The sequence below is a fragment of the Kitasatospora sp. NPDC059577 genome, assembly GCF_042735475.1.
Lineage (GTDB): Bacteria > Actinomycetota > Actinomycetes > Streptomycetales > Streptomycetaceae > Kitasatospora.
Window position 1 is genome coordinate 23,644 of sequence record NZ_JBHWBZ010000021.1, and the last position, 48,029, is coordinate 71,672.

General features: G+C 71.1%; 44 protein-coding genes and 1 pseudogene. 22 read left to right on the forward strand and 23 right to left on the reverse strand.

The features are described from left to right. Positions 1 to 116: 116 nt before the first annotated feature. Both ACFV0O_RS18505 and ACFV0O_RS18510 read right to left on the reverse strand, forming a co-directional pair. Positions 117 to 1,106, reverse strand: a complete 990-nt coding sequence (locus ACFV0O_RS18505; RefSeq protein WP_380342721.1) for a hypothetical protein — start codon at positions 1,104 to 1,106, stop codon at positions 117 to 119. 201 nt (positions 1,107 to 1,307) lie between these two features. After that, positions 1,308 to 1,829 (reverse strand): SigE family RNA polymerase sigma factor, encoded by a 522-nt coding sequence (locus ACFV0O_RS18510; RefSeq protein WP_360268082.1) that lies wholly within the window; start codon positions 1,827 to 1,829, stop codon positions 1,308 to 1,310. Positions 1,830 to 2,053: 224 nt separating this feature from the next. On the opposite strand from ACFV0O_RS18510, the gene ACFV0O_RS18515 reads away from it, so the two are divergent. Together ACFV0O_RS18515 and ACFV0O_RS18520 are read left to right on the forward strand one after the other, a co-directional pair. Continuing rightward, complete coding sequence (locus ACFV0O_RS18515; protein ID WP_380342724.1) at positions 2,054 to 2,890, forward strand: hemerythrin domain-containing protein; 837 nt, start codon at positions 2,054 to 2,056, stop codon at positions 2,888 to 2,890. 225 nt (positions 2,891 to 3,115) lie between these two features. Next, entirely contained in the window at positions 3,116 to 3,517 is a 402-nt protein-coding gene (locus ACFV0O_RS18520; RefSeq protein ID WP_380342727.1) for a hypothetical protein, read from the forward strand. A gap of 55 nt (positions 3,518 to 3,572) precedes the next feature. Here the strand turns inward: ACFV0O_RS18520 and ACFV0O_RS18525 are convergent, their stop codons facing one another. After that, positions 3,573 to 4,166, reverse strand: a complete 594-nt coding sequence (locus ACFV0O_RS18525; protein ID WP_380342729.1) for a DUF6891 domain-containing protein — start codon at positions 4,164 to 4,166, stop codon at positions 3,573 to 3,575. A 95-nt stretch (positions 4,167 to 4,261) separates the two neighbouring features. On the opposite strand from ACFV0O_RS18525, the gene ACFV0O_RS18530 reads away from it, so the two are divergent. Beyond that, positions 4,262 to 5,224 (forward strand): DUF1152 domain-containing protein, encoded by a 963-nt coding sequence (locus tag ACFV0O_RS18530; RefSeq protein ID WP_380342731.1) that lies wholly within the window; start codon positions 4,262 to 4,264, stop codon positions 5,222 to 5,224. A gap of 64 nt (positions 5,225 to 5,288) precedes the next feature. On the opposite strand, the gene ACFV0O_RS18535 is transcribed toward ACFV0O_RS18530, so the two are convergent. Then, positions 5,289 to 5,834 carry a DUF1707 and FHA domain-containing protein gene (locus ACFV0O_RS18535; RefSeq protein WP_360268095.1) on the reverse strand — a complete coding sequence of 182 codons (546 nt, stop codon included), beginning with the start codon at positions 5,832 to 5,834 and terminating at the stop codon, positions 5,289 to 5,291. A 136-nt stretch (positions 5,835 to 5,970) separates the two neighbouring features. Continuing rightward, a complete protein-coding gene (locus ACFV0O_RS18540; protein ID WP_380342734.1) occupies positions 5,971 to 6,531 on the reverse strand; it encodes a DUF1697 domain-containing protein in 561 nt (186 codons plus the stop codon). 144 nt (positions 6,532 to 6,675) lie between these two features. Here ACFV0O_RS18540 and ACFV0O_RS18545 point away from each other — a divergent pair, with 144 nt between their 5' ends. Beyond that, positions 6,676 to 7,146: a pyridoxamine 5'-phosphate oxidase family protein gene (locus ACFV0O_RS18545; protein ID WP_360268101.1), complete on the forward strand. Its 471-nt coding sequence runs from the start codon at positions 6,676 to 6,678 to the stop codon at positions 7,144 to 7,146. 35 nt (positions 7,147 to 7,181) lie between these two features. Here the strand turns inward: ACFV0O_RS18545 and ACFV0O_RS18550 are convergent, their stop codons facing one another. Next, a complete protein-coding gene (locus tag ACFV0O_RS18550) occupies positions 7,182 to 7,538 on the reverse strand; it encodes an arsenate reductase family protein (RefSeq protein ID WP_380342736.1) in 357 nt (118 codons plus the stop codon). 251 nt (positions 7,539 to 7,789) lie between these two features. Here ACFV0O_RS18550 and ACFV0O_RS18555 point away from each other — a divergent pair, with 251 nt between their 5' ends. Both ACFV0O_RS18555 and ACFV0O_RS18560 read left to right on the forward strand, forming a co-directional pair. Then, positions 7,790 to 9,007 (forward strand): cytochrome P450, encoded by a 1,218-nt coding sequence (locus ACFV0O_RS18555; RefSeq protein WP_380342739.1) that lies wholly within the window; start codon positions 7,790 to 7,792, stop codon positions 9,005 to 9,007. Between the two features lie 163 nt (positions 9,008 to 9,170). Then, positions 9,171 to 10,268 carry a PP2C family protein-serine/threonine phosphatase gene (locus ACFV0O_RS18560; protein WP_380342742.1) on the forward strand — a complete coding sequence of 366 codons (1,098 nt, stop codon included), beginning with the start codon at positions 9,171 to 9,173 and terminating at the stop codon, positions 10,266 to 10,268. A gap of 354 nt (positions 10,269 to 10,622) precedes the next feature. On the opposite strand, the gene ACFV0O_RS18565 is transcribed toward ACFV0O_RS18560, so the two are convergent. Further along, on the reverse strand, positions 10,623 to 11,762 hold the full coding sequence (locus ACFV0O_RS18565) for a PucR family transcriptional regulator (RefSeq protein WP_380342745.1): 1,140 nt from the start codon (positions 11,760 to 11,762) through the stop codon (positions 10,623 to 10,625). A gap of 87 nt (positions 11,763 to 11,849) precedes the next feature. On the opposite strand from ACFV0O_RS18565, the gene ACFV0O_RS18570 reads away from it, so the two are divergent. Further along, a complete protein-coding gene (locus tag ACFV0O_RS18570; RefSeq protein ID WP_380342748.1) occupies positions 11,850 to 12,905 on the forward strand; it encodes a ferredoxin reductase in 1,056 nt (351 codons plus the stop codon). Positions 12,906 to 12,912: 7 nt separating this feature from the next. Further along, positions 12,913 to 14,031, forward strand: coding sequence for a fatty acid desaturase family protein (locus ACFV0O_RS18575; protein ID WP_380342750.1), 1,119 nt, complete (start codon positions 12,913 to 12,915; stop codon positions 14,029 to 14,031). A gap of 828 nt (positions 14,032 to 14,859) precedes the next feature. On the opposite strand, the gene ACFV0O_RS18580 is transcribed toward ACFV0O_RS18575, so the two are convergent. Beyond that, positions 14,860 to 15,822, reverse strand: coding sequence for a DUF6615 family protein (locus tag ACFV0O_RS18580; protein ID WP_380342753.1), 963 nt, complete (start codon positions 15,820 to 15,822; stop codon positions 14,860 to 14,862). Between the two features lie 356 nt (positions 15,823 to 16,178). Here ACFV0O_RS18580 and ACFV0O_RS18585 point away from each other — a divergent pair, with 356 nt between their 5' ends. Beyond that, a complete protein-coding gene (locus tag ACFV0O_RS18585; protein WP_380342756.1) occupies positions 16,179 to 17,120 on the forward strand; it encodes a DUF4365 domain-containing protein in 942 nt (313 codons plus the stop codon). An 88-nt stretch (positions 17,121 to 17,208) separates the two neighbouring features. On the opposite strand, the gene ACFV0O_RS18590 is transcribed toward ACFV0O_RS18585, so the two are convergent. Then, on the reverse strand, positions 17,209 to 17,472 hold the full coding sequence (locus tag ACFV0O_RS18590; protein WP_380342758.1) for a hypothetical protein: 264 nt from the start codon (positions 17,470 to 17,472) through the stop codon (positions 17,209 to 17,211). Positions 17,473 to 17,827: 355 nt separating this feature from the next. Here ACFV0O_RS18590 and ACFV0O_RS18595 point away from each other — a divergent pair, with 355 nt between their 5' ends. The 7 genes and pseudogenes from ACFV0O_RS18595 (at position 17,828) to ACFV0O_RS18625 (ending at position 24,148) form a co-directional block, all read left to right on the forward strand. Further along, positions 17,828 to 18,400, forward strand: coding sequence for a winged helix-turn-helix domain-containing protein (locus ACFV0O_RS18595; RefSeq protein ID WP_380342901.1), 573 nt, complete (start codon positions 17,828 to 17,830; stop codon positions 18,398 to 18,400). Beyond that, positions 18,316 to 18,882: a transposase gene (locus tag ACFV0O_RS18600; protein ID WP_380342904.1), complete on the forward strand. Its 567-nt coding sequence runs from the start codon at positions 18,316 to 18,318 to the stop codon at positions 18,880 to 18,882. The genes ACFV0O_RS18595 and ACFV0O_RS18600 overlap by 85 nt, the downstream gene beginning before the upstream one ends. A gap of 394 nt (positions 18,883 to 19,276) precedes the next feature. Further along, positions 19,277 to 19,646 (forward strand): annotated as a pseudogene (locus tag ACFV0O_RS18605) (pyridine nucleotide-disulfide oxidoreductase); the annotation flags it as partial. A 79-nt stretch (positions 19,647 to 19,725) separates the two neighbouring features. Further along, positions 19,726 to 20,613 carry an abortive infection family protein gene (locus tag ACFV0O_RS18610; protein WP_380342760.1) on the forward strand — a complete coding sequence of 296 codons (888 nt, stop codon included), beginning with the start codon at positions 19,726 to 19,728 and terminating at the stop codon, positions 20,611 to 20,613. A 234-nt stretch (positions 20,614 to 20,847) separates the two neighbouring features. After that, positions 20,848 to 22,158, forward strand: a complete 1,311-nt coding sequence (locus ACFV0O_RS18615; protein ID WP_380342762.1) for a hypothetical protein — start codon at positions 20,848 to 20,850, stop codon at positions 22,156 to 22,158. A gap of 205 nt (positions 22,159 to 22,363) precedes the next feature. Further along, complete coding sequence (locus ACFV0O_RS18620; RefSeq protein ID WP_380342764.1) at positions 22,364 to 22,633, forward strand: hypothetical protein; 270 nt, start codon at positions 22,364 to 22,366, stop codon at positions 22,631 to 22,633. Between the two features lie 804 nt (positions 22,634 to 23,437). Then, positions 23,438 to 24,148 carry a hypothetical protein gene (locus ACFV0O_RS18625; protein ID WP_380342766.1) on the forward strand — a complete coding sequence of 237 codons (711 nt, stop codon included), beginning with the start codon at positions 23,438 to 23,440 and terminating at the stop codon, positions 24,146 to 24,148. Between the two features lie 75 nt (positions 24,149 to 24,223). Here the strand turns inward: ACFV0O_RS18625 and ACFV0O_RS18630 are convergent, their stop codons facing one another. Both ACFV0O_RS18630 and ACFV0O_RS18635 read right to left on the reverse strand, forming a co-directional pair. After that, the gene (locus ACFV0O_RS18630) at positions 24,224 to 24,970 is read right to left on the reverse strand and encodes a hypothetical protein (RefSeq protein WP_380342769.1); all 747 of its coding nucleotides are present in this window, start codon (positions 24,968 to 24,970) and stop codon (positions 24,224 to 24,226) included. Then, a complete protein-coding gene (locus ACFV0O_RS18635) occupies positions 24,967 to 25,224 on the reverse strand; it encodes a hypothetical protein (protein WP_380342770.1) in 258 nt (85 codons plus the stop codon). Before ACFV0O_RS18635 ends, ACFV0O_RS18630 begins: the two co-directional genes overlap by 4 nt. Positions 25,225 to 26,209: 985 nt before the next feature. Between ACFV0O_RS18635 and ACFV0O_RS18640 the strand changes: the two genes are divergently transcribed. Then, on the forward strand, positions 26,210 to 26,425 hold the full coding sequence (locus ACFV0O_RS18640) for a KTSC domain-containing protein (RefSeq protein ID WP_380342773.1): 216 nt from the start codon (positions 26,210 to 26,212) through the stop codon (positions 26,423 to 26,425). 44 nt (positions 26,426 to 26,469) lie between these two features. Continuing rightward, the gene (locus tag ACFV0O_RS18645; RefSeq protein WP_380342775.1) at positions 26,470 to 28,302 is read left to right on the forward strand and encodes an ATP-dependent endonuclease; all 1,833 of its coding nucleotides are present in this window, start codon (positions 26,470 to 26,472) and stop codon (positions 28,300 to 28,302) included. 532 nt (positions 28,303 to 28,834) lie between these two features. Here the strand turns inward: ACFV0O_RS18645 and ACFV0O_RS18650 are convergent. Further along, positions 28,835 to 29,785, reverse strand: a complete 951-nt coding sequence (locus ACFV0O_RS18650; protein ID WP_380342777.1) for an IS481 family transposase — start codon at positions 29,783 to 29,785, stop codon at positions 28,835 to 28,837. 458 nt (positions 29,786 to 30,243) lie between these two features. Next, entirely contained in the window at positions 30,244 to 31,656 is a 1,413-nt protein-coding gene (gene glnA / locus ACFV0O_RS18655) for a type I glutamate--ammonia ligase (RefSeq protein WP_360262097.1), read from the reverse strand. Between the two features lie 286 nt (positions 31,657 to 31,942). Here glnA and ACFV0O_RS18660 point away from each other — a divergent pair, with 286 nt between their 5' ends. After that, on the forward strand, positions 31,943 to 32,410 hold the full coding sequence (locus ACFV0O_RS18660) for an RDD family protein (protein ID WP_360262098.1): 468 nt from the start codon (positions 31,943 to 31,945) through the stop codon (positions 32,408 to 32,410). Positions 32,411 to 32,625: 215 nt separating this feature from the next. Here the strand turns inward: ACFV0O_RS18660 and ACFV0O_RS18665 are convergent, their stop codons facing one another. From ACFV0O_RS18665 to ACFV0O_RS18695, 7 genes are all read right to left on the reverse strand, one after another. Then, positions 32,626 to 33,324, reverse strand: a complete 699-nt coding sequence (locus tag ACFV0O_RS18665) for a DUF4191 domain-containing protein (RefSeq protein WP_380342780.1) — start codon at positions 33,322 to 33,324, stop codon at positions 32,626 to 32,628. A 161-nt stretch (positions 33,325 to 33,485) separates the two neighbouring features. Next, the gene (locus tag ACFV0O_RS18670) at positions 33,486 to 33,791 is read right to left on the reverse strand and encodes a hypothetical protein (RefSeq protein WP_380342782.1); all 306 of its coding nucleotides are present in this window, start codon (positions 33,789 to 33,791) and stop codon (positions 33,486 to 33,488) included. A gap of 110 nt (positions 33,792 to 33,901) precedes the next feature. Continuing rightward, the gene (lipA, locus tag ACFV0O_RS18675) at positions 33,902 to 34,855 is read right to left on the reverse strand and encodes a lipoyl synthase (RefSeq protein ID WP_360262101.1); all 954 of its coding nucleotides are present in this window, start codon (positions 34,853 to 34,855) and stop codon (positions 33,902 to 33,904) included. Positions 34,856 to 35,056: 201 nt separating this feature from the next. Continuing rightward, positions 35,057 to 35,827, reverse strand: coding sequence for a lipoyl(octanoyl) transferase LipB (lipB, locus tag ACFV0O_RS18680; protein WP_380342907.1), 771 nt, complete (start codon positions 35,825 to 35,827; stop codon positions 35,057 to 35,059). 95 nt (positions 35,828 to 35,922) lie between these two features. After that, entirely contained in the window at positions 35,923 to 37,833 is a 1,911-nt protein-coding gene (locus tag ACFV0O_RS18685; protein WP_380342785.1) for a helix-turn-helix domain-containing protein, read from the reverse strand. Between the two features lie 130 nt (positions 37,834 to 37,963). Beyond that, entirely contained in the window at positions 37,964 to 39,343 is a 1,380-nt protein-coding gene (locus ACFV0O_RS18690; RefSeq protein ID WP_380342788.1) for an MFS transporter, read from the reverse strand. A 128-nt stretch (positions 39,344 to 39,471) separates the two neighbouring features. Further along, entirely contained in the window at positions 39,472 to 40,233 is a 762-nt protein-coding gene (locus ACFV0O_RS18695) for a 3-hydroxybutyrate dehydrogenase (protein ID WP_380342790.1), read from the reverse strand. Positions 40,234 to 40,542: 309 nt separating this feature from the next. Between ACFV0O_RS18695 and ACFV0O_RS18700 the strand changes: the two genes are divergently transcribed. After that, positions 40,543 to 42,411: a regulator gene (locus tag ACFV0O_RS18700; RefSeq protein WP_380342793.1), complete on the forward strand. Its 1,869-nt coding sequence runs from the start codon at positions 40,543 to 40,545 to the stop codon at positions 42,409 to 42,411. A gap of 195 nt (positions 42,412 to 42,606) precedes the next feature. Here ACFV0O_RS18700 and ACFV0O_RS18705 read toward each other — a convergent pair whose 3' ends face one another. Together ACFV0O_RS18705 and ACFV0O_RS18710 are read right to left on the reverse strand one after the other, a co-directional pair. Then, positions 42,607 to 43,938 carry an NAD(P)/FAD-dependent oxidoreductase gene (locus tag ACFV0O_RS18705; RefSeq protein ID WP_380342796.1) on the reverse strand — a complete coding sequence of 444 codons (1,332 nt, stop codon included), beginning with the start codon at positions 43,936 to 43,938 and terminating at the stop codon, positions 42,607 to 42,609. Between the two features lie 356 nt (positions 43,939 to 44,294). Next, positions 44,295 to 45,200, reverse strand: a complete 906-nt coding sequence (locus tag ACFV0O_RS18710) for a TIGR01777 family oxidoreductase (RefSeq protein ID WP_380342798.1) — start codon at positions 45,198 to 45,200, stop codon at positions 44,295 to 44,297. A 137-nt stretch (positions 45,201 to 45,337) separates the two neighbouring features. Between ACFV0O_RS18710 and ACFV0O_RS18715 the strand changes: the two genes are divergently transcribed. Both ACFV0O_RS18715 and ACFV0O_RS18720 read left to right on the forward strand, forming a co-directional pair. Then, positions 45,338 to 45,835 carry a GNAT family N-acetyltransferase gene (locus ACFV0O_RS18715; RefSeq protein ID WP_380342801.1) on the forward strand — a complete coding sequence of 166 codons (498 nt, stop codon included), beginning with the start codon at positions 45,338 to 45,340 and terminating at the stop codon, positions 45,833 to 45,835. Between the two features lie 188 nt (positions 45,836 to 46,023). Then, positions 46,024 to 47,145 (forward strand): DUF2510 domain-containing protein, encoded by a 1,122-nt coding sequence (locus tag ACFV0O_RS18720; protein ID WP_380342803.1) that lies wholly within the window; start codon positions 46,024 to 46,026, stop codon positions 47,143 to 47,145. A 99-nt stretch (positions 47,146 to 47,244) separates the two neighbouring features. On the opposite strand, the gene ACFV0O_RS18725 is transcribed toward ACFV0O_RS18720, so the two are convergent. Next, positions 47,245 to 47,760 (reverse strand): DUF4240 domain-containing protein, encoded by a 516-nt coding sequence (locus ACFV0O_RS18725; RefSeq protein ID WP_380342910.1) that lies wholly within the window; start codon positions 47,758 to 47,760, stop codon positions 47,245 to 47,247. Between the last annotated feature and the right edge of the window lie 269 nt (positions 47,761 to 48,029).

Sequence of the window (48,029 nt, forward strand, 5' to 3'; positions counted from 1 at the left end):
GCGTGCGGCCGCCGCCCGCGGGTGGGCGGCGCGGGGCGGCGCGCGGGGCGGCGGGGCGCCCCCGGCCGGGACCCGGGCCCCGCCGGGGGAGCGACCCCGGGCCCGCCCGCGGGCGGTCAGGGGAGCGCGGGCGGACGGGGCGAGGTGGACGGGCCGGGGGTTCCGGCCGAGGGGCGGGTCCTGGGTGGCGCGGTGACCGGGTCCCCCCAGCCGTCCTGGACCGCCTTCCGGAACCCCGACTGCCCGGCCAGGATCAGCAGCTGCGGCAGCGCCACCGTCGGATCGTCGGGCTGCGGGTACGGCCGGGCCTCGGCCCGGACGAACAGCAGGGTGTAGGCCAGTTCGTCCGGGGTGACGAGCCGGAGCGCGGCCTCCCGGCCGCGCGGGGTGACCGAGACCGGGTGCATCGCCCAGACCATCGAGCCGTCCGGCAGCTTCATGCCCACGCAGTCCTCGCCCTCCGGGCTCTTCGGGCCCGAGCTGCCCGGCATGGGCGTTCCGCACGGTGAGGTGGCGCCGCCGAGCGCCCCGGAGGGCCCGTCCAGGCGCCTGGTCACCGCGACCGTGCCGCCGTCCTTCCTGGTCAGCAGGAAGTTCTCCGAGCTGACGCCCCTGGAGGCCTTCCCGATCTCCTCGGGCGGGTGGGCGCGCAGCAGGGCGAACAGGGCCGGGCTGCCCTCCGTGGCCACGCCGACGGTCGTCGTCCCGTCCGTCCCGTCCGTCCCGTCCTCCGTCCAGTCGTCCGTCCCCCCGGCCGTGCCGCCGGCCATCGGGGACGGCGTGACCGACGGCGTCGGCGACGCCGACGCGGACGGACTCGGCGCGACGGACGGCGCGACGGGCGCGCTCGCCGCCGGGAGGAGCACCCGGCCGTCGTGCTCCGCCGGGGACCGCCCGCGGACCGCCCAGCCCGCCGTGGCCAGCAGGCCCACCGCCGCCGCGGTCGCGACCGTCGCCAGCAGCCGGCGCCGGCGGCGCAGCCGGTTGCCGGAGCGGCGGACCTCCGGCAGCAGCTCCGGGGGAGCGGCCGGCTCCGGCTGGTCCAGGACCGCGCGGAACAGCGCGCCCATGTCGTCGGCGTCGAACGCCGGATCGTCCCCGTTCAATCCCGATTCCCTCTCGTCTCTCGCTCGTCGCTCGCTCGTCCCGGGCGACCCGTTGCGCCCCTGCGCCCGGCTCCGGCGGTCGCGGGCCCGGTCCCGTCGGCCGGCGGGTGTGGCCGGCCGGTTCGTGCGTACCGTCCCCTCGTGCGTACCGTCCCCTCGTGCGTCCCGCCCCCTCGTGCGTCCGGCCCCGCCCGGCCGGGCTCAGCCCGCCGCGATCTCCAACAGTGAATCGCCGAGGATCACGCGCAACTGGGCCAGTCCCCGGCTGGTGTTGGACTTCACGGTGCCGGTGCTCTGCCGCAGGGCCGCCGCCGTCGCCTCGACCGACTGGTCCTCCCAGAACCGCAGCACCAGCGCCGCCCGGTAGGCAGGGGTGACCTTGGCGAGCGCGGCCAGCAGGGCCAGCCGGCGTTCCGGGTCGGCCGGGGCCGCGGCCCGCGGCCCGGTCGCCGGCGGCTCCGGCAGGTCCGGCGAGGGCAGTTCGTGCGAGCGGCGCAGGCGCCGGGTGTCGATGTAGGTGCGGACCAGCGTGGTCCGGGCGTACCCGGCCGCGGACTCCGGGTCGCGCAGGCGGCCCCAGCGCGAGTACAGCTTCACCAGCGTGGTCTGCGCGAGGTCCTCGGCGAGGTGCCAGTCGCCGCAGAGCAGGTAGCCGGTGCGGCGCAGCGCGGCGTACCGCCCCGCGACGAACTCGTCGAACGACTGCTCCTGCTCCGGTGACATGCGGCCTCGCTGTTCCCCTGGACTCCCGGGCGCGCCCGGTGCGCGGGCCCTCGCCCGGTAGCACGGGACGGGCGCCGCAGAGCGTTGCGTCCGCTCCGATAAACGTCCTGACCTGCGCGTCAATCGGACATTGATTCGCTTCTGATCGACTGCGGGCACCTTGGCTGGGGTGGTCCTCACCGGCCGCCACCACCCGTCCTGCCCCAAGCCGTGAAGAGAGTCCCATGCCGATCCACCTGCTGCCCCAGCCCGCCCCCGCCGTGCCCGCGCAGGGACAGCCCGGCGTCGCCCCCCGTGGTGCGGACGCGTGCGGGCGCACCACGGACGACGACCCGGCCACCGTGCGGTTCGCCGGGCTGCGGCTCGTGCACGCCGCGCTGCGCCGGGACCTCGCCCGGCTGCCCAACGCGCTGCGGCTGCTCCAGCCCGACGAGGAGGACAAGGGGGAGGCGCTGCTGCGGCACTGGACCTTCATGACCGCGATGCTGACCTGCCACCACGAGCAGCAGGACACCCGGATCTGGCCGATCGTGCGCCGCTTCGCGCCCGAACTGCGGCTGCTGCTCAACTGGCTGGAGGCCGACCACCACAACCTCGACCACTCGTTCACCCGGGTCACCACGCTGGTCCGGATCGCCAGCCGGGACACCGGCAGCGCCTGGCCGGTCGCGTACGCGATGGAGGACCTGGCGGCCCGGCTGGAGACCCACCTGCGCATCGAGGAGCGCCAGTTGCTGCCCCGGATGGAGCGGGTGGTGGCCGACGGCTCCCGGCTCGGCGGCCTGGGCGAGCTGCTGGACCTGCTGCGGGTGGCGGACGGGCCCGGCACGGCGGACGCGCTGGCCTGGCTGCTGGACGGCGTCGATCCCGCTGCGGTGGAGCGGCTGCTGGCCGAGTGCGACGACGACGTGGCCCGTAACTGGCCGCACTGGCAGGCGACCTACCAGCGTTGCACCGCGCCGCTGTGGGGACCGGGTGGCGGCGCTGAGGACGGCCCGGGGGAGGGCCTCGGGGGCGGCGCCGGCAGTGGCTTCGGCGGCCTGGGGAGCGTCGCCGACTGACCGCCGGCGTTTTCGCGGGCCTTCGATCTACGCGCGTGGCATGAGCCTCCGGCATATGCTGCAGCCCGTCGGACAGCCGGTCCGCCGGACAACTCCCGATGACCCCTAGGGGATTCGACCCACCGCTCTCGGGGTTCGATCGCCCGGCCGATCCGGGCTGCACCAGGGCAGGCCTCCCGCCGACGACCGATGGCTGGGCGTGTCCGGTCCACTACCGTCGAGGACATGACCACAGCGAGCAGCACTGCCAAGGCCCACCGCACCAGCCTCCGGACCCGCTTCCGGTTCGGCTCGGCGATCCTCGCCGCGGGCGCCGTCCTGACGCTCGGCGCCGGACTGGCCGCCTGTGAGGGCGGCGTGGCGCTCTGCCTCGACGACCACAAGTGCACCGTCGGCATCAAGACCGACGGCGCGGACGCCTCCAAGACCGTCAAGGTCTTCGGCGGCGACAACCCGATGAAGATGACGATCGCTCACATCACCGACAGCTCGGCCGAGGTGACCATCGGCGACACCAAGAAGACCGTCGACAAGGACTCCGAGACCGCCGTCGGCAACGTCAAGGTCACCATCCGCAAGGCGGACAAGAGCGACCACTTCGCCGAGGTGCACGTCGAGCGCGACTGACCGCTCCCCGGCGCCCACCCGCCGCCCTCGACCCTCCCCGGCGCCCCCCGACCGCCTACTCCGGAAGGCGGTTGAGCCACTCCAGCGGAGCGACCCGGATCGCCGTGTGCGGCGATCCGTCCCACTCCACCGGGAGGCCGGCCGCCTCCAGCGCGCCGACCACGACCCGTCCGATCCCCGCCGTCCGGCGCTCCGAGACCTCGGCCGGCTCCCCGTCGGAACGGAACACGCCGTAGCGCAGCATCAGACCCTGTCCGGCGGCCGCCGACTCGGTGTCCTGCTGGTGGAAGAAGACGAACCCGGAGGAGTCCTCCTCGGCCTCGCCACCGATCTCCGCGTAACCGCAGCCCGCGCAGCAGGTGAAGTCCATGGCCGCGACGACGCCCTGGTCCTCCAGCGCGTCGAAGGCGTCGGCCAGACGGTCCACGTCCGTGACCCGCGGCCACGTCGCCTGCTCGGCCAGCCGCGCGCTCCACAGCGGGGCGACGATCCGCTCCGCCTCCTCCGGGGTGAGCCCCTGGTCGTCGAGGACCTCGATCAGGGACTCGGCTATCTCGTCCGGCTCCTGGAAGCCGCACCGGATCAACTCGGCGGCCCGCTCCCGGGCTTCGCGCAGTACGTCGGGGGTGAGAGCCGTCTCCTGGGTCATGTCCGCATCCTCGCACCCGCCACCGACAGTCGGCCGGGAGGGTTGGGCCCGGCCCGACCGGGGCCGTCCGGGCCGCGCGGTGCTACCGTCCGCCGGTGACCTCACTGCTGCAACCCCCGCTGATCACCCGGCTGCTGGCCGCCGAGAGCATCCTGATCGCCGGCGCCGGCGGCGGATTCGACGTGTACGCCGGGTTGCCGATCGCCCTCGCCCTGCGGGCCGCGGGCAAGCAGGTGCACCTGGCCAACTTCTCCTTCACCCACCTCTACGGCCTGCCGTTGGAGGTATGGGCGGACCCCGACGTGGCCATGGTCCGGCCGGACACCCCAGGCCCCGAGGGCTACTTCCCGGAGCGCACGCTGGCCCGCTGGCTGCACCGGCACCGGATGCCCGACACCGTGTGGGCCTTCCCGTCGGTGGGCGTGCAGCCGCTGCGCGACGCCTACCGCTCACTCGTCGCCCGGCTGGGCGTCGACGCCGTCCTGCTGGTGGACGGCGGCACCGACATCCTGATGCGCGGCGACGAAGCCGGACTCGGCACCCCCGAGGAGGACATGGCCAGCCTGGCAGCGGTGGCCGGGCTCACCGAGGTGCCCGAGCGGCTGGTCGCCTGCCTGGGCTTCGGCATCGACGCCTTCCACGGCGTCAACCACGCGCTGGTGCTGGAGAACCTCGCCGCGCTGGACCGGGCCGGCGGTTACCTCGGTGCCTTCTCCGTCCCGCGTGACAGTCGGGAGGGGGCGCTCTACCTGGACGCCGTCGAGCACGCCCGGGCCGCCTTCCCCGAGCACCCCAGCATCGTCAACGGCTCGGTGGCGGCGGCCCTGCGCGGCGAGTTCGGTGACGTCCGGTTCACCGAGCGGACCAAGGGCAGCGACCTGTTCGTCAACCCGCTGATGGCGGTCTACTTCGGCGTCACCGTCGAGGCGCTGGCCGCCGAGCACCTCTACCTGGACCGGCTGGAGCGGACCGTGGTGACCCGCCAGATCGCCACCGCCATCGCGGAGTTCCAGGACGAACTCCCCCGGCAGCGGCCGCCCCGGCAGTTCCCGCACTGACCGCAGCGGCCAACGCGGCAGTTCCCGCACTCACCGCACCGGCCGACCCGGGCGGCGCGGCGCCTCAGAGCGCGGCGAGCCGGAACTCCAGGTTCCCGAAGCGCACCTGGTCGCCCGGGCCGACCCGGACGCCGCCCGCGATCCGGCGTCCGTTGACGTGCGTGCCGTTGGTCGAGCCGAGGTCGTACAGCACCCAGCAGCCGTCCTCGTGCCGGAGTTCGGCGTGGTTCCGGGAGACCGAGGCGTCGTGCAGTCGCAGCCCCGAGCCGGGGATCCGGCCGATCGTCAGCAGTGCGGCGCCGGCCTGCGGCAGGCTCAGCCCGGGCAGCCGCTCGGTGCGCCAGGCCCGGTTCAGCCGGTCTCCGAAGCCGGAGACCCGGCCGACCGTGCGCAGCACGAACCGTTCGACCGGCCCACCGGTCGGCAGACCGGCCACCGCCGCGTCCAACTCGCCGCGGCTGGTGGCCTGCAGGACGATGTCCATCCGGCCGAGGAAGGTGTCGTGCGAGAGCCGCCCGCTGCCCGCGCCGTCCTTCAGCACCCCGAGCGCCTGGTCCCGTTCGGCGTCGGAGGGCCGGTGCCGGCCGGTGGGGAACTCAGGAGGCGTCATGGCCGAATTGTCGGCTCGGCCGACTCGGGCTGTCCAGATCACGCCGTCCGCGGGCGCGTGGTTCGTACGTCACGGCAGTCCAGACGCCGCCCCCGGCCACGCGGTTCCGCGTCGTTCGGGCAGGCCGTACGGGTCGTCAGGCCTTGCGGGCGGCGGCCAGGATCTTCTCGGTGGTGTGCAGGAACCGGGAGGTGACCGAGCCCCGGTACTCCTTGCCGAACATGTCCTTGGTGACCCACTTGCCGTCCTGCAGGTGGATCACCACGTAGGCGGCCCCCGGATCGGCGCCGAGCACCTCGACGTCGCCCTTCGGCGAGCGGTGCGGGAGGGCGAGTCCGGCGGGCAGCGGCTCGGAGAGGAAGGCGACCACCAGCCGGACGTCCGGTGTCACCTCGACGCCCCGGAAGGGCTCGGCGACGAGCAGGTCGGCGACCTCGTCCACCGTCCGCAGCATCACCGGCACGGGGTACCCGAGCGCCTGCTCCAGGTGTTCCTCGATCCGCCCGGTCAGCGCGGCGCGCTCGGCCGGGCCGGCCGGCCCGTCGGTGGTGAAGAAGACGTTGCCGCTCTGGATGTACGAGCGGACGCCCGCCAGCCCCAGTTCGGCGAAGAGCGCCCGCAACCGCTCCATCTTCACCGTCCGGCCGCCGACGTTGATGGCCCGCAGGAACGCGATGTACGTGGTCGTGGTGGTCACCCCGCCAGTGTGGCACCGGCCTGTGACAGCGGCCTGTGACAACGCCCTGTGACAGCGGGTCTGCGGGACGGCACCGGCCCGCGGTGCCGCCCGGCCGGCGCCGCGCGGACGGCGGTTGTCGGTGCCCGGTGCCAGACTGGCGCCATGGCTACCTGGCAGGATTTCGAGCAGCAGGCTCCCGATCTGGCGCCCCTGGTGCGGGCCCGCTTCGAGGCCAACAAGCACCACGTCCTGGCGTCGCTGCGCAAGGACGGTTCGCCCCGGGTCAGCGGGACGGAGGTCGAGTTCGTCGGCGCCGACCTGTGGATCGGGTCGATGTACGGCGCGGTCAAGGCGCGCGACCTCCAGCGCGACGCCCGCTTCGCCCTGCACGCGCACCCGGGGGACGAGACCATGGCCGGCGGGGACTCCAAGGTCTCCGGCCGGGCGGTCGAGATCACCGACGAGGCCGAACTCGCCGCGTTCGCCGCCGATCTGCCCCAGCCGCCGCCCACCCCGTTCCACGCCTTCCGGCTGGAGCTCGACCAGGTGGTGCACACCGCGGTCGAGGGCGAGCACCTGCTGGTCCACAACTGGCACCCGGGCCGCCCGGTGGAGACGGTCCGGCTGCACTGACCGGCCGGACGGCCCGACCGGTCAGCGGGCGGGGCTCACGGCAGGACGGACTTGAGGGCGTCGGGGGTGCGGGCCACGACGGCGTGCCCGTCGTCCGCGGTGATGATCGGGCGCTGGATCAGGATGGGGTGCTCGGCCATCGCCGCGATCCAGCGGGCCCGCTCACCCGCCTCCCGGGGCCAGTCCTTCATCCCCAGGTCCTTCGCGACCTGTTCGTCGGTGCGGGTGATGTCCCACGGCTCCAGGCCGAGGCGCTCCAGCACCTGCTCCAGCTCGGCCGCGGTCGGCGGGTCCTCCAGGTAGCGCCGCACGGTGTACTCGACCCCGGCGGCGGTCAGCTCGCCGAGCGCGCTCCGGCACTTGCCGCAGCGCGGGTTGATCCAGATCTCCATGCGGGCCAGCCTACCGAGCCGGCCCCGGGCCCCGCCCCGCCGTGAACCGGCGCCGACCCGCCCGACCCGCCTGAACCGCCCGACCCGCCTGAACCGCCCGGCCCGCCCCGGCGGCGAACCGCCGGGGCACGCACCCGCCGCGCACCCGCCGGGCACCGGACCGTCCCGGACGGGAACTCCGGCCCGGCCGCCGGTGGTTCACGAACCAGGACGGGGCGGGCGATCCCGTGATCTCGGGAGGGGAGAACCGCGTGGACGGTGCGACGATCATCGAGCTGCTGACGGAGACCGGGGTCAAGGCCGATCCGTACCCGCTGTACGCGAAGGCACGGGAGCTGGGCCCGGTGGCCCCGGCCGGGGACGGGGTGTTCGTGGTCAGCGGCTACGCGGCCGTCAACAGGGTGCTGCGCACGCCCGCCTTCGGCGTCGCCACCGCCGACATGATGGCGGGCCTGGCCCCGGAGTTCCTCGCGCACTCCTCGCTCGCCCTCTTCGGCCGCTCGATCCTCCAGCGCAACGCCCCCGACCAGCCCCGGGTCCGCTCGCTGATCGCCTCGGTGTTCACCGCCCGCAGGGTCGCCGCGCTGCGCCCGGCCGTGGAGGCGGCGGTGGCCCGGCTGCTGGAGGGGATGGCCGAGCAGGGCGCCGACGGCTCGCCGGTGGACTTCATGGACGCGTTCGCCTACCGGCTGCCGGTCGGGGTGATCTGCGAGCTGCTCGGTGTCCCCGATCGGGACCGTCACCTGTTCCGCGGCCTGGCCTCCGACCTGACCGCCGTCCTGGAGATCAGCGAGAACCTCGGTGAACTGACCGCGGCCGACCGGGCGGCGGACGAGCTGTCCCGGTACTTCACGGAACTGGCCGCCGAGCGGTTGGCCCGCCCGCAGGACGACCTGGTCAGCGACCTCGCCCGGATCGCCGCCGACGACAGCGGGCGGCTCTCCGCCGAGGAACTGCTGGCCAACCTGGTGCTGCTGCTGGTGGCCGGCTTCGAGACCACCACCAACCTGCTCGGCAACGGCCTCGCCCTGCTGTTCCGCCACCCCGGGGCGGCCGCCGGGCTGCGCAACGGCGCGGTCGCCCCGGCCGGCTTCGCCGACGAGGTGTTGCGCTTCGACTCCCCGGTGCAGGCCACCGGGCGGGTCGCACTGGCCGAGGGCCTGGCCGTGGACGGGCTGCCCGTTCCGCTCGGCAGCGAGGTGACCCTGCTGATCGGCGCGGCCAACCGCGACCCGGCCCGGTACGAGCGCCCCGACGAGTTCGACCCGACCCGCACCGACAGCCAGCCGCTCAGCTTCGGCGGCGGCCAGCACTTCTGCCTGGGCTCCCAGCTGGCCCGGCTGGAGGCGGAGGTCGCCGTGCCCGCACTGCTGGACCGCTTCCCGCGGCTCGCCCCCGGCGGTGTCGCCACCCGGCGGGACCGCCTGGTCCTGCGCGGGTACGAGACCCTGCCGGTGACCGTGCGCTGACCGCGTCCCGACCGCCGGCCACGCCCGGGGCCCGGACGGGCCGGCCCGGAGAACGGGACGTTCGGCCGTTCGTGACTGGGCCGTTCGTGGGAGAGCATGGAGGGACGAAACCGGCCATTCCGGACTCATCGTCCGGAGCGGCCACCGGCCAGGAGGTCCCGCCGTGCCCACAGCACCCCGCCCGTCGCGCCCCGCCGCGCTGGAGCCCCGGGTGCCGCGCTGGGTCCCGTGGCTGCCGGTCGTCCTGCTGGTGCTGGACCTGGTCGCGGAGGCGGTCGTCCCGGACGCCGTCGCCGCCGGCTTCCTGCTCACCGCGCTGCCCGTGGTGGCCGCGTTCAGCTACGGCCCGGTGCTGACCGCCACCGCCACCGTCGGCTCCCTGGTACTCCAGCTGGTCCTGGCCCTGCGTGCGGGCCACATCAACGAGCAGCACCACGTCTGGGTCTACATCGCCACCCTGCTCTCCGGCGTGATGGGCACCGCCCTGTCGTGGCAGCGCACCCGGCAGAACCGCAACCTGCTGCAGGCCCGCACCGTCGCCGAGACCCTGCAGCGGACCGTGCTGCGGCCGGTGCCCGAGCGGGCCGGCGGACTGCGGGTGGCCGGCCTCTACCGCTCGGCCCAGGCCGAGGTGCTGGTCGGCGGCGACCTGTACGAGGTGTGCGACACCCGCTTCGGCGTGCGGGTCCTGCTGGGCGACGTCCGGGGCAAGGGCCTCGGCGCGGTCCGTACGGTCGCCGACGTCCTCGGTGCGTTCCGGGCGGCCGCGTACGACACCCCGGGGCTGGTCGACCTCGCCGACCAGCTGGACCGCGCGGTCCTGCGCGACGCCGCAGACCGGGGCGACGACGAACTGTTCGCCACGGCCGTGCTGCTGCAGTACCGGCCGGGCTCCGACTGCGTGGAGATCGTCAACCGCGGCCACACCACCCCGCTGTTGCTGACCGGCGGCGCGATAGCCCCGGTGTCCTGCGCGGACGAGCTCCCGCTGGGCCTCGGCCACCTCGGGCCCGTCGAGGAGTGCGGCAAGCCGACCGCCGTCGCCCTGCCCCCGGGCCACACCGTGCTGCTCTACACCGACGGCGTCAGCGAGGCCCGGGACGCCACCGGGGCCTTCTACCCGCTGGCCCCGCGGCTCGCGGCCCTCGGCACCACCGCGCCGGACCGGCTGGTCTCCTTCCTGGCCGAGGACGTCCACCGGTACGCCGGCCTGCTCGCCGACGACCTCGCCGTCCTCGCCCTCACCCCGGACGTCCCGTAGCCCCGGACGTCCCGGAGCCCCGACGTTCATGGCCCGGCCGGTGTCCTCACCCGGCCCGCCTGCCCGGCTCGCCAGGCCCGCCCGGGCCCCGAACATCCGAAGCCCCCGCCCCGGTGAACGGTCCACCGGGGCGGGGGCTTCGGAACGCCGTACGGCCTACAGGTCGTCGTCATACTCGAACATGTCTCTGACCTGCGGAGACAGGGACCTTGTGGAGGATCGTTCCACAGCCGGTGCACACGCAGCGGTTTCGACGGACGAGACGAGTGGTGAAGCGCTGAGCATGATGTCCGGTCCGGTCCGGTCCGGTCCGGACGCGGACGCGGACGCGGTCGCGGACGGTCGACGTACGCGTCAGCTGCCCCGAAGACCCACCGCCAGGGTCAGTTCAAGGACCCGGTCCGGCGAGGCGAGATCCGGAAACAGCTCCCGCAGCTGCGCCATCCGGTACCGGACTGTCTGCGGATGGACGAACAATGCCGCCGCCACCTCGTCCCGCCTGCCCTGGTGCAGCAGCCACGCCCGCAACGTCTCCTCCAGCCTCCGTGCGGTCGCGACGGGCACGGTCCGCAACGGTGCGAGGGCTCGGGCGCGCAGGTCTGCGAACGCGTCCACGTCGGCGCTCAGCACCAGCTCGGGCAGGTGCTCCTCGGTATCGCGAATGTCGGAGGAGAGGGAGCGCGCACGTACGGCTCGTGCGTACGAGGCGGACGCACGGGTCCACGGCCGTGCCGGGCCGACCACGGCGGTGCGGTCGGTCAGCTGCCGCAAGAGGTGTGACCGGTCGGCGTCCGGGACGAGCAGTGCACCGGTGGCGTCCGGCAGATCGTCGAGGACGAGAGTGCCCGGGTCGAGCAGGCGGTAGGCAGGCCGGGCCAGGGCTGCGGGCAGCAGGACTGCGGTCAGCGAAACCGGGGGCTGCCACCCGGCCCGTTGAGCGGAGACCAGCAGCACGTCCGGGCTCGCGCCGACGAGGAGGTCGCGGGCCAGGTGTTCCAGGTGGCGCTCGTGGGCCCTGCCCCGGGCGGCCAGTTCGTCGGCGTGGCCCGCGGCGCTCGCGGCGGAGAGCTCGTCGATGTAGGCGAAGGTCAGCTCGGCGAACTTGGCGACTTCGGCGGCGGGCAGACCTGCGGGTACGGCACCCGCCGCGAGGCATCGCCAGGCCACGCGGGCGCCGACGCGGTAGGCGCTGAGCAGGGCGTCCATCGAACGGCCGTCGCGCACCTCGCCGCGGCCCAGCTCGTAGGCTGCGTCACCGGCGTCGCCACCCGTGGCGTTCCCGCTCGCGAGGTCCAGGTAGTGCCCCAGGGCGGTGCGGACGGCTCGGCGGATGGTGCCGCCCATGCGGCCCGAAAGGGCGTTCGCATAGGGAGGGACCTCGTCGATGATTGCCTGGACGACCTCGTCGGCGGTGGCCGTCAGCGCGGCCCGAAGCGCGGTGACCGTCGTCTCGTCCAGTACCAGCTCGCTGGCCCTCCGGATTGCATGGCTCACGTTCTTGTTCCCTGCGAACAATTCAGCCGACCAGATTTACGTCCTACGGTCAGGACTTTACGCCCTGAGGCGCAGCAAGCTGGAGTCATGACGAGTGCAGCCCTCCGCAGCAGGGCGTGGAAACTGCTGGAGATGGTCACGACGCCGCTGCTGCCGTCGGACTACCTCGACCTGATCAGCCCGCTGCGTGCGGGCGCCGACCTGCGTGGCCGCATCGAGGCCGTGCACCCGGAGACGGCTGATGCCGCGACCGTCGTGATCAGGCCGGGACGGGGCTGGCGCGGCCACACGGCCGGTCAGTACGTACGGATCGGGGTCGAGGTCGACGGGAGGCGCCTGTGGCGTGCCTACTCCATCACGTCACCGACGAACCGCCGGGACGGCCGCATCACGATCACCGTGAAGGCGATCCCGGACGGCAAGGTCAGCAACCACCTGGTCCACAGGGCGACACCGGGCACGCTGATCCAGCTCGACCAGCCGACCGGTGACTTCGTGCTGCCGCATGCCAAGCCCGCCAAGGTGCTCTACCTGACGGCGGGCAGTGGCATCACGCCCGTGATGGGCATGCTGCGCGGCACCGAGTTCGACGACGTCGTCATGATCCACTGCGCGCCACAGCCGCAAGACGTGATCTTCCGCAATGAACTGCACGACCTGGTCGCGGACAGGAAGCTGCGCCTCACCGAGGTGCACACCGACACGGGCGGCAGGCTCGACATCGCCCGTCTCGACGAACTCGTGCCCGACTGGGCCGAGCGCGAGACTTGGGCCTGCGGGCCCGCGGGCCTGCTCGACGCCGCAGAGGAGCACTGGACCGAGCACGGCGTCCGAGAGCGCCTGCACACCGAACGGTTCCGCCCCCGCATCGTCATCGCCGGCGACGGCGGCGAGGTCACGTTCAGTGCCACCGGCAGGACCGTCGACGCGGACGGCGCCACGCCGTTGCTGGACATCGGCGAGGAAGCCGACGTGCTGATGCCCTCCGGGTGCCGCATGGGCATCTGCTTCGGCTGCGTCACGCCGCTCAAGGCGGGCGCCGTCCGCGACCTGCGCACCGGCGAGATCACCGAGGCCGAGCCGGGCGTCCTCATCCAGACCTGCGTGTCCGCCGCGGCGGGCCCCTGCGACATCGAACGGTAGAGGCACTTTGACCGCCATCGACCCCACCGCCCACCTGACCGCGGAGCAGATCGAGGAGCTCGGCCGCGAGCTGGACGTGATCCGCGACGAGGTGATCGCCGACCGTGGCGAGAAAGACGCCGCCTACATCCGCAAGGTCATCTCGGCGCAGCGCAAGCTCGAACTGGCCAGCAGGGGCGTGCTGCTGTTCTCGATCTTCCCGCCCGCGTGGCTGCTCGGCACTGCCGGCCTGTCCGTGGCGAAGATCATGGACAACATGGAGATCGGCCACAACGTCCTGCACGGCCAGTGGGACTGGATGCGGGACCCGAAGATCCACTCCACCACCTGGGAGTGGGACCACGTCTCGCCGGCCGAGCAGTGGAAGCACTCGCACAACGAGCTGCACCACACGTACACCAACGTGATCGGCAAGGACAACGACCTCGGCTACGGAATCATGCGCGTCGACGAGGACCAGAAGTGGCACCCGTTCCACCTCGGCCAGCCGTTGTGGAACTTCGTCAACGCCTGCTTCTTCGAGTACGGCATCGCCGCGTACGACCTCGAACTCGGCAAGAACCTGCACAAGCGCCGCCGCAGGAACCCGGAGTTCCGCGCGCGGGCCAAGGCCGTGGGCCGCAAGATCCGCAAGCAGGTGCTCAAGGACTACGTGATCCACCCGCTGCTGTCGGGCCCGTCGTTCCTCACCACGCTCGCCGCCACGTTCACCGCGAACGTGGTCCGCAACGTCTGGTCCCACTCGGTGATCATGTGCGGGCACTTCCCGGAGGGCGTACGCGTCTTCGAGCGCCAGTCGGTCAAGGGCGAGACGCGCGGCCAGTGGTACCTGCGCCAGATGATGGGCTCGGCGAACATCAGCGGCAGCAGGGCGATGCACTTCATGACGGGCAACCTGTCCCACCAGATCGAGCACCACCTGTTCCCGGACCTGCCGAGCAACCGGTACGCCGAAGTCGCGGTGAAGGTGCGCGCGCTGTTCGAGAAGTACGAGTTGGAGTACGTCACCGGGCCGCTGCCCAAGCAGGTGTTCTCCGCGTGGCACAAGGTCGTCCGGCTCTCGCTCCCGAACAAGAAGCCCAAGGTCAAGACACCGGCCCGCGAGAAGGCGCTCGTCGCGGGCTGATTCCCGGTGTCGGTTCAGAGCTTGCGGCCGTACCCGGCGGCACCGCCGGGTACGGCCGCATTGGGGCCTCTTACAGGTCGTAGATCTGATCGAACATGTCCCTGACCTGCAGAAATGAAGCTCCCTAGGAAGATCATTTCACAACCAGTGCACATGCGGCGGTGATGACGATGAGACGTGGTGAGAAGCGCTGAGCGGAGACCACGACGTCGAGTCGGCTCCGCACCGTTGTGGCGCGGTGCGGGGCTACGGATCGTGATGGTGTGGCGTCGTTCCACTCAGCGACTTGGTGGGGCGACCACGGCGGCGAAGAAGTCTCGAAGCATGGTTGGAGCTGTCGCCTGTCCGAGTTCGTGCCCGCCGAACCGGTACACCTGATATCCCTTGAGCCGTAGGGCCCGGTATGCGGTGACCGTTCGAAATACAGCTGCGGAGAGGCAGTGTTGCCTGTGGCATAGTGCTGCTTGCCGTCAACCTCCAGGACGATCCGCTCGGCTCCTGGGAGCAGGAGCAGGAAGTCCATGCGCTCGCGGCCCAGGGACGCTGTCCTTGCCTCCCCGCCCCGCGCGGGTTCGAGGGTCAATGTGCAAGTAGACCTGGGGGTGTCCACACCCAGACTTGTACAACAACCTTTAGAACAACAGCCACATTCGGGCTGAGGGTCTGGATGCGCAATGGGATTCCGGCGGATTCCGGGCCGTTGGCCACGTCGCTGGGCGGCCAACGAAGATGGCACAGCTGGACAGTCGACGGCTTGAGCGGCCCCCGACGCTAGCTGTGCCGCGCACCAGAAGATGCCAGGGGCAGTCGGTAGGCGCGCCGGTGCGGCTACTCCGACTCAGTGGCATCGACGTCTACGACGACTACCCCAGCAATGAAACGCCGGTATTCCCAGAGACCCAGCTGGCCACCAGACTCGATGGCGTCTGCCACATCCCGCGGCAGTTCTCGCTTCAAGCCACGCAGGATGTGGCGGAAGGGCAGCTTGTCAGGCTCGAACTGCCCCAACCCTGCTGGAATAGTGCCGAAGACCGTATCGTCCCCAAGATCCTCCGGCGTGGCCATCAGTAGCTGCCGCGCCTTCTTGACCGAGTTGAACATCGCCTTGGCGATGTCCCGCACGCCTTCCTGCTTCTGCTCAAAGAAGGTGGCAAGCTCTACAGCGAGGGGGGCGTCGAACGGGAAGCTGTCGGCGCATACCTCTGGATCGACAAGGTCCTCCAGGGGCACGCCGGTTTCGAAGGTGCTGCTGCCTGCGCTAGCTGGGGAGAGATAGGCGAGTTCTTGGGCAGCAAGAGCTGACAGCATCATGATGCTCGCGCGCTGGCAGCGCTGGCAGGGCCTACCGCGGTACTCGTGCACTGGACACTCGGTCACTTCCTCTCGATACTTCAGCGTGCCGCAGTACAGCGCGTAAACGGCTGGGACATCGAGGAATTCAGCAGTGGTCAGCAGATTACGCATCTGCTTGCCAGCCGCGTCGCCACCTGGGTGCTTGAAGTCGATGGCGCAGGACTGCGCCTGCACCTTGAGCTTCTTCGCCTGCACCAGGGCGCCGAACGCTTCCCCGCTGCGGTCCACGAACCACCAAAGCCAGTCAGCCCCGACGACCTCCTCCTGCGCTCGGTTGAACTCCACGTACCGCACTGTCGGGTATGCGGCCATGAGCAACCGCTCGGTCACCGACTCCTCGCCCCATGTCCGCCCTTGTCGCATGCTCGCAGTGACGAACTTGTCTATGGCTTTGCGCGAGGCCGTGAAGGCGGCCAGTGTGGTCTTGCTTTGCGGCACGGGGACGTCCTTCCACTTCGGAGCCGGCCGAAGCAGCTGAGCGACTCCGCTCAGAACGCCCACCGCCGTCGGGTCCGCAAAGACTACGGGCCGCCTCCGATGGTCGTGAGAGCCCGATCAGCCTCTACGAGCAGCAGACCCACCACGCGCTGTGCCCCTGAGGCGCTGGGCGGCGGCGAACGACCTCCCCAAGCCGTGGCCGTCAGTGAGACAGTACTCAACACTCAACCCGGTCGTCGCTCGGAGCCGATCATGGTTGTCCATGAAGGAGGGGACGACGCAGAGCTAAGTTCAACGGTCAGTCCTCACGGCTAGGCTGCATTGGCGGCGGGACGCGTCCGGGGGAGGTACCGAGCATGGCGACGATCAGTGCGAGCCGGAGGATCGGGCGGGCGGGGGTGAACGCCCTGCGGACACTCTTGGAGGAACATGACCACCTCGTCCAGGAGATCGGCGAAGGCGCCGATCACGGGGAAGACCTCTACGTCGGATTCGTCAGTGGGGGCCGGCGAACGGGACATGTCGTAGCAGTCCAGGTGAAAAGCGGGAAGAAGTACAAACGGGCCAAGGGGTACGCCATCCCCGTCGCCGACCACCGGCAGGACTGGCAGGAGAGCCGTCTCCCCGTTGTGGGTGTCGTCTACGACCGCGACCAGAAACGGTTGTTCTGGGTGAACCTGACCCAGGAGCTACAGAATGGAAGCGGGGCGGCCTGGATTCAGGTTCCTCTGGTCAACGAGCTGACGGACGGTTCACTCAGCAGCTTCGTCAGCGAGTTGCAGACGTACATCGACACGCAGGGCTCGCACGTCGCCGGAGAGGCCGAGGACGTCACATGGGTGGCTGATGCCACAGGCGAGGCCCCCGTCGCCGCCAGTGGCCAAGCTTCCCTCGCGTTCAACAAAGTAGTGGGTGCGGTCGGCATCCTGGTGGCGACGGCGTATGTAATCTCCATGGCCGCGATGTTCACGGTCATGGCGGTACCGGTCCTTCAGGTCACCGATGACGATGTGTGGTTCTCGATCGGCTCGCCCCTGGCCGCTGTTCTTGCCTGCCTGGTAGCCAGCAGCATGGCGACACTCGATCCTGGCAACCTGTGGGCGCAGGTCACCCGCGTGGCCGGGGTCGGTGTCGTCTGGTGGATCAACTATTTGGTGTTCAGCCACTATCACCCGCTGAACAACCTGGCGATCTGGTTGCTACTGGGGATGGCGATTCTCTGCGAGACCCCCGCTTTCGTCTGCACCCCACAGATCGTTTACCGGTTTGCGATGGCCGGCCGGCAGTACCCAGGGTGAATCCGATCCGACCTGTCCCGCAGATTGCCGCTCTCCCCAGTCGACCGAGAGAGGCAACCCCGACCTGGTCCCAGGTGGCCGGTGCGCACTAGTCGTCGTTCGGCAGGTACCACCCGTGCTCGCGATGTCTGGGCTCCGGTGGGTTCGGGTTCTCGCGGGCATAGGCTTCGTTTGCGCGGCGCGTCATCTCTTCGTCGTAGCGGTGCAGCTCGTTGTAGAGTTTCGACGCCTCGTTGACATCCCCGCTAGATGCGTAACGCTGCCGCAGCGCCTCGCGCTCGTCTTCAAGTTCCGCGTCGGACAGCGGGCGGAGGCTACCGAGGCCACGCGCGATGGAGTCGAAGATGCCCATGCGTTGATGTTGTCACATTGGGGGCTACCGCCGTGCCGTTGTCCGCCAATACCGCCTCGAAGGTGTGAGAAAACGCCCGGCGGGCCGGGTCCGGCGAGAGCTTCAGCGTGGACGAGGATTGCTGGCATATCAGGCATCGATCCGAGTGCGCCCGGAATTCAGATGGCAGCCTTCGTGGTGTTGTCATTGCAGAGCCACGGTATTGGCCACAGAAAGCGGACTGAAAGGTGGAAAATCGCCAACGGTCGGCACGTTACTGACTTCGGCTCGTCAGGGTGAACTTTCGCGAAGTCCCTGATGGGTATGGAGCGGTGGCTGTATCCGGTGGTGTGTGAGATATGCGGATGGGGGCGGGCTGACCGCCGCGGGACGTGAGCGCCGGGAAGTGGTACGGATCCAGGCGGCCGAGCTGTTCGAGCAGGGAGCCAAGCCGCCGGAGGTCGCGCGACGACTGCGGGTGAGCCCGAAGTCGGCTTACCAGTGGCACCAGTTGTGGCGGGAGGGCGGTGTGCAGGCTCTGGCTTCTCGCGGCCCGAGCGGGTCGCGGTGCCGTCTGTCACCGCGCTGCCTGGAGAAACTGGCCGCGTACCTGGAGCAGGGTCCGGCCGCGCATGGCTGGGTGGAGGACCAGGTGTGGACCGCGGCGAGGGTGGCCACGCTGATCGGCCGGAAGTTCCACGTCTCCTACAGCGTCTCGGGTGCCACGAGGCTGATGCACCGGCTCGGCTTCAGCCCGCAGGTTCCCGCGCGGCGGGTCGCCGAGCGCGACGAGCAGGCCGTCACCACGTGGAAGGAGGCGACGTGGGCGGAGGTAAAAGAGCGCGGGCGGCCTGCGGGGGCTACATCTGCTTCGAGGACGAGGCAGGCTTCACCCGCCGTCCGCCCAAAGGACGCACCTGGGGCCGACGAGGCCGCACCCCGGTCGTGACGGTCAGCGGCCGCCGCTCGGGACGCCTGTCCGTGGCGGGACTGATCGCCATGCGGCCCGGCTCCCGGACCCGGCTGTGCCACCGCCTACGCACCCGCCCCGCAGGCAGAGGCAAGCGCCGCAGCATGGGCGAGCGCGACTTCATCGCCCTGATCGACGGCGTCCACCAGCTGGTCAAGGCACCGATCGTGCTGGTCTGGGACCGCCTGAACACCCACGTCTCCCACGCCATGCGCGACTTGATCGCCGAGCGTGCCTGGCTGACGGTGTTCCTGCTCCCCGCCTACTCGCCCGACCTCAACCCCGCCGAATGGGTCTGGGCCCACGTCAAGCACAGCCTGGCCAACCTCGCCGTGGTCGCCCTCGACCGACTCGAGGCCCTCGTCCGCAACCGGCTCAAACGCCTGCAGTACCGGCCCGACACCCTCGACGGCTTCATAGCCGGCACCGGCCTGACCCTCGACACCCCAGCCTCACCCTGACAAGCCGAAGTCAGTAATGGCTCGGCCGGTGTCGCAGCGTCCGCTGGAGGCGGCGGGGAGGTTCCTGGCCGGCCGCCGGAGAGTCTCGGGGTGCTCCCGCGACCTGTCCGAAGTAGACGACGCCGTCCTTGCTGCGGCAGAGCAAGGGGATGGTGTCAGTGAGCAACGCCATCAGTTCCGGGGGGTCAGTGATACGCGGCGTCGTGGGCCATCGAGGGCTGCGCTCCCAACTCTTCGCGGCAGAAGGCTTCGGAGACGCACCTCCGTAGTGGAAACCATCATCTATCCGACCACAGGAAGTTGTCCTGGAGTCGACCGAGAACGGGTGCTTCGCTGCTTGTTGTTGGTCCTGGACCGAACCGCCACCCGCCGCGTCCGGGGCGGCGATGCGTAGATCTCCGACCTGGGCGACATCGTCGTCACCCTACCGGTGCGCGCGGCCCGCGACGCTGGCCTCCTCGCCGCCCGTCCGATGTTCGAACGCCTCGACGCCGACGGCGCGGTGTAGGGGAACGGCGAGCGGTGGCCCTGCGACGCGGTCGTCTGGTGCACCGGCTTTCGGCCCGACCTCCGACCGCTGGCCAGCCTCGGTCTGCGCGGCGGCGCGGGCCGCATCCCCACCGACGGCACTCGCGCCCTGGCCGACCCGCGCATCCACCTGCTCGGCTACGGCGACTGGACCGGCCCCCACCTCCGCCACCCTCATCGGGGTGGGCCGCACCGCCCGCACCGCCGTCGAACAGATCCGCTCGATCACACCGTGACCAGCGCTCGTACAGCGGCTCTGTGCAGGTCCCGGAAAATCCCCAACCGCCCTGTGGAGCAAGGGAGTACCGTTCCTTCATGGTCGCAACCACCAGGTCCGAGCTGATCAGCCCCGCCACCCGGGTCGCCTTCCGATCGCACTGCACCGGCATCAACCTCCGTGACATCGCAGTGGCCTGGGAAGGGCAGGGCTTCGCGCCCGTCGCCCCGGACGAGCTGAACTACCAGGACACGGGCGCACGACGCTCCTCGTTCCAGTCCTACGCCCAGGCGGTCAACTGGAGCGACCGCGGCCACGTGGAACGGGCGCTGCTGGTCTTCGAGGACCTGATGCGGGTCGCCCGGCGTGATGAGTGGCAGGGCAAGTGGCTGGAAGACCTCACCGTCCCGCTGGAGCGGGACGGCCTGAGAGTCGACGAACGAGGCCGGATCCTTTGGACCAAGCCGCCGACTCGCACCCACGACCTGAGCGGCCTCCGCGACCCTTCGGGCATCCTCGTCGAGCTCGACCGCGTCCACCGCGACCTCTCAGACGACCCCGCCGGCGCCATCGGCAGTGCCAAGCAGCTGATCGAGGCCACCGCAAAGACAGTCCTGCGCGAACGCGGCCTACCCATCGACGAGAACGCCAAGATGCCCGCCCTGATCAAGCAGGCCCAGAAAGCCCTCGCTCTGGACGCCTCCGCCGCCATCCCCGGCCCGGACGGGACCGACGCGGTGAAGAAGATCCTCGGTGGAGCGGCGGCCATCGCGATCGGGATCGCCGAACTGCGCAACCGCGGCTACGGCACCGGCCACGGCCAGGCCAGCGCCCCGACCGGTCTGGGTGTGCGGCACGCACACCTTGCGGCCAACGCGGCGATCACCTGGTGCGAGCTGATGCTCGACACCCTCCGCGACCCCGCCGCTCCCTGGCGTCGGACCGCTTCCGCGCCTCCCTCGCAGCCGGGGCCTGCCGGGGCGTGACCGCGTTCATAGGGGCCTGCACCTTGGATCAGCTGTAACGGGCGAGCTTGAGCATGGACACGGGCAGGATTACCGCGAGCGCGGGACCGAGTACGGGAAGGCGCCCGGAAGGATTCCGCCCGGAAATACGCCGACCGTCGAGCAGATCAAGGCTGCCCTGGTGACACTGGGGTGCCGATGCCCAGCGCCGCCTCGACTCCGCCCGATGTCATCGCCACGGTGTCCAATAGCCCCATGGACGACCAGCAGCCCCAAACGACATGGCGCCAGGTGAACGGCAGCGCCGAGGTAACCCTGATCATGGAGACCCCAGCCGGCGTCTGCATCCGCCACATCCCCGACGCGCTGCCCCTGCCGCCCGACACTGATCCGGGCAAGGGCGCGGAACTGGCGACCCACGCAGCTGCGGCGACCTGGGGGCTCCCTGACTTCGTCTTCCATCCGTCGATGGCCGAGAAGGGCTCCGGCCGACGTGAGCTCGGTGACCGCGTCATCCTCACTGGCCAGCGCGGGTTGATCGTCCAGGTGAAGTGCCGCACTGTCGCCCCCAAGCCCGACGAGGCCGAGCGGGCGTGGATCAACAAGGTCGTCGGCAAGGGCATGCGGCAGGCGAAGGGGACCGTGCGGACCCTCAAGCTCGCGGCGGCCACGATGGTCAACGGCCGGGGTCGTACTCTGACCGTGGCGGGAGACGCCTTCGAGTGGGCCGCCGTCCTGGTGCTCGACCACCCGTGTCTCCCTGACGCGACCGTGCCGGACTGGGAGCCGATCGGCATCCCCGCGATCGCCCTCACCCGGCGCGACTGGGACTTCCTCTTCGACCAGCTGCGCTCCACCACCGCGGTGGTGGACTACCTCTTCCGCGCCGCCGCCGAACCCAAGGGTGCACTGGGCGAGGAGCCGCTGCGCTACTACGTACTCGCAGCCGCCGATGCCGAGGCCGAACCAGCCGTCATCGACACCGAGCCCGTCGGCCGCGGAGGCCAGCATTGGTCCGCGCCCCTCCTGCCCCAGGCACCAGCCGGTGCGGAGGGCACCAGAGCCCACCTGATGACGCGGATCATGCTTGAGGACATCGCCACCAGCCCCCTGCCCAGCAGCGGACTGGAGCAGGACCGGCACGTCCTGCTGTCCGACCTCGACCGGCTCCCGGTCTCCGCCCACACCGAGTGGGGAGAGCTTCTACTCGACATGCTCGGCGACGTCCAGGATGTGGCGCAGGGCAGTACCAAGTGGCGCTTTCGCCGCATGCTCGACCCCGGCGGAACCCAGCAACTGATCACCGGCTGTTGTACCCGCTTCGACGACATCACCCGGGAAGCGTTCCGCTCCTACATCCAGCTGCGCCACCACGAGGTGACGGAGCGGACTGGTCTCACCGATGCTGCGACTCTCGGCGTTCTGCTCACGCCGCGTACCAGCGGCCCACGTGAGTGGGACACCACCTGTGTTCGGATCAGCGGCCCCAGCGATCTCGACGACGACGAGCTGGAGCGTTACCAGGGCCTGTGGAACCGCGCGTCCATACCGGATGCCAGCATCTGAAAGCCCCGGGCTCCGGCGGGACCGGCGTCTGCGGCGGCGCTGGCCTCTTCGACGAACCCGCCTAGGAACAGGGCGACAGCGGGGGCTGTTGCGGAGCCCCCGCTGTGCCTCAGCTCATCACTCTCGGCGTTCCTTCGGCAGGCGGTTCATGCTCGTCCGGGGGCGGCTGCTGACCGTCGGGGCAGCCACCCTCAGCAGCGGGGTCGTGACCGAACCGCTCGTTCGGTCGCGCGCCGCGCTGCCCGCCCTGTGCCTCGCCCAGATCGCCGGCTGGGGCGTGCTCTACCACGCATTCCCGATGCTGCTGTCCTGCATCATCCGGTCCACCGGGTGGCTCACCCGGGCGACCACCGCCGCGTTTTCGGCGGCGCTGCTGAGCTCCGCGCAGACCGGAATCCCGATCGGCCGCCTGCCGGACCGGCGCGGCCCGAGGGCGGTAATGACGGTCACCGCCGCTCCTGGTGAGCATGGGTGATGCTCTGCCCGAGAGAGCGGCAGAGCGGGCAAAGATCGAACCTGTTGAGTTGGTAGCCCACGGGTGCTGGCTACTGAAAGTAGCCAGATGGCGTATTGCCCAGTGCTGGCAAGGGCAGCGGGGTGGTCATCGCGAGTTCGATCTGCACGTGCTCATTTCACACTCATTTCACATCGCGAGCCGCAGAGGTATTGCAGCCGCCCCCTCTCCAGGCGTTTCCGCAGGTCAGGGCCTTGCCTGACCTGCGGAAACGATGAGAGATCAAACTGTATTTCCGCAGGTCAGAGGGGGTCTTACAGGTCGTAGTTCTGATCGAACATGCCTCTGACCTGCAGAAATAGTGGCCACCTAGAAGATCATTTCACAACCAGTGCACACGCGGCGGCCTCAACGGATGAGAAGAGCCGAGAGGTGTTGGGCGGTGATGAGAGGTCGCGCGGCTGGGTGTTGCGCGTCACTACGGAGTGCCACCGAAGCGCGAACCCACCCCTGGCCGCGAGGTGGGCGAACTGGAAGGACAGAGGTGGTGACCAGGGCGACGACGATAGTCAGCTCGGACCTGATGGACGCCGCGATGCACGCGCTGACCGAGCTCGCTGGCCCGGACCAGTTGGCGGTGTTGGCCGGCGGGACGCTGGATGGGCGGCTCGCCCGCCGTCGGTAGGTTGAGTGCATGGTGGGCTGTGTCTCCTGGCGCCCGGCAGCGGTGCCACGGCGTGTGCTGGAAGAACGGTGCCCGCCCCCTGGTCCTAGGATGGCTCGCCAAGACGAGAACACGGCGGACTCTGTACGGCTGGGGGCGGCATGGCTGGCTACACCTTCAGCGAACTCACTGCATTGCCTACCAAGCCGCGAGGCACAGCGATCAGTCCGGCGTGGCGGTACCTAAAGGGTGCCCATGCCACCGTTCAGGGAGTGTTCGACGGGCTCACCGCTGTTCGGGTTGCCAAACAGAAGGATGATCCCCGTGGTCGGCTTGGCAGGGATGAGGCGGATCTGCTGCGGGCCGCCATCGTCTTCACCTCCAGCGGTATCGACGCCTGCGCCAAGAGGCTGCTCAGGGACACCGTCCCGCTGCTGATCAATGGCAATGCCAACGCCGCGAGAAAGTTCGACGACTATGTGAAGCAGGATCTTGCTGATGGGCCATCAGACTCTATGTCCAAAGCGATCCTCAGCCTGGACCCGCGCGAGGAGATGGTCCGGCTGTACGTCGCAGCACGCGCCAAAGCGAGCTTTCAAGGCAGCAGCGACTTGAAGTCGCGCCTCTGTGACACCCTCGGCCTGACCAATGCTCAGATGCCAGCGGCGAAGCTCAAGGCTCTCGACGACTTCTTCATCGCGCGAAACGCCATTGTGCACGATCTTGACTACGTCAACCCGAGCGGGACGAGTGAGGCCCGAAACGTGCGGAGTCTCGACGGTGTGTGGGCAGAATGCGACGCAGCTCTGGTACTGGTCGCCGAAATCATCGCCGAGGCCGCGGTGAACATTCGAGCTCTACCGAAGGTGTGAACCACCCCGCTGCCTCTGGTGGTACCTTGCGGCTCCCACTTGGCTGAACTGGGCCAACGGCAGGAACGAGGTCTTCTACGAGTAGGCTGTGAAAATGATTGATATCGCAATCCCAAGGAAAATTCCAATGCCAAGCCACCGAAATCTTCCTTCCCAGTCGGGGAGGACTATTGGGGGAGGTGGAGTTACTCTTGCCTCAACTCGTTTCGCGATCTCCGCAAGTGATATAGTCACTTGCTTGAGCTCTGCTGTGTGGACGCTGCCGCCTTTTAGATGATTCATTTGATCTGTTGCAGTGCCAAGGCTTTCAATGCTGCTTTCGAGTCGGACTGCGAGCCCGTCGAGGCTGCCATTGTTGTGAGATCCGAGAATTTCCTCAAGACGCCTGACTAGATTAGCAAGCGATTCGAAGTCGATTCTTGTAGAGAGCCGGGAAAGCTGATCCGCGGCTTGGGCTATCTGGCTTGCCACGTCTTCGTTGATGCTGTGGCTTGCATGGGTGAGAAGGCCGGCGACGTCCTCATTTATCCGATGTGAGGCGTATGTGAGACGGTCGGCTACGTCTTCATTGATGCTTCGGGCGGCCACGGAGAGCTGGCTGGCCGTGTCGGGTGAGATTATTCCGTCGCGCAGGGCATTTTCGAGCATCTGGGAAAGCCTAGGTGCCGACTTTCCCAGCTTTGCGAGTGTGGCCTTGGTTTTCGGGTCGATCTCATGGTGAATATTGATGTCGCCATGCTGGTCGCCGCCGATAAATGCACCGTTGCCGTAGTTATTTTGAATCGACTGCGACTTTTGAGGCACTGGGGCGTCGGTGGTCACCTGTCGTTCCGGGTGCTGATATTGATTTCACCATAGTGATTGTTGCCGATGAATACCCCAGAACTGTAGTTGTTTTGAGAGCCGATGGTAGTCGTCCTGTTTGGTGCTGCGGTCGCGAGTTCCTCAATATCGGCCCGGGCGTCGGTGTGGGCACCAAGAAAAGCTGCGAACAGCTCGGTCCAGTTGTCGGTGACGGCGCGCTCAGTAATCTCGCGCCGGCTCAGCGCTTCCGCGTGCTCATTCAGCATCTGCAAGGCGGAGGTCTCCTCTTGGGGGTTGCTACTGCGACGGAAGATGGCTGAGATCCGAGTGCTCAATGCGTCGACCTGGCCTTGGAGTAGGTAGGAGAGAACTCCACTGGCGGCTCCCGTACTCACTGCCATAACTGCTTCTCCGTACATGGGACGGTTCTCCTTTGAAGTAGCTGGATGGCCCTCGCATGGGTTGCACAGCCCGGCCTGGACCGTCTTGCGTGCCAGGTTCGTCGACAGTATCGGCCGTAGTGCGGTCCTGGCCGGGCAACGTTGAGCGCTGTCTGAAAGGCGATGCTGGGATGTCTGTGCACCGTGTCTACTGCGCGGACAGGTGCCTTCCTCGCTCACGGGGTACCTGGGCCAGGTCGACACGGGTGGGAGGACGGCCGGAACGATGCCGCCGTGGGAGGGCGATGACGACGCCGTCGAGTGCGACCCCGGTCGGGAAGCCGACGGTGCAGGGCGCTGGCCGGATCGATTAGGAGCGGGACGAGGAGGGTGATGGTGGCGCAAGTCCCGGAGACGGTAAGCACCGCAGTGAGCAGGCCGAGGATGACGGGGCGAGCAGGACGGCGGCGAACCGAGCGGGTGGCGCCTGCGGCTCGACGGATGGTCAGCTCAGGGGTCCGGTCGCGGACGGTGGCGAGGCCGATGTTGAGCAGGTCAAGCGCGGCGGCCAGGAGCGTGGCCAGAGCGATGCCGAGCAGGGCCTTGTGGGTGGCAGGAAGGTCCTCGGCGAGTTGGGTCGACGGTGTGGGCGCGCCGGACCTCTACCTCGCCCGGGTCCATGCTGTTGGCGTCGCTGCGGAGGAGGTTCCAGCCACTACGCCAAGGGTTCACCGCGCGGTTGCCCGGCAGCAGTGGCCTCCCATGGTTGGCACGCTGCCCGACGCCAACCTCCCTTTCCGGGCGGGCTCTTGGCGCACTGCTGATAGCATCAACGGCTAACCGGGCACCTTCCGGCGCATCAATCGCAGGAGGCACTGTGCTGCACCAGCCGGTCCAGTCCACCAATGTCCTGTCCGTCGGCTACGACGACCGCTCCAGCACCCTGCAGATCGCCTTCCGCAGCGGATCCCTTTACGAATACACGCACGTGCCCGCGCAGGTGCACACCGCACTGATCGCCGCCGCGAGCAAGGGCGGGTTCGTGGCCCGGTATATCAAGGGACGGTACCCGACCCGCAAGCTTGCGGGCTGACCCGGCTCTGAGTCCCACTCGTTCCTGGCCAAGTCGAGGCGTGCGTGCAGATTTCTGATGTGTCGGTCGAGGGTTTCCGCTGCCTCGCGGAGATCAAGCAAGTGCCGGTCTTGCGGCAGACCGTACTGACCGGCCAGAACGAGGGCGGGAAGACGGCGCTGTTGGACGCCCTCGCGTTCTTGTTGAAGGGCACGGTACTCAGCGAGCGTGACCTGACCTACCTCGGTGAAGGTGAAGCCGAGGATTCCGACGCACAGGCGCGCGTGGCACAGGCGGTGGTCGAGGGCTCCTTCGCACTGCGTCCTCACGAGCAGGAAGACCTGGGCCTGCCCGAGCATGTGCGGATCCGGCGCCGCTACCGGCCGGAGGCGGGTTCGTTCCTGGAGGTGCGGCGCCGCGTCTGCGAGGAGGCGGCGCTGCAGGACCTTGCAGCACTCAAGCTCCCTGCTTTGAAGATGATCGCGAACTCCTACGGCGTACTCCCGGTCGGCTCGGCCACCGCGCGCGACAGCTGGGAGAAGCCGCTGCGGCAGCTTGCTGACACCATGCCGCAGGTCGACGAGTGGGTAGCGGCGGACTCTTCCATCGAAACCGCGCTGCCGTCGCTCGTGTACTTCCGCGGCGATGCGGTCCAAGCGCCCGAGACGGTTATCCATACCTTGCTGGGTTCCCGGCTGCGGGAATACACCCGAGCCGATGACGCCGCCAAGCGGGTCGAGGAGCTCGAGGAGTACCTCGCGAGCTCGCTTACCGCGGACATCGACCGCATTCGCGAGCACATCGCGGACCGCTGTGAACTGCCGTCGGTCGAGCTTGACCCGCAGGTGCAGGTCAAGCCCGCGCTTACTGGCGTGGAATTGACCATTGTGGACGCTGGCGGACGTCGCATCCCGCTGTCCTCGGCCGGAACGGGCCGCTCCCGCCGCATCTCCTTGGCCCTCTGGGCGAGCAGCAACGAGCTGACCCAGAACGACGACGGCACCATGAGCGACGTTGTGTTCGTCTATGACGAGCCGGACACCCATCTGGACTACACCCGCCAGCGGCGGATCATGTCGCTCATCCAAGAGCAGTCGGCACAGCCAAACGCCCGGGTGATCGTGGCCACCCACTCACTCAACCTGATCGACGGGGTCGACATCTCCTCCGTGGTGCACCTGCGCACCCACCAGGGACAGGTCTGCGTGGAGGTCCTCGATGAAGGCGGCGCCGACGCGGACGTGCGCCGCCACCTGTCGACCATTGCGACGACGCTCGGGTTCCGCAATAGCGTCCTGCTGCACGAGCGGTTCTTCGTTGCCGTGGAGGGCGTATCGGAGACGTCCGCGTTCCCGATCCTGTTCCGCAAGTACACCGGCGTACCCATCCAGTCCGCGGGCGTGTGCCTGATGGCCGGCGGCAGCAACGAGGGTGCGCTGCGCTTCGCGAAGTTCCTGGCCGACCACCGGCGGGACGTGGCATTCGTGGTCGACAAGGACAGCCGTACGAACCAGAAGCAGGTCTTTCGCGACGACAAGCTCAAGGAGTACGGCTTCACTCCCCACAAGCACTGCTTCTACCTGGGCGCGCCCAACGAACTGGAGGACCTGTTCCAGAACGCGGACTGGGCTGACACCGCCAACGCCCTGTGGCCGCGAACCGACGGCTTGGGGCCGTGGGAGTCCGACGACCTAGCCGGGCTGCGGTCAGGCAAGAAGTTCAGTTCCGCGCTGTTGGACATGTTCAAGACCGGTTCCCTGGAGGGGCCTCAGTCCAAGGAGGACTTGATGGTCGGGATCGCCGCGCACCTGCCCAAGGAGCGCATTCCCGAGGACCTCACCAAGCTCTTCGACGATCTGGTCATGCGTGCCCGGAACGCGGGGCCGCATCTGTGGTGACTGCCGCGGACGTGGCCTGCCGGGCCGCCCGCCGCGCCTGCATGCGGCGAAGCCGCTGCTCGGCCGTCGGCTCCGCCCAAGTGTGCTGACCGACCGAGGCCACCCACTGAGTGCCGTGGTGGCCTTGGGCGTCGCCGCACCACCGGCAGCCGTTCGGGTCGGGTGGTAGGACTCTGTTCGTGCGTATCACCCGTGCGCCGCCCATGAGACACCGTCCGTGTGTATTGGAACACCTTCGCTGGGAGTAGTTACCCCGGAGCGTCATGTTCAAAGAGTCCCACACGCCACCGACAAGCGGATTTATGTAGTCCGAATGGCTCCGCTACTGACCGCGCTGACGACCTGGGCCCTCGGACTGGGCGGCCTGGGGCAGGTGCTGGGCCGCATCCTCTACGTACGGTCGCCGCCCAGGCGCGCATCGGCGTACTGATCGCCGCCAGCGGGGGCGGTTCACCCGGGCGACCACCGCGGGTCTCTCGACGGCGCTGCTGACCCCCAGGCTGGCCGCTATCCCGATCAGCTGCCGACTGGACTAGATGTTCTGACCCGTGAGGTTGGGGACGCGGCTGGCGGGTGGCTTGCCTGCGAGTGCGGTGTGTCCGCGGTGGTGATTGTAGGTGTGGAGCCAGTCGGGGTAGGCGTGTCGTCGTTCCTGCTCGGTGCGGTAAGGCCGTGCGTAGGCCCACTCGTCGAGCAGGGTGCGGTTGAAGCGTTCGACCTTGCCGTTGGTCTGCGGCCGGTAGGGGCGGGTGCGCTTGTGCGCGATCCCGCCGGCCGCGAGGACGTCACGCCACAGTCGTGAGCGGTAGCAGGAGCCGTTGTCGGTCAGCACCCGCTCGACGGTGATCCCGGCCCGGGCGAAGAACTCGTTCGCCCGGGTCCAGAAGGCGGTGGCAGTCTCCTTCCGCTCGTCGGTCAGGATCTCGCTGTAGGCCAGGCGGGAGTGGTCGTCGACGGCGTTGTGCAGGTAGCTGTAGCCCGCGCCGGCGCTGTTCTTCTTGCCGGCGGAGCGGCCCAGCGCGCGGTGGCCGCCGTCGGGGATGTTCCCGAGCTTCTTGATGTCGACGTGGACCAACTCGCCTGGTGCGGAACGCTCGTAGCGTCGAACGACTCGGCCGGTGGCTCGGTCGAGGTGGGCCAGGCGGGCGAGCCGGTAGCGGGTCAGGACCCGGTGAACAGTGGCCGGGTTGAGTCCCAGCAGGTAGGCGATGCGGGCCGGTCCCCAGCGGCGGAGCACGCGGACTTTGATGATCCGCCGCTCGGTGCGGGTCGGGGTCCGGCGCGGACTGTGGTGCGGTCGGGAGGACCGATCGGCCATGCCCGGCTCGCCTTGCGCGCGGTAGCGGTCGGCCCAGCGCTTGGCCGTGGTCGGCGAGACCTGGAAGCGTTCAGCGGCCCTGCGCAGGGGCCAGCCGCCCTCGACGACGCAGCGGGCTAGACGCAGGCGTCCGGTCTCGGTCAGCGGTGCGTTACGGTGTGGCATGAGGGCCTTTCTGGGAGCCGGTGCAGATGTCGCAATCCACACCGAGCCAGAAGGCCCTCACTCATTTCAAGATCACCACGCAGTGAACCCCGTCACCGACCTCCGTGGTCAGTACAACTAGCGCGGCCCGATGACTGCAGGCTCCGTTGCTTGGCGAGCACTGGTGACGTCTCGCCGGAGGGGGCGCAGTGCCGGTAAGAGATCGAACCCGTTGAGTCGGGAGCCCCGAGCGATGGCTACTGAGAGTAGTGAGATGGCGTACTGCCCAGTGCTGGCAAGGGCAAGAAGGCGCCATCGCGAGTTCGATCTACCCCTGCTCATTTCACAGTCATTTCACATCGCGAGCTCCAGAGGTACTACAGCAGACCCCTCTCCATGCGTTTCCGCAGGTCAGGACCCTGTCTGACCTGCGGAAACGATGAAAGATCAAACTGTATTTCCGCAGGTCAGAGGGGGTCCTACAGGTCGTAGTACAGCTCGAACTCGTGCGGGTGCGGCCGCAGCGCGATCGGGGCGATCTCGTTGGTGCGCTTGAAGTCGATCCAGGTCTCGATCAGGTCCGGGGTGAAGACGTTGCCCGCGAGCAGGTACTCGTGGTCGGCCTCCAGGGCCTCCAGGACGGCCGGGAGCGAGGAGGGCACCTGCGGGACGTTGGCGTGCTCCTCGGGGGCCAGCTCGTAGAGGTCCTTGTCGACCGGCTGCAGCGGCTCGATCTTGTTGCGGATGCCGTCGAGGCCGGCCATCAGCATGGCGGAGAAGGCCAGGTACGGGTTGGAGGACGGGTCCGGCGCGCGGAACTCGATGCGCTTGGCCTTGGCGTTGGAGCCGGTGATCGGGATGCGGATCGCGGCCGAGCGGTTGCGCTGCGAGTAGACCAGGTTGACCGGCGCCTCGAAGCCCGGCACCAGGCGGTGGTAGGAGTTCACCGAGGGGTTGGTGAACGCCAGGAGCGAGGGGGCGTGCCGCAGCAGGCCGCCGATGTAGTAGCGGGCGGTGTCGGAGAGGCCGGCGTAGCCCTGCTCGTCGTAGAACAGCGGCGAGCCGTCGGTCCACAGCGACTGGTGGACGTGCATGCCCGAGCCGTTGTCGCCGAAGATCGGCTTCGGCATGAAGGTGGCGGTCTTGCCGTTCCGCCAGGCGACGTTCTTGATGATGTACTTGAACAGCATCAGGTCGTCGGCGGCGTGCAGCAGGGTGTTGAACTTGTAGTTGATCTCGGCCTGGCCGGCTGTGCCGACCTCGTGGTGCTGGCGCTCGACCTCCAGCCCGGCCTTGGCGAGTTCCAGCGACATCTCGGCGCGCAGGTCGGCGAAGTGGTCGACCGGCGGTACGGGGAAGTAGCCGCCCTTGTACTTGACCTTGTAGCCGCGGGCGTCGCCCTCGGCGGCGCCGCTGTTCCAGGCGCCCGCCTCCGAGTCGATGTGGTAGAAGGACGCGTTGGCGCTGGTCTCGAAGCGGACCGAGTCGAAGACGTAGAACTCGGCCTCGGGCCCGAAGAACGCGGTGTCGGCGATGCCGGAGGAGGCGAGGTACGCCTCGGCCTTCTTGGCGACGTTGCGCGGGTCGCGGCTGTAGGCCTCGCCGGTGACCGGGTCCTGGATGAAGAAGTTGATGTTGAGGTGCTTCTCGGCCCGGAAGGGGTCGAGCCGGGCCGTGGCGAGGTCCGGCACGAGGGCCATGTCGGACTCGTGGATGGCCTGGAAACCGCGGATCGACGAGCCGTCGAACATCAGGATCTCGGACGGGTCGAAGGTCGCCGCAGGTACGGAGAAGTGCTGCAAGACGCCCGGCAGGTCACAGAACCGGACATCGACGAACTTGACGTCGTTGTCCTGGATGAACTGCTTCACTTCGGCGGCGTTGTTGAACATCCATCCTCCTCGGCGTGCGAATTGGGCTCACCCTAGGAATGGGTCGTTTCCAGTCGGTGACCCGTTCGTTTCCTCGATGTTAACCGCAGCCCCCGGACGGGCGGCAAAGCCGTACGGGATCGGGCAAATCGCCTCGCCGACCTGGGCGGCCTCCCTCAAGTGGTCTGGACCACTGGAAGATTGCGGGGAAAGCCGCCGGAGCCGGATTCACCCGGTCGGGGAGGGTGTCCGGCGGGGGAGGGGTGCCGGTGACGGTGCGGGCCGTCAGCCCGGTTAGTGTGGATTCGTGGACACCAGAGAAGCGTTGGGATCGTGGATCGACGGCCCTAAGGCGGCCGCCGAGAAGATGGGCACCGACTTCGGGCACCGCGGCGAGCGCCTCGGGCTGCCCGAGGAGGGCCCCGGCTCCATCGCCGGCCCCGGCCGCCGGATCGGCGCCCTGTTCGTGGACGGCTGGCTGGTCGCCCTGATCTCGTACGGCCTGATCGCCCGCGGCGACCAGGCCGAGGCCAACCTCTGGACCAGCCCGCTGTACTTCCTGGTCGCGGCCCTGCTGCTGGCCACGACCGGCACGACGGTCGGCAAGCGACTGTTCGGCCTCCGGGTGATGCGCCTGGACGGCGGCCGCGCGACCATCCCGCAGGTCCTGCTGCGCACCCTGCTGCTCTGCCTGGTGGTGCCCCCGCTGGTCTGGGACCGCGACACCCGGGGCCTGCACGACAAGGCGGTCGGCACGGTCGAGGTCCGGATCTAGCACGGGCCGCCGGTCGGCTCCGCCGGCGCACGACGCGGGGCGGCGTCCGGGGCGGCGTCCGGGGCGGCGTCCGGAGTGGTGCGTGCCTCCGGAGCCCCGGAACGGCGAACCGCTCCCCGAACCCCGGAGCCCCGGAGCCCCAGGACACCGGAACGGCCCCGCCGCGGAGCTTCCGCGGCGGGGCCGTTCTCGTGTCGTCAGGGGCGGGGGGAGGGTCAGCGGGCCTGGCCGCCCTTGGGCATCCGGGCACCCTTGGGCATCGGGCCCTTGGGGATCGGCGCCTTGGAGAGCAGGTCGCCCAGCGCGCGCAGGCGGTCGTTGGTCTCGGTGACCTGGGCGGCGGTGATGGCGCGGGGCAGGCGCATCAGGTGGACCTGCAGCTTCTTCAGCGGGATCTCGCCCTCGCCGTTGCCCACCACGATGTCGTGCACCGGCACGTCGCCGACCACGCGGGCCATCTTCTTCTTCTCGGAGGCCAGCAGTTGGCGCACCCGGTTCGGGTTGCCCTCACCGATCAGCGCGATGCCGGCCCGGCCCACCGCGCGGTAGACCGCGTCCTGGTTGCGGGTGACCGCGACCGGGGTGGTGTTGGAGCTCCAGCCGCGCTTGATGTTGTTCAGCACCGCCGCGACGGCCCCCGGCTGCCCCTCCATCTGTCCGAACGCGGCGCGCTCGGCCCGGCGCCCGAAGACGATCGCCATGGCCAGCACGGCCACGATGAAGCCCAGGATGCCCAGGTAGACGGGGTGGTCGATTGCGAAGCCGATGGCGAGGAACACGCCGAAGGTCAGCAGGCCGACGCCGGCGATGATCAGGCCGATCTTGGTGTCGACCTTCTTGGTCATGTTGTACGCCAGGCGGATCTGCTTCAGTCGCCCGGGGTTCTCGGATGTTTCCCTCGCCATAACGCTCATGGTACGTGGCACCGGTAGGGGATATCCAAGCCCGGGTACCCGTTCGCCCGAACCGTGACCCGTGTGCCTGCACGTCGTCGCGCACAGCGACGTCCGGAGCCCTCGCCGACGCCGGACCGTCACCGCCGGGCGCGGCGCGTCGTGGACTCCGCCGCCCGGTCTCAGTGCCGGGCGGAGCGGGTCCCCGCCGTGCCGGCGGTCTCGACCGTCGCGGCCGCGTGCCGGCGGTCCGCCTCGTGCCGCCGGTCCGCCGCGTGCCGGCGGTCCGCCTCGTGCCGCCGGTCCGCCGCGTGCCGGCGGTCCTCGCACACCGCCGCCCAGGCGTTGCGGCGCGCGTGCTGCTGGCCGGGCGCCAGCAGCACGCTCTCGGCGAACCGCAGCGCCACCCTCACCGACCGGATCCGCATTCCCATGCCGAACAGCTCCTCTTGTGGCTGAGAAGAATCGAACGCTCGCTGTGCGTCCATCGTCCCCACCCCGTGTTACCAGTCCGTGACCAGGCAGTCAAAGCGTGGTGAAACCCGGAAGGGCGGAGCCGCGGCTCCGCCCTTCCAATGGCTCAAAGTCGACCCGACCGTCAGACGGCGGCCTGCTCGCGCCGCTCCAGCGCCTGCCGGTACAGCCGGCCGGCCCGGTACGACGAACGCACCAGCGGGCCCGACATGACACCCGCGAAGCCCAGCTCCTCGGCCTCCTGCTGGAGCTCGACGAACTCGTGCGGCTTCACCCAGCGCTCCACCGGGTGGTGGCGCAGCGAGGGGCGCAGGTACTGGGTGATGGTGATCAGCTCGCAGCCGGCGCCGACCAGGTCGGCGAGCGCCTGGCTGACCTCCTCGCGGGTCTCGCCCATGCCCAGGATCAGGTTGGACTTGGTGACGAGTCCGGCCGCGCGGGCCTGGGTGATGACGTCCAGCGAGCGCTCGTAGCGGAACGCGGGACGGATCCGCTTGAAGATCCGCGGCACCGTCTCGACGTTGTGCGCGAGCACCTCGGGGCGGGAGGAGAAGACCTCGGCCAGCTGCTCGGGCACCGCGTTGAAGTCGGGGATGAGCAGCTCGACGCCGGTGCGGCCGCTCTCGCGGTCGGCGGTCATCGCGTGCACCTGGCGCACGGTCTCGGCGTACAGCCAGGCGCCGCCGTCCTCCAGGTCGTCGCGGGCGACGCCGGTGATGGTGGCGTAGTTGAGGTCCATGGTGACGATGGACTCGGCGACCCGGCGCGGCTCGTCACGGTCGAACTCGGCGGGCTTGCCGGTGTCGATCTGGCAGAAGTCGCAGCGGCGGGTGCACTGGTCACCGCCGATGAGGAAGGTCGCTTCGCGGTCCTCCCAGCACTCGAAGATGTTGGGGCAGCCGGCCTCCTGGCAGACCGTGTGCAGCCCCTCCTTCTTCACCAGCGACTGGAGGGCGTTGTACTCCGGGCCCATCTTCGCGCGGGTCTTGATCCACTCGGGCTTCCGCTCGATGGGGGTCTCGCTGTTGCGGACCTCCAGGCGGAGAAGCTTCCTGCCGTCGGGTGCGACAGCGGACACGTGCGACTCCTAGAACTAGACGGGGTACCCCCAGGGTACGCCTGTGGTTGTACGGCCTTCGCCGGGCCTGCCGCCCTGCAATCGCAGGGCAACACGACTACCGGTGAGTAGATTCCCAGTGCTCGGGGCTTTCCTTCGGGCCGTGCCCGCCGGGTGGGCGGCCGGGCGCCGGCGTGGGTCGCCGGCCGGGCGCCGGGCGGGTCAGCGGCTGAGCGCCGGTTCGGGCAGTTCGGCGAAGAGCTCCGCCAGGTGCCGCTCGACGACCGGCGCCGCCTCGGCGACGGGGAGCCCGCGCTTCAGCTCGCCGGAGAGCGAGGCCACGCCCGCGTCCCGGATGCCGCACGGCACGATCTTGTCGAACCAGGTCATGTCCGGGTCGCAGTTCAGTGCGAAGCCGTGCATGGTCACCCCGCGGGCGACCCGCACGCCGATGGCGGCGAGCTTGCGGTCGTCGCCGCGCTGCCCGGCGTTGGAGGGAGCGTACTCGGGGCCGGCCAGTCGCGGGTCGATGCCCAGCGGCAGGCCCATCCGCAGGGTCAGTCTGCCGATGTCGACCACCTGGGCCGGGTCGACCACGGCGTCCGGGAGGGAGTCGCCCAGCACCCAGACGCCGCTGCGGCCCTCGACCCGGGTGGTCCCGATGCCGAACTCGGCGGCGGCGCGGATCAGCGCCTCCTCCAGCCGGCGGACGTAGGCGATGACGTCGATCGGGTCGGGCAGCTTGACGATCGGGTAGCCGACCAGCTGGCCGGGGCCGTGCCAGGTGATCTCGCCGCCCCGGTTGACCTCGACCACCGGGGTGCCGTCCAGCGGCAGGTCGGCGGGATTGGTGCGCTTGCCCATGGTGTACACGGACTGGTGCTCCAGCAGCAGGACGGTGTCGGGGATCTCGTCCGCGACCCGCAGCGCGTGCAGCCGCTGCTGCTCCTCCCACGCCTCCTGATAGGACACGGTGCGCTCACCTATGCCCATGTGAACAAAACGCACGTTCTCGCTCACCGCTTTGAGCTCCTTGCCAGGCGTTCGAGACCAACCTCGCCACTGTACGCCCCGGCCCGGCCGGATCCTCAGCCTCCCGCCAGCAGCCGCAGCCGCAGCGCGAGCCGGAGTTCCAGGGACCGCTCGGGGTGGTTCCAGTCCTGCCCGAGCAGCGCCTCGACCCGGTCGAGCCGCTGGACCACCGTGTTCACGTGGACGTGCAGCTCGTCCTTGGCCCGGGTGAGGCTGCCACCGCAGTCGAAGTAGGCGCGCAGGGTGCGGACCAGCTCGGTGCCGCGCCTGGCGTCGTACGCGAGCAGCGGGCCGAGCGTCGCGCCGACGAAGCCGTCCACGTCGTGGCCGTCGCCGAGCAGCACCCCGAGGAAGCCGAGCGTGCGGGCCGAGGAGCCCTCCCCGGCGCGGCCGAGCACGCGCAGCGCCCGGACGCAGCGCAGGCCCTCGGCGTGGGCGGCGGCCAGTGCGGCGGGGCCGGCGGACGGGCGGGCGGCGCCGACGGTGACCGGGAACCCGGCCAGCCGGGCGAGCTGTTCGGCGGCCTGCCGGGCGGTCTCCTCGGGATCCCCGGCGGTGCCGGCCTCGACGGGCACCAGCAGCACCACGGCCTCGCCGTGCTCGGCGCTGACGCCCCGGGAGCCGAACAGGTACCGCCGGGCCGCGCCCGCCAGCCGGCCCCGGTCCGCACCGGCGGGCTCGGCCGGTTCCGCGACCAGCACCAGGTGCGGCCGGGCGAGGTCGACGCCGAGCCGGCGGCCGCGCGCGGTGAGCCCGGCGGGGTCGCGCTCCGGCGCGGTCAGCAGGTCGGTGAGCAGTTCGCCGCGGATCCGGTTCTCCGTCTCGGCCACCGACCGGCGCAGCAGCAGGAGCAGCGCGGTCACCACACCGGCCCGTTCGAAGAGCCGCCGGTCGGCGTCGTCGAGGTCGGGCCGGCCGCGCAGCACCAGGGTGCCGAGCGCGTCGTGCCCGGCCAGCACCGCGCAGACCCACAGTTCGCCGTGGAGCACGGACCTGCCCTCGGTCCGGGAGGCGGCGACCGCCCCGGCCAGCTCGGCGGCGGGTGCGGACCGGCCGGCCAGCGGCTCGCCCTCGGCGTCGAGGACCGCTATCTCGCCGCCCAGCAGTGCCGCGACGGCGGCGGCGACGTCCGGTACCTCGGCGCCGCGCAGCACCAGGTCGGTGAGCCGGTCGTGCGCCTGCTCGGCGCGCTGGACGGCGGCGGAGTGCGCCCGGACCAGTTCGTTGGCGGTGTTCAGTTCGGCGAGCGCGGCCCGGGTGTCGGCGAGCGACTTGGCGGTGTCCAGGGCGATCGCGGCGTGTGCGGCCAGCGTGCAGAGCAGCGCGACCTCGTCGGGGGAGAAGGCGCGCGGCGTGCGGTCGGCGGCGAACAGGACGCCGATGACCTGTCCGCCGATCAGCAGCGGCACCCCGATGATCGCGACCAGGCCCTCGTCCAGCACGCCCGCGTCGATCGTGCCGGTGTGGTGGAAGCGCTCGTCGGCGCGGTAGTCGGGGGTCGCGTACGGGCGGGCGGTCTGCGCGACCAGCCCGCCCAGGCCGTCGCCGAGGCTGAGCCGCAGGGTCTGGAAGAGCACGGAGACCGAGCCGTCGGTGACCCGCATGTAGGTGTCGCCCGCGGTCTCGTCCGGCAGGGTCAGGTAGGCGGTGTCGGTGCCGAGCAGCATCCGGGCCCGGCGGACGATCGCCTGGAGCACGGTGTCCGGCTCCCGGGAGGCGGCCAGGTCCCCGGCGGTGTCGAACAGGGCGGTCAACTCGGCTTCCCGACGTCGGTGTTGACGCAGGGTCCGGTGGACCCGCAGGGCCTGCCAGGTGGCGTCGTCGATCTCGGCGAGGACGGCGGCCGGCGCCCCGCGGCGGCGGGCGTCGGCCAGCACGTCGGCGAAGTCCTCGGTGGCGGCGCCCGAGGCGAGCAGGTCGAGCAGCCGCCGCAGCGCGGGCGCGGCGCCCTCGTGAGGGTGGGTCATGGTGCGTGCCGCCAATCGGCGTCGGTCCGTCGATTCCGGGGAATCGCGATGGTAGCGGCTCGGCCCCCGGGCGACGGCGGTCCTCGCGGCCGTCGCCCGGGGGCCGGGGCGGGCTTTCCGGCCACGAACCTCAGGCGACGGCGGGCTTGCCCGCTGCCGGGGCGTCCGCCGGCTGTCCCTCCGGGCCCTGCGGCGCCCCGGCCTCGGCGAGGTCCTGCCCCCTGGTCTCCCGCCCGCAGAGCACGGCGAGGACGGTGAGCGCCGCCGCGACGGCGACGTACACCGAGATGGGGGTGGCGCTGCCGTAGTCCTTGAGCAGGGCGGTGGCGATCAGCGGTGCCGGGGCGCCGGCCGCCACGGAGGCGAACTGGGCCCCGATCGAGGCGCCCGAGTACCGCAGGCGGGTGGCGAACATCTCGGAGAAGAAGGCCGCCTGGGGCGCGTACATCGCGCTGTGGAAGACCAGCCCGACGGTCACCGCGAGGACCAGTGACCCGAACGAGCGGGTGTCCACCAGGCCGAAGAAGACGAACGCCCAGACCCCGACCCCGACCGCGCCCACCAGGTAGACCGGTTTGCGCCCGACCCGGTCGGACAGTGCGCCGAACAGCGGGATCAGCGCGAACTGGACCGCGGAGCCGATGAGTACGGCGTTCAGCGCGCTCTGCTTGGCGAAGTGCGCGTGCGTGACGGCGTAGGTCAGCACGAACGTCGTCATCACGTAGTACGAGATGTTCTCCGCCATCCGCGCCCCCATGGCCACCAGCACCTCCCGCCAGTGGTGCCTCAACACGCCGACCAGCGGCGGCTGTTCGACGGTCGCCCGGTCCCGCTGGGCCGCCAGCGCGGCCCGGAACAGCGGCGACTCGTCCACCGCGAGCCTGATCCACATCCCGACCCCGACCAGCACGGCCGACAGCAGGAACGGCACCCGCCACCCCCAGGACAGGAACGCCGACTCCGACTGCACGGACGTCATCAGCGACAGCACCCCCGCCGCCAGCAGGTTCCCGGCCGGGGCCCCGCCCTGCGGCCAGGACGCCCAGAAGCCCCGTCGGCGCCGGTCCCCGTGCTCCGACACCAGCAGCACGGCCCCGCCCCACTCGCCGCCGAGCGCGAAGCCCTGCACCAGCCGCAGCGCGGTCAGCAGCACCGGCGCCGCGACGCCGATCGAGTCGTACGTCGGCAGCAGGCCGATCGCCGTGGTCGACCCGCCCATCAGCAGCAGGCTCAGCACCAGCAGCTTCTTGCGCCCGACCCGGTCGCCGAAGTGTCCGAACACCAGCGCCCCGACCGGCCGCGCCGCGAACCCGATCGCGTAGGTGAGGAACGCCAGCAGCGTCCCGGTCAGCGGGTCGCTGTGCGGGAAGAACAGTTTCCCGAACACCAGCGCCGCAGCCGTGCCGTAGAGGAAGTAGTCGTACCACTCGATGGTCGTGCCGATCAGGCTGGCCGCCACCACTCTCGGGAGTGAGGTGCGTGCAGCCGTACCGCTTGCAGGGGCGTTCATGTGCCACCACTTCCAGGGCTGGGGGAGACGATGTCGCCACAAGGTAGGAATCCGCCGGGCGGAGGCCTATGTGGGCGGGCCACATACCGTGCGATCAGTTCATGGCGTGCGGGGCCACGGCCCCGCAGTCAGTGCGCCGTCCAGCCGCCGTCGACCGGGAGGCTGGCACCGGTGATGTACGAGGCGGCGGGGGAGCAGAGCCAGAGGGCGAGCTGGGCGACCTCGTCGGGTTCGATCAGCCGCTTCACGGCGGTGCGGTCGAGCATGACCCGCTCGACCACCTCGTCCTCGGGGATGCCGTGGGCGAGCGCCTGGGCGGCGATCTGCTTCTCCACCAGCGGGGTCCGGACGTAGCCGGGGTTGATGCAGTTGCTGGTCACGCCGTGCGGCGCGCCCTCCAGGGCGACCGTCTTGCTCAGGCCCTCCAGGGCGTGCTTCGCGGTGACGTACGCGGACTTGAAGGCGCTGGCCCGCAGGCCGTGGACCGAGGAGACGTTGACGACCCGCCCCCACCCCCGCGCGTACATGTGCGGCAGGGTCCGGCGCAGGATGCGGAACGGGGCCTCGACCATCACGCGTTGGATGAGGGTGAAGCGCTCGGGCGGGAACTCGTGCACGGGCGCCACGTGCTGGAGTCCGGCGTTGTTGACCACGATGTCCGCGTCGTCCGGCAGGGCGTCCACGGCCCCGGGGTCGGCGAGGTCGGTGACGATCGCGAGCCCGCCGATCCGCTCGGCGACCTCCTCGGCGGGGGCGGCCGCGAGGTCGACGACGTAGACCCGGGCCCCGGCTCCGGCGAGGGCCTCGGCGCAGGCCCGGCCGATGCCCGAGGCGGCCCCGGTGACCAGCGCGGTACGGCCGTCGAGCGAACGGGCTGTAGTGGTGTCCATGGCCGAGAACGGTAGGAATCCGGCGCCCCGGCTCCCATGTGGCGGGCCACCACAGCGTTCCGCCGGGCTGTGGCGGCAACCACTACGACCCTCGATCGACGGTTCGACCGCGGAAGGCCAAACCCATGGTGACCCCGCTTCCCCACAATGGGCGCGGTTGCTTCACCCGTTCGGAGGATTGCTCGGTCAGATCCGCCCATAGCGCCCGAATGCTCGCTACATTCACGCCGATTCCCGACAGGGGGCGCCGCCCCAGGCCGCCGAAGTGCTGGTAGGGCCCGGTGCGACGTCCGAGAGGTGTTGACAGACATGCCCCAACGGCCTGCAACCGACAGCCCGGCGTACGGACCGCTCGACCCGCTCGGCCCGCACCGAGGTCCGGTCGGCCGGAGCCTTCCGGACGCCCCCGACGCCCTGGCCCCCGACGCCCTGACGGGCGACACGCTGACCGCCGACGACCCGACCGCCGACGAACTGCGGCTGCCCGAGCAGGCCACACCCGACCGGCACGAGAGCCCCGTCGCACCCGCGCCCGCGCGGAGCACCGGCCACTCCGGCCCGGCCCCGCAGAACGGCCAGCTCGCCGCGCTGATCGAGGAGGCCGGTTTCTCGCACGCCGGCCTGGCCCGCCGGGTCGACCAACTCGGCCTGGAACACGGCCTCGACCTGCGCTACGACAAGACCTCGGTCACCCGCTGGCTGCGCGGCCAGCAGCCCCGCGGCGCCACCCCGGCCCTGATCGCCGAGGTCTTCACCCGCCGCCTGGGCCGCCGCCTCACCGCCCAGGACCTCGGCCTGGACGCCTGCGCCCCGGTCTACGCCGGCCTGGAGTTCGCCGAGACCCCGCAGGAGGCGGTGGACATCGTGGCGAGCATGTGGCGCAAGGACAACGGCCCGCAGTCCGAGCTGCGCCGGATCGCCTTCACCCCGGCCGGACTGGTCGTGCCCAGCCGGGACTGGCTGATCGGCCGCACCGACGAGCGGGTCGCCCGGGACGGCTCCACGCTGACCCGCCAGGACACCGCCACCGGCCCGCCGCCCGCCGGCTCCGGCCCCGCCACCGGCGCCGCACAGGGCGCGCCGGGCGCGTCCCCCGTGAGCCCGGCACGCGGCCCGGCCGTGGGCCTGCCCGGGGCGCCCACCGCGCGCAGCACCGCAGGGACGACCGGCACCGCCCCCACCATCGGGCGGGTGCCCACCCAGAGCCGCCGTCCACCGGTCGCCGTCGAGCCGCCGTACACCGACCCGGCCCGCGAGTCCCGCCCCGCCCTGCGGGTCGGCCGCGGCGACATCGCCGCCATCCGCGCCGTCGGCGACCTCTTCCGCGCGCTCGACCACGCCTACGGTGGCGGCCACGCCCGCCAGGCGCTGGTCCGCTACCTGGAGAGCGAGGCCGAGCCGATGCTGCGCGGCCGCTACGGCGAGCAGATCGGCCGGGCCCTGTTCGGCGCGGTCGCCGACCTGACCCGGCTGGCGGGCTGGACGTCCTTCGACATCGCCGCGCACGGGCTCGCCCAGCGCTACTTCGTCCAGGCGCTGCGCCTGTCCCAGGCCGCGGGGGACCGCGCGCTCGGCGGCTACGTGCTGGTGACGATGAGCCAGCAGGCCGTCCACCTCGGCCACGGCCGGGAGGCGGTCCAGCTCGCCCGGGTCGCCCAGCAGGGTGTGGGCACGGCCGTCCCGCCGGTGGTCCAGTCGCTGATGCACGCCGCCGAGGCCCGCGGGCACGGCCTGCTGGGCGACGTCCGGTCCTGCACCACCGCCCTGGTGCGCGCCGAACGGGCCCTGGCGGCGGCCCGCACCGGCGACGAACTCCCCGCCTGGGCACGGTACTTCGACGAGGCGCAGCTCTCCGACGAGTTCGCCCACTGCTACCGCGACCTGCAGCAGTGGCGCACCGCCGCGCAGCACGCTGAGAAGTCGCTGCGGCTCCGCTCGCCCGCCTACGCGCGCAGCCGGATCTTCTGCCGGCTGGTGCTGGCCACCGCCCGGCTCGGCATGGGGGACCTCGACGAGGCCTGCACCATGGCGACCGACGCGCTGCGGGCGGCGGGGGAGATGCGTTCGGCCCGCTCGCTGGAGTACGTCCGGGACTTCCACCGCCGCCTCACGCCCTACCGTGGCAGCCCGGTGGCCCGCGCCTTCGAGGAGACGGCCCGCCAGGCGGGGGTGATCTGACGGGGCGGGGGCCGGGCCGCCTCCCGGGCCGGGCGCTCACCGCCTCCCGGCCCGGGGCGCCCGCCTCCCCGCGCCCTGCGGCCCGTCGCCTGCGGCCCGCCGCCTGGGCCGCCGCCCGGCAAGGCGCGGGCGTGACGGGCCCGGAGCCGCCCCGGACCCGGAGTGGTCGGCCCCGGGGCCCGGAACGCGGCGCCCTCAGGCCGCCGCCTCCACCTCCCGCGCGTCGGCCGGGACGCCGAGGTCGCGCAGCACCGCCCGGGCCGCCCGCCGCCCGGAGACCAGCGCGCCCTGCACGGTGCTGGTGTCCCGGTGGTCCCCGGCGACGTACAGCCCGGCCAGCAGTCGCACCGGGCGCCGGGTGTTGTGCGGCGGCGGCATCGCGGGCAGCGCGTCGGGGACGTGCCGCACGCTGAGGAACTGCCAGCCCGCCGTCGCGGTGCCGTACAGCTCGGCGAGCCGGGCCCGGACGGCCGGTTCGAGTCCGGCCGGGCCGCCCGCGTCGAAGGCGCGCCGCCCGAGCAGCGTGGTGGCGACCAGTGCCTGTCCGGCCGGGGCGTACGAGGGGTGCAGTTCGCTGAGCACCAGCGAGTGCGAGACCAGCGGCGGGTGCCCGTTCGGCCGGTCGCCGTCGAGCAGCAGCACGGCTTCGCCCACCGGGGCCCGGTCGGCCGCGTGGTAGAAGGTCGTGACGGGGTGGAAGTCCGGTAGCCGCAGCCCGGGCAGCAGTGCGGCGGCCGAGCGGGCGTCGGTGGCGACCAGGACGGCCTGGGCGCCGATCCGCCCGTGGTGGAGGGTCTCCACGCCGTCCGCGCTGATCGAGGTGACCTGCACCCCGGTGCGGACGGTGCCGGCGGGCAGGGTGGCGGCCAGCTGGGCGGGCACCGCCGCGATTCCGCCGGCGGGCAGACAGAGCCGCCCGCGGGCGTACGAGCGCAGCACCAGGTCGGCGACCCGGCTGCTGGTGCCGAGTGCGGGATCGCTGAGCAGGGCGCTGAGCAGCGGGCGCAGGAAGCCGTCGACGGTGCGCGGGGCGAGTCCGTGGCCGGCCAGCGCGCGGGCGGTGGTGGTCTCGGGTCGGGCCTGCAGCCGGGCGATCGGGGTGGTGGCGAGCCGACCGAGCCAGTTGCCGAGCCTGGCCTTGTCCAGCGGGCTGCCGAGCGGGGCCCGGATGGCGGCCTGCCGGGCGGTGGTGAGCTGGGGGTCCCCGGCGCGGTACCGGCGGCCGCCGCTGTGCACGAGTACGCCGGGTGCGAGCGGGCGCAGGTCGAGGCGGTCGAGGTCGAGCGTGCGGCGCAGCTCGGGGAAGGCGGTGTTCAGCAGGTGGCTGCCGTCGTCGAGCCGGAATCCGTCCAGTTCGCGGGTGGCCATCCGGCCGCCGATCCGGTCGCTGCTTTCGAGGACCTGAACGGCGAGGCCGTGGCCGGTGAGCGCGCGGGCGGCGGCCAGGCCCGCGAGTCCGGCGCCGACCACGACGACGTCCGGGTCGGACGGCCGACGAGCGCGGCGGGTGAAGTCGTACGTGGGCACTGGGGTGCTCCCTCCCTGGTCCCGGGGCTCCGGCCGACGCAGGCAGCGGGGTGCCGGGACACGGTCCGAGGAGGGTGATGCCCAGTCAGTGTGAGCATCAGACAAGCGCATCGAGCCGGATTCGAAGGCCGGCAGGGGTTGTGCGGCACCGGACGGGGGCGCGGTCACGGACAGTGCGCCGTGGCGGCCGGGTTCGGGGTCGGCGGGCGCGTACGGTCACCGGGGGCGTGCGGCGCGCCCGTTGTGTGCTCCCGTGCGCCCCCTCCCGGAGCCCCGTCCGACCCCCGACCGGCATATGCCCCTGGCCAGGGTGGATGCCGTAGTCGGAGGTACGCACGGAGCCCCGCGCGAGTACGTCACAGCGCCGCGAGCACCGCCGAGTACACGTCCGGGTGCGTGAAGCGGAAACCCGCGTCCGACAGCCGTCGGGGCACCACCCGGTGACTGCCGACCACCTCGACCGCCAGCTCGCCCAGCACCACCTTGAGCACCGCCTCCGGCACCGGGAACGGCGTCGGCCGCCGCAGCGCCCGCCCGAGCGCGGTGGTCAGCTCGGCGTTGGTCGCCGGGTTCGGCGCCGTCAGGTTGAACGCGCCGGACAGGTCGTCGTGGTCGATCAGGAAGCGCAGCGCGGCCACCTCGTCGTGCAGCGAGATGAAGCTCCAGTACTGCCGCCCGCTGCCGAGCCGACCGCCCAGGCCCAGCCGGAACAGCGGGAACAGCCGCCCGCCGGCCCCGCCGGCCGCGGACAGCACCATCCCGGTGCGCGGGTGGACGACCCGGATCCCGGCCCGCTCGGCCGGCCTGGCCGCCGCCTCCCACTCCAGGCAGACCTCGGCCAGGAAGTCGTCGCCGGCGGGGGAGTCCTCGTCGATCACCCGGTCGTCGGTCTGCCCGTACCAGCCGACGGCGGAGGCGCTCACGAGGACCCGGGGCGGCTCCTTGAGTTCGGCCAGCGCCACGGCCAGCGTCTCGGTGCCGTAGACCCGGCTCTCCCGGATCTCCCGCTTGTAGGCGTCCGTCCAGCGGCGGTCGCCGACCCCGGCGCCGGCCAGGTGCACCACCGCCTGGACGCCGGCCAGCCCGTCCCGCTCGACCTCGCCGAGCAACGGGTTCCACCCGATCGCCGTGCTGCCGTCGGGCTGCGGGCCCGTCCTGGACCGGTGCCGGACCAGCCGGACCACCTCGTGGCCGTCCGCCAGCAGGGAGCGGACGAGCGCCGAACCGATCAATCCCGTGGAACCCGTGACAGCGATGCGCATGCGCCCATCCTCGCAGTTCCCGGGCGTCCCGGGCCTTCCGACCCTGCCGACGGGCCCCGCCGTTCCCACGGTTCTCGGCCATCCCGGCCGTCCCGACCGCCCGTCACGTCCGCAGGCGCCTCACTAGCATGACGCGCATGCCCGACGACGATCTGATCATCCGTCCGGCGCGGCCCGAGGACGAGCGCGAACTCGCCGTCCTCAACCGCGCCGCCTGGTCCACCCTGTCCGACGTCTCCCCGGAACCGCCCGCCGACGACGCGGTCTTCGACGAACGCCACACCCCCGAGCAGTACCTGCTGGCCGTTCTGGGCGGCCGGATCGTCGGCTACGTCCGCCGGATCCCGCCGACCCGGCTGGCCGCCAACGGCCACGTCCGCCAGATCCAGGGCCTGGCCGTCGACGGCACGGTCCGCGGCCGCGGCGTCGGCCGCCTCCTGGTCGAGGCGGTCTGCGACGCGGCCCGGGCCGAGGGCGCCCGGAAGATGACCCTGCGGGTGCTCGGCTGGAACACCCCGGCCCGCCGCCTCTACGAGAGCTGCGGGTTCACCATCGAGGGTTCACTGGCCGAGGAGTTCCTGATCGACGGGTCCTACGTGGACGACGTCCTGATGGCCCGGCGGCTGGTCGACTGAGCCCCGGGATCCCCGGCGGCGACCCGCGTCCCGGACGGCGCGCGCCCGCCGCACCGGGGCGCACCCGCAGCCGACCCGGAGCGGACCCGGAGCGGGGTCGAAGCCGACTCGAAGCGGCGCGGAGGCGGTGCAGAGTCGTGACCCGCTCGCCCTGTCTGGACCGCCGCCCCGGCGGGTACCGTACGGCCGTGAGCAACTCGACGCCTCCCGGGTGGTACCCGGTTCCGGGTGCGGACGGCACCCCCGGTCACGAGCGCTGGTGGGACGGCAACGCCTGGACCAACGAGGTCAGGCCGCTCCAGGGCAGCGCCGGACCGCTCGCCGAGGCCCCGACCGAGGCCGCCTGGCAGCCCTCCGACCGGAAGCCCGGCTACGGCTACCCCGGCGGCGCCACCACGCCCCCGGCCTACGGCTACCCGGGGCAGGACGGCTCCCCGGCGGCCGGCTACGGCTACCCGGGCCAGGAGGCCCACCAGGGACAGCCCGGGTACCCGGGACAGGCCGGCTACCCGGGGCAGGCCGGCTACCCGGCGGCCCAGGGCGCGGGCTACGGCTACCCGGGGCCCGGCTACCCGCCCCCGGCCCCCGCCGGGAACAGGTCCGGCCTGGCCATCGGCATCTCCGTCGGCGTGCTGGCCGTGGGCGCGATCACCGCCGCGATCGTGTTCGGCACCGGCGGCGGGGACCCGAAGGCGGACCCGACCCCGGCGCCCACGGTCACCGTCACCCAGAGCGACGGCCCCGCCCCGAGCCCCACCCCGACCCGGCCCACCACCAGCCCCACGGTGCCGGCGCCCAAGCCCGCACCGGTGCTGAAGACCACCGTCCCCGACCCGCAGCACGCGATCACCGTCCCGGTGTTCGACGGCTGGGACGCGGTGGCCGACTCCGCGCACTCCACGGTCTACCTCGGCAGCGGCCGCTACACCTGCGCGGACGGCAACTCCTGCATCCGCGGCCAGTTCTCGGTCGAGAAGGACACCGTCCAGGGCACCACCCCCAAGGCGGCCGCCGACGCCACGATGCCCACCTACGCCGGGCAGATCTTCACCGGGATCACCTCGCACACCGACTACGGCTCCGGCTACGTCAGCGTCGCCGGCGTGCTCGGCTACGCCACGCGCTGGCACATCCGCACCTCGGACGGCACCCAGGGGTACGTCCTGCTGGCCGCCGTCCCGGCCAAGGGCGGCGGCTACGTGGTCTTCGAGGGCGGCGTGGACGACGACCCGTCCGCGCCGGACCCCTCGGTACTGGACCAGATCCTCAAGGGCGTCCAGCAGGACAGCTCGTCCGGCAGCTCCACCTGAGCACCGGGCCGGCCCGAGCCCGGGCCGGCCCGCCCCCCGGGGCAGCGGCAGGTCCCCCCGGGGCAGCGGCCGGCCCGGACACCCGGGCGGCGGGCCCGCTCAGTCCCCGTACCGCTCCCACAACTTGGGGAAGCGCTTCGCCATGACGTCCGGGTCGTCGAAGTCCAGCGAGGGGCCGGACGGCCGTCCGGCCTGCCGCCCGCCCACCTCGGGCAGCGGCAGCCCGGTCAGCCGCTCGTACGCCTCGTCGGCGGCGTAGCCGATGTCCTCGGCCTCGCCGTCCTCCTCCTCGTCGAACTCGGGCAACAGGTCGGCCAGGTCGTCCGGTTCGATCAGCCCGCCCTCGAAGACCTCCCGGCCCTGGGCGATCAGCCAGCAGCGGAAGTAGTCGAAGGTGTCCTCGGAGGCGCCGTCCAGCAGCAGGTAGGCCGCGCCCCACAGGTCGTACTGGTAGGCGCGCTGGAACCGCGCCTCGAAGAGCCGGGCGAAGTCGATCACGTCGTCCGGGGTCAGTCGGACGAGCTGCTCCACCAGCCGGTCGGCCTGCTCGTCGGGGTCGCCGTCGGCGGCGTCCCGGGTTTCGTCGATGATCTGCCAGAAGTCCGTCTCGTCAATCACCGCTCCAGCATCCCCGTTCGTCCGCGTCCGCGCATGCCATGACCCGGCGTGGCCCGGGCCGGGAACGGCGGATCGGGGGTCCGGGACCGCGGATCGGCGTCCGGCAGCGGCGGATCGGGCCGCGGGAACGGCCGGACGCGGCCGGGAACGGGGGGGGGGCCCCCCCCCCCCGGGGGCCCCCCCGGGGGGGGGCGGCCCGGGGGGGGGGACTGACGGCGCGCGCCCCCCCAAAGCCGCCCCCCCCCGCGCGCGCTGACCGCCCCCCC

Excerpts from the sequence above, each read along its gene's own strand:
- ACFV0O_RS18510 (WP_360268082.1), bottom strand. The coding sequence starts at position 1,829 with ATGTCACCGGAGCAGGAGCAGTCGTTCGACGAGTTCGTCGCGGGGCGG.
- ACFV0O_RS18590 (WP_380342758.1), bottom strand. The coding sequence starts at position 17,472 with ATGGGCATCTTCGACTCCATCGCGCGTGGCCTCGGTAGCCTCCGCCCG.
- ACFV0O_RS18570 (WP_380342748.1), top strand. The coding sequence starts at position 11,850 with ATGACGAGTGCAGCCCTCCGCAGCAGGGCGTGGAAACTGCTGGAGATG.
- ACFV0O_RS18525 (WP_380342729.1), bottom strand. The coding sequence starts at position 4,166 with ATGACCCAGGAGACGGCTCTCACCCCCGACGTACTGCGCGAAGCCCGG.
- ACFV0O_RS18625 (WP_380342766.1), top strand. The coding sequence starts at position 23,438 with ATGGCTGGCTACACCTTCAGCGAACTCACTGCATTGCCTACCAAGCCG.
- ACFV0O_RS18650 (WP_380342777.1), bottom strand. The coding sequence starts at position 29,785 with ATGCCACACCGTAACGCACCGCTGACCGAGACCGGACGCCTGCGTCTA.
- ACFV0O_RS18545 (WP_360268101.1), top strand. The coding sequence starts at position 6,676 with ATGGCTACCTGGCAGGATTTCGAGCAGCAGGCTCCCGATCTGGCGCCC.
- ACFV0O_RS18515 (WP_380342724.1), top strand. The coding sequence starts at position 2,054 with ATGCCGATCCACCTGCTGCCCCAGCCCGCCCCCGCCGTGCCCGCGCAG.
- ACFV0O_RS18610 (WP_380342760.1), top strand. The coding sequence starts at position 19,726 with ATGGTCGCAACCACCAGGTCCGAGCTGATCAGCCCCGCCACCCGGGTC.
- ACFV0O_RS18615 (WP_380342762.1), top strand. The coding sequence starts at position 20,848 with ATGGACGACCAGCAGCCCCAAACGACATGGCGCCAGGTGAACGGCAGC.
- ACFV0O_RS18700 (WP_380342793.1), top strand. The coding sequence starts at position 40,543 with ATGCCCCAACGGCCTGCAACCGACAGCCCGGCGTACGGACCGCTCGAC.
- ACFV0O_RS18585 (WP_380342756.1), top strand. The coding sequence starts at position 16,179 with ATGGCGACGATCAGTGCGAGCCGGAGGATCGGGCGGGCGGGGGTGAAC.
- ACFV0O_RS18710 (WP_380342798.1), bottom strand. The coding sequence starts at position 45,200 with ATGCGCATCGCTGTCACGGGTTCCACGGGATTGATCGGTTCGGCGCTC.
- ACFV0O_RS18685 (WP_380342785.1), bottom strand. The coding sequence starts at position 37,833 with ATGACCCACCCTCACGAGGGCGCCGCGCCCGCGCTGCGGCGGCTGCTC.
- ACFV0O_RS18690 (WP_380342788.1), bottom strand. The coding sequence starts at position 39,343 with ATGAACGCCCCTGCAAGCGGTACGGCTGCACGCACCTCACTCCCGAGA.
- ACFV0O_RS18665 (WP_380342780.1), bottom strand. The coding sequence starts at position 33,324 with ATGAGCGTTATGGCGAGGGAAACATCCGAGAACCCCGGGCGACTGAAG.
- ACFV0O_RS18535 (WP_360268095.1), bottom strand. The coding sequence starts at position 5,834 with ATGACGCCTCCTGAGTTCCCCACCGGCCGGCACCGGCCCTCCGACGCC.
- ACFV0O_RS18550 (WP_380342736.1), bottom strand. The coding sequence starts at position 7,538 with ATGGAGATCTGGATCAACCCGCGCTGCGGCAAGTGCCGGAGCGCGCTC.
- ACFV0O_RS18695 (WP_380342790.1), bottom strand. The coding sequence starts at position 40,233 with ATGGACACCACTACAGCCCGTTCGCTCGACGGCCGTACCGCGCTGGTC.
- lipB (WP_380342907.1), bottom strand. The coding sequence starts at position 35,827 with ATGGGCATAGGTGAGCGCACCGTGTCCTATCAGGAGGCGTGGGAGGAG.
- ACFV0O_RS18670 (WP_380342782.1), bottom strand. The coding sequence starts at position 33,791 with ATGGACGCACAGCGAGCGTTCGATTCTTCTCAGCCACAAGAGGAGCTG.
- glnA (WP_360262097.1), bottom strand. The coding sequence starts at position 31,656 with ATGTTCAACAACGCCGCCGAAGTGAAGCAGTTCATCCAGGACAACGAC.
- ACFV0O_RS18520 (WP_380342727.1), top strand. The coding sequence starts at position 3,116 with ATGACCACAGCGAGCAGCACTGCCAAGGCCCACCGCACCAGCCTCCGG.
- ACFV0O_RS18715 (WP_380342801.1), top strand. The coding sequence starts at position 45,338 with ATGCCCGACGACGATCTGATCATCCGTCCGGCGCGGCCCGAGGACGAG.